Raw genomic sequence first — 57,671 nt, 5'->3', positions numbered from 1 at the left:
CCGCGGAGATCTCGCTGGCCGATGTCGGGATCTCCCTCGCCGCTTCCGGGACCGCCGCCGAGCGCACCGAGGCAGCCGACCGCTACGAGCAGCTGACCCTGCGGCACCGCTTCGACGGCGTCCAGTTGGACTGCTCCTACGTGGCGAGCCGGTACGGCGAGGACCGCGACCGGGTCGCGATCGCCCACGAGTACCGCGCGCCGGCCTGGGGCTACGCGGACCCGTCCCGGCCGGCCCTGCCCGCGGGCGGCACCGCCGTACTCACCGTCCACGCGCAGGACGTGGACTACCGGGGGCACCGGGTCCAGTGGCGGCTGACCCTGCCGGAGGGTGTCACCGCCGACCGCACCTCGGGCGTGCTGGAGGCGCACGGCGAGCGGCAGGGCGCTGTGGCCGTCAGGCTCGACGCCGGGCCGGTGCCGGCGACCGGGGACCGCACTATCGTGGTGGCGTTCAGCAGCTCGGGCACCGAACTGACGAGTGTCACCTGCACGTTGACGACGTGACGACCTGACAGCGTGCCGACATGACGACCATGCGGCGCGGGGCCGGCGGAGTCCGGCCCGCGCCGCAACCCACCAGGCCGCGCCCGTCGGGGCGGCCCGCACCACAGGACCCCATGTGATTGACGCCGAGACACCCGCGTCCGCGCACGGCACCGGACCGGCCGACGGTGCCGGCGAGGCCGCGGGCCCCCGACCCTGCTGCGCACCGCGGCGCCCCGGCCCGCCGCCGGGACCGACGACTCCGCTCGGACCGCCGGCGCCGCCCGAACCACCCGCGCCGGCGGAGCGGACAACCGGTCCGCGGGCGGGCCTCCAGTCGCCGGTGCCGCTGCCCGGCGGCGAGTTCGCCATGGGGGACGCCTTCGACGAGGGGTACGCCGCCGACGGCGAGACCCCGGTGCACCGGGTGCGCCTGCGCCCCTTCGCCCTCGACCCGACCGCGGTCACCAACGCCGAGTTCGCCGCCTTCGTGGCCGCCACCGGCCACGTGACGGACGCTGAACGCTACGGCCGGTCCGCGGTGTTCCACCTGGCCCTCGCCGCACCGGCGAACGCGGTGCTCGGCCGCGTGCAGGCGGCCCCGTGGTGGGTGAGCGTGCGCGGCGCGGACTGGGCGCATCCCGGCGGACCGGACTCGGGTATCGAGGACCTGCTGGACCACCCCGTCGTCCACGTCTCCCACCGCGACGCCCTCGCCTACTGCCGCTGGGCGGGCAAGCGGCTGCCGACCGAGGCCGAATGGGAGTACGCGGCACGCGGCGGTCTCGCGGGCCGCCGGTTCGCGTGGGGCGACGAACTCACCCCGGGCGGCGAGCACCGGTGCAACATCTGGAACGGCGACTTCCCCACCGTCAACACCCGCGCCGACGGGTATCTGACCACCGCACCCGCCGCCGCCTTCCCGCCCAACGGCTTCGGGCTGCGGAACATGTCCGGCAACACCTGGGAGTGGTGCGCGGACTGGTTCTCGCCGTACTACTACCGCCGCTCGCCCGACGAGGACCCCCAGGGCCCGCGCTTCGGCCAGGGCCGCGTGATGCGAGGCGGCTCCTACCTGTGCCACGACTCGTACTGCCACCGCTACCGCGTCGCCGCCCGCTCCGCCAACACCCCCGACTCCACCGCGGCCAACCTCGGCTTCCGCTGCGCCGCGGATCTCGCCGCGGACCAGGGGCCACGGGAGGTCCAGGTCAACCCGTAGCCCCGGTTCCGCCACGGCGGGAGCGGTGCGGGGATTTCCGGAGGCACGGACCAACGGGGCCGGTTCGCCGCATGTCTCCTATCGCATGCTCTCGTCCCGACCGATGTGGAAGGCCCCCGCGGCAGCCGCCAGCACTGCTGCCAGCGCGGCGCGTTCCGGGAGTCGCGGGTCGGGGTCGGCGCGCAGCAGGACCAGCTGGTGGTAGAGGGGCGCCGTCGCGGCGATCAACAGGCCCCGCGCGTCCGTGTGCTGTGCGGGGAGTTCGCCGCGCGTGAGGGCGCGCTCGACGAGGATCTCGCACTGGTCGTACCGGTCGTTCCACAGCTGGGTCTGGGCTCGCGCGGCCTGTTCGGAGTGGAACGAGGCGGCCATCAGGGCGACGGCGAACGACGGCCGTACGAGCAGGGATTCCTGGATCTCCTGGTTGAGGGCTGTCAGGTCGCCGCGCAGCGAGCCGGTGTCCGGCGGCTGCCAGTCGATCTCGCCGGCGGCGGCGATGACGTCGACGAGCAGGCCGCCGACATCGCGCCAGCGCCGGTAGACCGTGGCGCGGTGCACGCCGGCCCGCGCCGCGACGCCCTCCATCGTGAGTCCTTCGTGCCCGCGTTCGGCGAGTTCGGCGCGCACCGCGTCGAGCACCTGGGCGCGGACGCGGGCGGTGCGACCGCCAGGACGGCGGTCCGAGGTGGTGTCGAGTGGGTCTGTCATCGGCGACCAGTATCCGGTTGATCGGGTGGCGGGGCTGTGCCAGCATCTTAACGCGACAGTTGTCGCTCTAAGCTCTCCCGAGAGGAACCGCCGCCACGATGCCGCCCGTGCCCGCCGACCCCACCGTGCTCCACCCGATGCCCGGGCACCCGCGGGTGGTCCTGCTCAAGCCACTGGTGACGTCACCGCTGATCGAGGTCGGCGACTTCTCCTACTACGACGATCCGGACGACCCGACCGCGTTCGAGACGCGCAACGTCCTCTACCACTACGGCCCCGAGCGGCTGGTCATCGGCAGGTACTGCGCGCTGGGGACGGGCACCCGGTTCCTGATGAACGGCGCCAACCACCGGATGGACGGTCCTTCCACCTTCCCGTTCCCCACCATGGGGGGCTCCTGGGCGGAGCACTTCGACCTGATCACCGACCTGCCCGGCCGGGGCGACACGGTCGTCGGCAACGACGTGTGGTTCGGCCACGGCGCCACGGTCATGCCCGGCGTACGCATCGGCCACGGCGCGATCATCGCCGCCGGCGCCGTGGTCACCGCCGACGTCCCCGACTACGGCATCGCCGGCGGCAACCCCGCCCGGCTCATCCGCACCCGCTGCGACGCCGCGGACATCGCCCGGCTCCTCGCCGTGGCGTGGTGGGACTGGCCCGTGCGGCACATCACCCGGCACGTGCGGACGATCATGTCGGGGACCGTCGCCGAGTTGGAGGAGGCCGCCGCGCAGCTCGACCAACCCTGACACCGTGTCCTCACCGCACCCCGTCGCCGCCGCGCCGCCCGTACCCCTCCCGCGCCAGAATCGAGTGATCGCCCATGTCCCGTCGCCGCGCCCACATCGCGATGGTCGGCGTCCCCCTCGTCAGCCACGTCCTGCCCAGCCTCGCGGTCATCCGTGAGCTGGTGGCCCGCGGGCACCGGGTCAGCTACGCCAACGACCCGCTCGTGGCCGACCGGATCGAGTCCGCGGGCGCGGAACTGGTGCCCTGCACCTCCACGTTGCCCGTCGTGGACAACGACTGGCCGGCCGATCCCATCGCCGCGGCGAGCCTCTTCCTCGACGACGCCGTCCAGGCGCTCCCGCAACTGCGCGCCGCCTACGACGCCGATCCGGCCGACCTCTACCTCTACGACATCGGCGCCTACGCCGCGCGCGCCCTCGCCGAAGCGCAGGGCCGTCCCCTCGTGCAGCTGTCCCCGACGTTCGTCGGCTGGGACGGCTACCAGGAGGACGTCGGGGCGCAGTTGCGGAAGCTGCCGGGCGCCGACGCGTACCAGGACAGGTTCGCCCGGTGGCTCGCCGGCTGCGGTGCGACCACCACGGACGTGGACACGTTCTGCGGTCCGCCCGCCCGGGCCCTCGCCCTGATCCCGCGCGCGATGCAGCCGCACGCCGATCGCGTCGACGCCGACACGGTGACCTTCGTCGGCCCCTGCTTCGACAGCCGAGCGGACCCGGACGGCTGGACCCGCCCGGCGGCCGCGGACCAGGTGCTGCTGATCTCGCTCGGCTCGGCGTACACCCGCCGGCCCGCGTTCTACCGGCAGTGCGTCGCGGCCTTCGGCGACCTGCCCGGATGGCAGGTCGTCCTCCAGATCGGCAAGTACACCGACCCCGGGGAACTCGGCACCCTCCCGCCCAACATCGACGTGCACTCCTGGGTCCCGCAGCGGGCGGTGCTGGAACAGGCCGACGCGTTCCTCACCCACGCCGGCATGGGCGGCTGCGGCGAAGGGCTCCTCGCCGGCCTTCCCATGATCGCCGTGCCGCAGGGAGCCGAGCAGTTCATGAACGCCGACCGGCTCGTGGAACTCGGCGTCGCCCGCCGCGTGGACACCGACGACGCCACCCCCGAGACCCTTCGCGCGGCGCTGAACGACCTGGTCACGGACACGGAACGTGCCGACCGGTCCCGGCAGTTGCGGGCCGCCGCCCGGGGAGAGGGCGGCACCCCGCGCGCCGCCGACCTCATCGAGGACATGCTGCCCGCCGCCGTGGTCCCCGCGACGGGCCGCGCGGCGCGGTAGCCGGCCAAGGGCGCTCCTACGGTTGATACCTTTCGACTGTCGAGTGAAAGCCGCCTGTCGCGGCGAAAGGGGGCCGAGGTGCTGACCGAAGAGCGGCGCGAGGCGATTCTGCGCGTGGTCGAACGCCGGGGATCGGTCACGGTGAAGGACCTCTCCGAGGAGATGGGGGTCTCGACCGTCACCGTGCGCCAGGACGTACGGGAACTCGCCGGAAAGGGGCTGCTCGCCCGGGTGCACGGCGGCGCCATGTCGCCGGCCGCGGCCCGGGCGCACGCACCGAAGACCTCCGGTGGCCCGCGCCCCGCGGCGCCCCCGGGCAGGAGCGTCGGACTGGTGGTCCCGCCGGGCGGCTACTACTACGCGGAGGTGATCAGCGGCGTGCAGGACGCCGCCCGCGCCCTGGAGGTCCGCGTCGTCCTCGCCGTCTCCGGCGAGACGTTGCCCGAGAACCAGGAGCAGGTGCGCCAACTGCTCGCCGCGGGCGCCGAGGGCCTGCTGCTGATGCCGCACCCGGGTCTGGGCCTGCCCGAGGAGGTGGAGACCTGGCTGGGCGGGCTCGATGTGCCGGCCGTCCTGATGGAGCGGCGCGCGCGTCCGCCGGCGGGCGCGACCGAGCAGGTCGCCTCCCACCACGCGTACGGAGCGCAGCTAGCCGTCCGGCACCTCGCCGGGCTCGGCCACGACAGGGTCGCCCTGGTCGCCCGGATCGAGAGCCCCAACACCCCGCTGATCCAGGAGGGTTACGCCGCGGCGGTGGCCGAACTCGGCCTGGTGACCGGCCTGGAGTACCCCGTCACGACGACCGAGGGCGGCGACGCGGTGGCGGGCCGCTTCGAGGCGGTCGTCCGGGCAGCGGCGGCGGGCGGGTTCCGCGCGGCGCTCGTGCACAACGACATCGACGCCATCGCCCTGGTCGGCCTGCTCAGGGCGCGGGGCCTGCGGGTGCCCGAGGACGTGGCCGTGGTGGCCTACGACGACGAGGTCGCCGAACTCGCGGACACCCCGTTGACCGCCGTGGCACCGCCGAAGCACGCGGTGGGGGCATGGGCGCTCGACCTGCTGATCCGCAGACTGGAGGACCCGAGCCGCCCGGTGGCGGATGTCCTGCTGCGGCCGGTGCTGAACGTACGGGCCTCCAGCGGGCCCACGGTCGGCGACCAGTAGGCAGGAGCGGCCGGGCTGGGGGTTGGGGCACCTCAACTCCCGCGCGCTTTCGTTTTGTTCGCAACGCGTCGTTCATTCGAAGATTGAAAGCAATACTCCTTGACGACGTTTCGTATGAAGCGAATCATGACGGATGCGAAAGCGCTTACCTAGGAGGAGCCCGCATGACCGAACCGTTCTCCACCACCCGCCGCCGCCTCTTGCAACTGGGCGGCGCCGCCGGACTGGCCGCAGCCGCCAACTCGCTCGCCGCTCCGGGCGCGGCCGCGGCGACCGCTTCGTCGCGCGGCCCGCGTACGACGGTGACCGACCTGGGTCCGGCTGTCGTCCAGTTCTCCCTCATGAGCGGGCTGCTCGTCGGCGACACCGTCTACATCGGATCGCGCAACCTCACCCCTGCCCGGGTGATCGGGTTCCACCTGCCGACCCGGAAGGTGGTCTCGGTCACCGATCTGGACGCGGCACCCGATCCCACCATCCAGGCGCTCGCGGCGGACCCGACCGGCCGGTACCTCTACATCGGCGTGCTGCTCAAGGGCGACCAGGGCAAGCCGAACCTCTTCCGGTGGGACCTGACGACGCCCGACAAGCCTGCCGTGGGCATCGGCAGGACGGGCGGGGACCGCGACATCCGCGCTCTGGCGGTCGCCCCCGACGGCACGGTGTACGCGGTGGGCGGCGTGACGGGGACGCCGCCCGCGCTGTGGGAGTACGACCCGGCCACCGGTGCGACCACCAGCCTGGGCGTCGCCAATCCGCTTGCCACCGAGGCCGAGGCCATCGCGGCCACCGACACCGCCGTCTTCGTCGGGTCGGGCAGCGTTCTGGCCGGCGGGGGCGACGCGAGCAAGGCGGCGCTGTTCGCGTTCGACCGGACCACGCGCACGTTCACCTCGGTGGTGCCCAAGGAGATGGAGCAGGACCCCAGCCTGCGGTGCCTCGGCGTCATCGGCGGGAACCTGGTGGTCAGCACCTCGGGCGGGGTCGATCCCGCGAAGCTCGCCGTGATGGACCTGGCGGACCTCTCCTCGTACACGGTGGTGAGCGTCAACGGCACGACCGCCAAGTGCTTCACCGCCGACACGGACCGGATCTACTTCGCCACCGATACGGGAGTGCAGTCCTATTCGTTGGCGGACAAGACGGTCTCCGCCGTGGAGTTCGACGGACCGGACCTCGGAGAGATCTGGGGCGTGGACTACACCGACGGGAAGCTGGAGGTCGTCTCGGCCTACGGGTTCGTCGCCGAGATCGATCTGGCCGCCGGTACCTCGGTGATCACCGACCTGGGCACGGCAGGCGCTCCCGCGGACGCGGAGGCGGGCATGGGGATCGCGGCCGGCGGCGGATACGTCTACGTCGGCGGCACCGGCACCCTCGCCCGGCACGATCTGCGGAGCGGAGCGGTCGTCAATCTGCGGGCGCCCGGCGAGGCCAAGGACGCCGAGGTGATCGGCGGCCGCCTGTACACCGGCCAGTACGACGCGCAGGGCATCTGGGAGTACGACCCCCGCGCAGGCGGGCAACCGCACCAGATCGCGCAGTTCCCCAGCGTGCAGAACCGGCCGATGGACACCTCCTGGGACCCGGCCAACAAGTTGCTCCTGCTCGGTGTGCAGTCCGACACCGAGGGCGGCGGCGCCTTGTGGACGTACTCGCCGAGGACGGGGAAGTCGAACTCGTACGTCAACCCGATCGACAGCGTCCAGCTCGTCTCGGCGGTGGCGAACCGGGACGGCGTCGCCTACCTGGGCGGTGACAACGCGGCCGCCACGGGACCGCGCGGCACGGTCGTGGCCGTCGATCCGGTCACCGGCCGCGAGCGGTGGCGCCTGGAGACGGGGCAGCAGAAGGGCGTGACGGCCCTCGCGGTGCAGGGCCGTCACCTCTACGGGCTGACCAGGGACGGCGTGCTGTTCGTCATCGACCTGCACACCCGGCAGTTGCTGCACACCGCGGACGTGAGCAGCGTCAGCCGCGGCTACGCGGCCCTGGTCACCAATCGCGGCACGGTCTACGGCGCCTCGAACACCACGCTCTTCCGCTTCCACCCGAAGACGTTCGCCGTCAGCAGCGTCGTCGCCGGCATCAACGGCATCTGGTACAGCGAACCGCACGTCAACGCCCACGACGGCAAGCTCTACACGCTGCGCGGCCACAACCTCGTCGAGGTGGACGACCGCCCGCCGCGATGACCGGTGGGGACGCGCACCGGACGGCGGCGAACGCTCCGCGCAAGGAACCAACCCACCGGCATCGGAAGGAATCCTGCATGAGACGCGCTTCGCGGACCCAGGAACGGCGGAACACCTCGCGCCGACGACTCCGCCTCGCCGGTGCGCTGGCCGCCCTCGCGGCGCCGATGCTGCTGATGCCCCCGGCGTGGGGGGTGAACGCCCCTCACACCTCGCCGATCGCCGGAGCCGGGACCGCGGCGGGCGGTACCGCTGCGGACGGTTCGACCTGCGCGTCCCCGGTATCCGGGCAGACCGTGTTCGCCGACGGATTCGAGGGAACCGCGCCGCAGTTCGGCTTCCACGGGATCGGGATCGACGGCAGCGGCTCCATCACCGCGCAGACCGATCCCGTGCTCGAAGGCCGGCAGTCGGCGGCGTTCACCGTGCCCGACGACGGCAGCTCCTATCGCGCCGAGCTCGGCATGTCGCCGCTCGGGTACGGGTCCTTCCGCTTCCGGTTCGCCGACTTCCTGCCGAGCGACTGGACCGAGGCCGACAACGACACGATCCTCGCCCAATGGCACGGCGCCGACCTGGCGAGCACCGGCAAGCCGACCAACCCGCCGATCGCCCTGTCCATCCGCGACGACGGCTGGCTGCTCACGATGCACTGGCTCGCCAACCCGGACGACACGACGCCGCAGGTGAAGGTCATCCCGCTGGGTCCGATCCGGACCGGGCAGTGGAACGACTGGACCTTCGACATCGATTGGTCCACCCCCACCGAACCCGGCAGCGTCGGCGCCTGCCTCAATGGAGTGCCCCTGGTCACCTACACCGGTACGAACAACTACGACCAGCAGTACGCCCCCCACATGCAGTTGGGGATCTACCGCCCCTCCTGGAACCCGAGCACCCACGGCTCCTACCCGACCGGCGGGCCTCCGGTGCGCGTGTTCGACGACGCGGTCGACGTCCAGGAACTGTCACCCTGACCGGAGTTCCGGTCACCTCGTCCCGGTCATCTCGTCCCGGTCGCCTCCCCGCGACCGGCGCACGGTCGGGACACCGTCCCGCCCGGACGGGACGCTCACGGGAGCGGCCGTGCCGCCAGGCCCGACGCGATCCGGCGCAGCTGCCGGGCCGCGCCGGGCAGGGCGGTGACGGCGGTACCGGCCGTCACCGCCAAGCGTGCGACCTCGGCGGTCAGCGGGCCGTACCCGGCCTCAGGGTCCTCCTGCCCGGACCCGGTCAGCACCAGGTCGGCGGCGGCCAACTCCTTTCCGAGCCCGAGCAGTTCACACAGCCCACGCGCCGCCCGCACCGACACCGCGCCCCAGGCGGAGGCCAATGCGTGCGCGGCGCCGCCCGCGGCACCCGCGCCGGGCCGTTCCGCGTCGCCGCCCAGGAGGGCGGCCAGGCGGGCGAGCCCCCGGTCCAGGTCGGCCGCCTCGGCCGGCCCGCCGCCCTGCCGCGGAGCGTCGAAGGCCGCGGCGCCCGCGGGGCCGAGCAGCGGACGGTCGGTGTCGAGAAGCACCACGACTCCGCCGTCCGGCGGGGGGAGCAGCCGTGACCGGTCGATCCGGGCGACGCGCGCCAGCGCGCCACCGCCGTCCGGCAGGACGCACCCCGCGGTGTCCAGCAGCCGCATGCCGAGCGCGGACAGCAGCCCCGCGCCGCCGTCGAGGGCCGCCCGCTCGCCGGGGGCCAGCATCAGGCGGCGGGCGCCGTGGTCGAGGGCGTGGGCCAGGAGCTCTCCCGCACCACGGCTCGTGGCGGTGAGCGCCGCCCCGTGGAGTTGCCCGGCGGCGGCCCCGAGACGTCCGAGTTCGATCAGCACGGTCCCGTCCGGGAACGCCAGGTAGGCCCCGACCGCGGTGCGGTGGTCCGGTCCGGTGCAGCCGGGCACGCGGCGGACCCGCGCGTCGGGTGCGGCCGCCGCGACGGCGGCCGGCGTCCCCTCGCCGCCGTCGGGCAGGGGGCGCGGCACCACGACGTCGCGCGGCCTGACCGACAGCCAGCCGGCGGTGAGTTCCCGGGCCGCTTCCGGCGCCGTCAGGTGCGGCGGGAAGGAACCCGGTGCCATGACAACTCTCATGTGAACCCTCCCTGGTGGGAGCCCGGCGGGCCGCCGCGGGGGCGTGCCGCGGGCGCCGGTCGGTCAGCTGACGTCCGCGACGCAGCGGAAGCCGATGTTGCCGGCGCTGCTGTCAGGGGTGTTGTGGCTTCGCGCGTCGACCCGGTAGCGGAAGCAGTAGCTCGCGTGGCACAGGTACGAGCCGCCGCGCATCACCTTGCGCCCGGTGGAGCGGGGCGGGCCGGTGGGATTCGTCCGCGGTCCGTCGACGTGCCAGGTGGCGTGGAACCAGTCGGCGCACCATTCCCATACGTTCCCGCAGGTGTTGTACAGGCCGTACCCGTTGGGTGCGTAGGCGTCCGCGGGGACGGTGGAACGCAGGCCGTCGGTGCGGGTGCTGCGGGTGGGGAAGTCGCCCTGCCACACGTTCATGCGGGGGTGGCGGCCGATCCCGGGGTCGTCGCCCCACGGGTACCGGGCCTGCTCCAGGCCGCCACGGGCCGCGAACTCCCATTCCGCCTCGGTGGGCAGACGTTTGCCGGCCCACCTCGCGTACGCCCACGCGTCCCGCCACGTGGTGTGGACCACGGGGTGGTCCATGCGGTCGTCGATACCCGAGCCCGGCCCTTCGGGCCTGCGCCAGTCGGCGCCGGGCACCTCCAGCCACCACGGCGTCCCGGGGACGACCCGCGCCCCGGCCGCCGCCTGCCGTAGGAGCCCGCCGAACACGAAGGACGTGCCCAGGCGTTCGGCCACGCTCACCCAGCCGGTCGCGTCGGCGAACTCGGCGAAGGCCGCGTTCGTCACGGTCGTGGCGTCGATCCGGAACGGGTCGAGCGTGATCGCGCGCACCGGTCCCTCGCCGTCGGCCGGGTAGCCGTCGCCGGCGTCGGTTCCCATCAGGAACGTGCCGCCGGACAGCCGGAGCATTCCCGTCCGGTCCCGGGGCCCGCGCTCGCCGATCCCAGCGGGCGCGGTCGGTGGCGCGGCGGTCGGTTTCGCGGTCGGTGTGGTGGGCCGGCTCGCGGCGCAGCAACTCGGCGGCTGGTTCATCGGCGCGGGCCGTCGGTCGTGGCGCGGCCGGCCGCCAGGGTCACGGGGGCGCCACTGGTGCGGCTGCGGTGGGCGGCCTCCACGATGGCGACGGTGTCGAGCACCTCGGCTTCGGGAACGGTGGCGGTGCCCGAGCGGCACGCGGCGACGAGGGCGGTGAGCAGTCCGCTCACCATGGCCGGCTCGGCGTGCACGGCGAAGTCGCGGGTGCCGTCCGGGCCGCGTAGCCGGCCGGTGGTCCACGGCGACCACGCCTCCGGGCCGCCGAGGGTCGCGGTCCTGCCGTCCGCCCAGGTCAGGGTGACGGGCTCGCCGGCAGGCGCATCGACACGCGCGCATCCGGGGCCGAGCGCCGCCACGGCCAGATCCACCAGGTGCACGCCGTACCACGCGAGGAACGGATGACCGGGCTGGGTGGGGAGCGGGCCGGTGAGGTCGATGTGCTCGACGCGGGCGAGGTCGAGCGCGTCACGGAAGGCCGGGGTGAACCGTTTGGGCGAGCCGGCCAGCGGCAGGCAGGAGTGGACGCGGGCCGCGGCGAGCATGTTCCGCGCCTCGCGGACGGTCAGGGCGAAGCGGGTGTCGACGTAGACCGGCTTGCCGTACGGCGCGAGCCGGGTGAACAGACGGGGGTGCGTACGGGCGTCGACCGCCACGACGAGCAGGGCGTCGCAGTCCTCGGCGACCTCCTCCGGCGTCGCGTGGAACCGGACGCCGAGGGCGGCCACTTCGCTTGCGAACGTGTCGATGCGGTCGCGGCTGAGCGGGAAGTCGGCGGACGCCTCGCCCTTCCAGGCGGCGGCGATCGTCGCGCCGGGGACCGCGGAGTCGATGCCGTCGCCGAACAGCCGGGTGAACGACGGGGCGTGCGGCGAGTCGACACCGATGAGTCCCAGCCGCAGCGGCGGGCGCGGTGAGAGGGTCATCCCTTGACCCCGCTCGACGTGATGCTCGCGACGATGTGCCGTTGGAGCGCGACGAAGACGACCAGGCAGGGGAGGAGGCTGATGAACGCGGCGGACATGATGTTCGCCGTCGACTCGGTCTCGGTGTTGAGCGTGGCCAGGCCCACGGTCAGGGTGCGCGCGTGGTCGGTCTGGCCGACGACCAGGGGCCACAGCAGGTCGTTCCAGTGCCACAGGAAGATGAAGATGGCCAGCGTGGCGAGGACCGGCCGGATGAGGGGTAGCACGATCTGCACGAAGGTGCGCCACTCTCCGGCGCCGTCGACGCGGGCGGCGTCGAAGATCTCGTCGGGCAGGTCACGGACGAACTGCCGGATCAGGAAGACCGCCTGCGCGTTGGCCAGGCTGGGCGCGATCAGCCCCCACAGCGTGTTCACCCCGCCCATCCGGGAGATGAGGATGAACGTGGGGATCAAGGTGGCCTGCACGGGCACCATGAGGGTGGCCACGATGGCCCACAGCAGCGCGTTGCGCCCCGGGAAGCGCTTGCGTACGAGCGCGTAGGCGGCCATGGACGCGGTCAGCAGGATCACCACGACCGAGACCACCGAGTAGACGAGGGAGTTGAGCAGCCAGGTCGGGAAGTTGCCGACGTCGAAGACGCGGGTGATGTTGTCGAGTGTCAGCGAGTGGGGCAGCGCGTCGGGGAGGGTGGGCGCGTCCGCGGGCGACAGCGCGAGGACGGCCATCGCGAGCAGGGGGCCGACCGTGAACAGCGAGATGACGGTCAGCAGGATGGTCGGAAGCAGTTGCCTGCGGTGCCGCGGGCCGCGCCGCCGGCTGTTCGGGAGTACGGGCAGCGCGGTCACGTGTGGTCCCTTCCTTCGATGAAGTACCGCTGGATGAGGGACAGGACGAGCACGATGGCGAACAGCACCATGCCGATCGCCGCCGCGTAGCCGAAGTCGAGGAACTTGAAGGCCTCGTCGTAGAGGAAGTAGATGAGGCTGTAGCTGGCCCGGTCCGGGCCGCCGCCGGTCATCACGAAGATGGTGTCGAAGACCTGGAAGCCGATGATCGTCTCGATCACCAGGACGAAGAAGAGCACGGGTTTGAGCAGGGGCAGCGTGATGTGCCAGAACGCCTGGAGGCTGTTCGCGCCGTCGATGCGGGCCGCCTCGTGGACCTCCGCGGGCTGGGACTTCAGGCCGGCGAGGAAGACCAGCATGGAGTAGCCGAAGCCCTTCCACACCGAGACCAGCGCGAGACAGCCGAGGACCAGCAGGTGGTCTCCGGACAGGAAGGCGATCGGTCCCGCGCCGAGTCCGCCCAGCGCCGCGTTGACCGGCCCGTCGGAGCGGAACATCCACGACCAGATGATGCCCGCCATCACGAACGAGCACAGATACGGCACGAACAGCAGCGCGCGGAACGTCCCGGTGCGCCGTACCAGGCTGTTGAGCAGCACGGCGCCGGCGAGGGAGACGGCCATGGTCAGGGGCACGAAGATCCCGACGTAGACGGCCGTGGCCTTCAGGCTCTGCCAGAAGGCGGGGTCGTGCCAGAGCCGCTGGTAGTTCTGCGTGCCCAGCCACGTCATGTCGCCGTTGAGCCGGTAGCGGGTCATGCTCATCGCCGCCGCGCCCGCGATGGGGAGGAACTTGAACAGACCGAAGATCACGAGCGTGGGCAGGACGAACAGGATGCCTGTGGCGGCCTCGCGGCGGCGCCGGCGGGCGAGATGGGCACCCGGGCGGTTGCCCGCCGCGGGGTGCGGCGGGACTCGGCCGGCGGGCAGGGTCCTCGGGGGTGCGTGTACGGGCATGGCAGCCAATCAAGGTGACAGGGGCGGGACTTGGGCGGTGCGGACCTGCCTCGGGGCGCGGGTCCGCCGGGCGCGACCGGCCGTGTCAGGAGCGGGAGAGCAGGTCCCGGGCTTCCTTCGCGGCCTTGTCGAGCGCTTCCTTCGGTGACTGGTTGCCGCCGAGCGCGGCCTGGATGTGGGGCGCCAGGGTCGACATCACCTGGCGGGCGGCGGGCGAGGTCTCGCCGGGGTCGGCGTAGCGCAGCGCGCCCTGCATCGCCGCGTAGTCGGGTCCGGAGCCGGGCGCCTTGACGTCCGTACGGGTCGGGAAGTCGCCCGCGGCGGCGTCGAGCGCGGTCTGGACCGGGGCCGAGCTCAGGTAGGACAGCACGTCGTTGTCGGCCTTGCGCTTGCCGTCACTGGTGATGGAGGTCAGGGCGAGCAGCCCCGGGTTGCCGTAGGTCGCGCGCGTCCTGCCCTGCAGCGGCAGGCCGAGCGAGACGTTGTCCTTGCCCAGGGCGGCGCGCATCTGCTTGAGGTCGGCCAGCGAGGTGACCGGCCGCACCGCGACCTTCCCCGCGGCGACCGGGGCGCCGTCGATCGCGGGGCCCTCGGTGGCGGCGTCGGGAGGCAGGCCGCCCTGCTTCTTCAGGTCGACGAGGAACTGCAGCGCGGCCACCCCGGCGGGGGAGTCGAACGCGATGTCCTTGCCGTCCTTGCTGAACACCGTCCCGCCCGCCTGCCACAGCAGGGGGTAGAAGGACATGTTGAGGGTCTGCTCGGTGCTTCCCGCGTAGTCCATGACCGCCACGCCCTTGCGGGCCAGCACGGGGGCGTCCTTCAGCACGTCGGCCCAGGTCTTGGGGAGCGGCAGGCCGGCGTCGGCGAAGACCTTCGTGTTGTAGGCGGTGGTGTTGATGTTCTGGAAGAGGGGTACCCCGTAGAGCTTTCCGTCGAGGGTGGCGGCCTTGAGGGTCGCGGGGTAGAACGCGGACCGTTCAGCGGCGACTGCGTCGTCGACGGGCAGCAGGCCCTGCACCCGCTGGTAGGTCGCGATCTGGTCGGGTGTGAGCAGCACGATGTCGGGGCCGGAGCCGGCCGCGAGCGCGGCGGAGACCTGCGCGTCCCGCTTGTCGAAGGTCTGGAGTTCTATCTTCAGGTCGATGCCGGGGTGGGACTTGTCGAAGGCGGCCGCGGTGCGGGCCCAGAACGCCTTGCTCGCCGCCGGGTCCGCGATCACGGGATACATCCACAGCGTGACGTTCTCCTTGCCCGACCCGCCGCCGGAGGTGGAGCAGGCGGTGAACGCGAGCGTGGCGGCGGCGGCCAGAGCCGCGTAGCGGAGCGGTCGAAGGCTCATGCTGATTCTCTTTCCTGTGGGTGTGCGGCGGTGGCGGCGGCGCGGGCGCCGGGGATGCGCGGGTGGCCGGGCCGGTCGCGGTCCGGGGCGGCTTCGGCGTCGGGCGCCGCCGAGCCGAGGGCGGTGAGCGCGTCCCGGTGGCGGGCCGCCAGGGGTCCGCCGGTCAGCAGGTCGTCGCCGCAGTACCGCATCCAGCCCAGCAGCGCGGTGCCGAGTTCCGCGCGTTCGACGGCGTACCGCGGGTCGTCCGCGAGGTTGCGCGTCTCGTGCGGGTCGCGGACCAGGTCGTACAACTCGACCGGCGGACTCGAAGCGACGGTGGGGCCGTTGAGGTCGGCGGGCAGGCTGCGGTGCACCCAGGACTGGGTGGGGTCCATCGCCCGGGGGGCGTTGGCGAAGTTGACGATCAGCTTGCGGGTGGCCGAGCGCACCGAGCGTTTCGGGTCGTAGTAGGTGTGGTGCGTGAGCTGGCCGAAGGTGTGCTCGCGCGGGACGCTGTGCTCCTCCACCAGCGGTACGAGGCTGGTGCCGGCCAGGCCCTCGGGCAGCGGCACGCCGGCCAGTTCGAGGAGCGTCGGCAGCACGTCGACGTGGCTGACCATCGGCGCCACGCGCCGGCGCGCCCACCCGGCTCTGCGCGGCACCCGCATGATCAGCGCCACTTCCAGGCCCGGGTCGTACAGCGTGCACTTGGCCCGCGGAAGCGCGAGGCCGTGGTCGGTGGTGAACACCACGATGGTGTCGTCGCGCAGCCCGAGCTCCTCCAGACGGTCCAGGATGTCGCCGACGCCCTCGTCCATGTGCCGTACCGCGCCCTGGAGTTCGGCGATCTCCCGGCGTGCGCCGCTGTCGTCGCGCAGGTACGCCGGGACGGTGTGCCCGAGCGAGCTGTCCGGTTCCACGGCGTCGCCGAGGAACCCCATCACCCCGGGCGGGTCCTGCTTCGACGGGGTGCGGTGCGGCTCGTGGAAGCCCACCTGGAGGTAGAACGGGGAGCCGGCGGCCGCCGCCCGGTCCAGGGCGTCGGTGGCGCGCCGCACGACGACGTCGCGGTCGCCACCGGTACGGACCCGGTCGAAGCCGAGACGCCCGGCCACCGTGGCGTCCGGCAGCACCCTGGACTCGTGGTGCACGCCGACGAGTTCGGTGCGGTACCCGGCGGCCTTCAACCGGTGCGCGAGGTGGGTACCGGGGTCGCGCAGGTCCCAGCCGAACGGCTCGTGGGTCAGGCCGAGCACGCCGTTGGTCTGTGGGTAGGTGCCGGTGAACAGTGACGCGCGAGCCGGACTGCAGTGCGGGGCGGTGGCGAAGGCCGCCTCGAAGAGGGCCGACTCCGCGGCCAGCCGGTCCAGGCACGGGGTCACCACGGTCGGGACGGCGTAGGCGCCGAGGAACCGGCCGAGGTCGTGGCAGTGGAGCAGCAGGATGTTGGGGGTCGCGGTCACGGTCATCCCATCCGCTCCAGGTCGGTACGGGTCAGTGCGTGCCGCAGCGGCTCTCCGGCCAGATGCCGGCGGATCTCCTCGACGGCGATCCATCCGGCGCGGCGCCGGGAGTCCGCGCTGGCTCCGGCCAGATGCGGGGTGAGCAGGACGTTGGGCAGGCCGCGCCACCGGTCGCCGCGCGGCAGCGGCTCGGCGTCGAAGACATCGAGCGCGGCGTCGAGCCGCCCGGAGGCGACGGCCGCGAACAGGGCGTCCATGTCGATGAGCGAGGGCCGGGAGGTGTTGACGAAGGCGCCGCCGTCCCGGATCGCGGCGATCTGCTCGGCGCCGATCATGCCGTGGGTCTCGGGGGTGGCCGGTGCGTGCACGGCGATCACATCGCCCCAGGCCAGCACGTCGGACAGGCCGCAGGCGAGCCGGGCGAGCGGATCGGGCGCGGTGAGGTAGGGGTCGTACACCCGGACCTCGGCGCCGAGCGCCTGGCACAGCCGGATGTACGCCCGCCCGGTGCGGGAGGCGCCGATGACGGCGATCCGGGCGCCCGAGATCTCGCGGCCGCGTGCGATCGCCCGGGCGGCGTCCCAGTCCGCGCCGGAGCGCAGCGCGTGGTCGAGGCGGTGGGTGCGCCGCAGCAGGGAGAGGGTGAAGGTGAGCGACAGTTCGGCGACCGAGGGCGCCATCGCGGCGCCTGCCTGGGAGATGGGCACACCGGACCGCCAGAAGTCGTCGCTCACCAGGGCCTGCACCGAGGATGCCGCGTGCATGACGAAGCGCAGCTGTGGGGCAAGGGCCAGGCGGGCGGCGTCCAGCCGCGGGAATCCCCACGCGGTCACGAAGATCCGGGCATCGGCGGCCGCGTCGTGGAATGCCTGCGGGTCCTGGAGCGCGGCCGGGTCGGCCGTGGTGACCTCGCCGACCTGCTCCAGGGCATCTCGCGTCTCCGGGGGGAAGAACGAGTGCGCCTCGGCGGCGGGCACGCTCAGCAGGATTCGCGGGGGCCGGCGCCGGGAGTCCGGGACACTCCTGGCCGCTGCGAGGTGTCGGTTCATGCCGGTGAAGCTAACCAGCGTCGTAAGTTCTGTCAATGACCGAATTAAATGGAGGTAGAGTTCTGGTGCCCCAGAAGACCTGTCCTCGTCCGCGACCCGAAGGACCTGCCTGCGATGAAGACCCGCGCCGGGAGCAAAGCCCTGATCCGCGAGATCAACGAGGCGCTGGTCCTCGATGTCGTCCGCGCGCAACGACCGGTGGCCAGAGCGAGGATCGCCAGCGAGACGGGGCTGAGCCCGGCGACCGTCACCGGGATCACCGCCAAGCTGGTCCAGGCCGGACTGCTCATCGAGACCGACGTCGCGCGCGGCACGGGCGGCCGTCCCGCCCGGCTGCTGGACCTGGGCCGTGGCGCGGTGCTCGCGGCCGGCGTGCGGCTGTCGACCTCGGAGGTCTTCGTCCTGCTGGTCAACCTGCGTGGCGAGGTCGTCGCCTCGCACCGGGAGCCGCTCACCTCGGTACGGCCGGAGGACGTGGGGGAGAGCATCGCGCGGGCGGTGCGCGCCGCGAGCGCCGGCCGGGAGTCGGCGACGCTCATCGGGGTGGGGGTGGCGATCTCGGGTGTGGTCGACCAGGCGAGCGGCGAGGTACGGCACAGCGGTTCGCTGGGCTGGGCGCACGTGCCGTTCCAGGCGCAGCTCAGCTCGCGGCTCCAGGCGCCGGTGGTCATCGACAGCTACGCCAACTCCGTCGCGTCCGGCCTGCTGCTCTTCGACGGGCGGCTCGCGGGGCGCGACCTGCTGGTGTTCAGCGTGGGGCCGAGCCTGGGCGCGTCCGTGGTGGTGCAGGGCGGCATCCACCGCGGATTCAGCGGCGCGGCCGGCGGTTTCGCCCATGCCCGTGTCGAGGCCGGCGCCCGACGGCCTTGTCACTGCGGCGCGTTGGACTGCCTGGAGACGTGGTCGAGCGGGTGGGGCATCCAGCGTGAACTCGGCAGGCGCGGCCACGGCGACCAGCGCCTGGACGCCGACGCGGCGCTGCTCGGCGAGGCGGGCGACCGGCTCGGCGTCGCCATGGCGAACGCCGCCAAGATGTTCGGCCCCGAGCGCGTGGTGGTCGCGTTCACCCCGGAGATGAACCTGCCGGAACTCGCGGCCCGCGTGGAGCGGGTCTTCCGCCGGCAGTACGAGCACGAGAACACGCCGGCCCCGGATCTGGAGCTGACTGCGACCGACCCGTCCACGCACGGCCGCGGCGCCGCCTACACCGTCCTCGCGCGGATGTTCACCGTCGGTGCCACCGAACAGGCCTGAAGCTTCCGGGTGAGCCCGATCCGGGTGGGCCCGAGCCTGCGTGCACCCGCGTGCCGCGCAGCCGTATCGGGAACAGCCGGTCCGGCCGTCGCCGTTGCACTGACCGACGGCCCGGCGCCGTACGCGCGGGGGATACGGTGATCACAAGGTCGTCCGCCCCCGCGCGGAATCGGGCTCCGAGGTGGCGGTACGCCTGCCGCGCACCGGGACCACGACACATCTCTGCAGAAGGACTGTTTGATGGCTGACCGGCCCCTGACGCTCATGGCAGTGCACGCCCACCCCGACGACGAGGCCACCGGAACCGGGGGAGTCCTCGCGCGGTACGCGGCGGAAGGCATCCGCACGGTTCTCGTGACCTGTACCGACGGCGGTTGCGGTGACGGACCGGGAGGCGTCAAGCCGGGCGATCCCGGCCACGATCCGGTGGCCGTCGCCTCGATGCGCCGCAAGGAACTCGAGGCGAGCTGCGACGTGCTGAAGGTCGGCGATCTGGAGATGCTCGACTACGCCGACTCCGGAATGATGGGCTGGTCGAGCAACGACGCCCCCGGGTCCTTCTGGCAGACCCCCGTGCAGGAAGGCGCGGCCCGGCTCGCGGACCTCATGCGGGAGTACCGGCCCGATGTGGTCGTCACCTACGACGAGAACGGCTTCTACGGCCACCCCGACCACATCCAGGCCCACCGCATCACGATGGCGGCGCTGGAGATGACGGACCTGACACCGAAGGTGTACTGGACCACCATGCCCCGCACGATGTTCCAGCGGTTCGGCGAGGTCATGCGCGAGTTGGACGAGGACATGCCGGAGCCGGACCCCGCCCAGGCCGCCGCGATGGCCGAGATCGGCCTCCCCGACGATCAGATCACCACATGGGTGGACACCACGGCGTTCAGCGGTCAGAAGTTCGACGCGCTGGCCGCGCACGCCAGCCAGGGCGAGAACATCTTCTTCCTCAAGATGGGCAAGGAGAGGTTCGGCGAGTTGATGGGCATGGAGACCTTCGTCCGGGTCCAGGACGCCACCGGCGCGGCCACACCCGAGAACGACCTCTTCGCCGGCCTGCGCTGATTCGCCGGACCGCGCTGATTCGCCGGCCTGCGCTGATCCACACCCGCCCGGCCGCCGGCCCGGCCCCGCCTGCCCGCGGGGCTCAGACCAGCACACCGTCCTCGGCGACGACCCTGCCCTGGCGGATGACGACACGGTCCTGCGGCCGGTCCATCACCGCGCTGGTCACCGTCTCCCCGGAGAGCAGGACGAGGTCGGCGGCATCGCCCTGGGCCAAGCCGCGGGGTTCCGAGGCGGCGGCCGTCCAGGCGGCGCCGACCCCGCCGACCCCGCCGCCCGCCAGGACCGCTCGGCCGCCCACGGTGGCCAGCGCGACGCAGCGCTCGATGTGCTCGTCGCGACGTAGCTGGTTGGTGAACGCGAGCTGCCAGGTGCGGCCGAGGATGTCGCCGTCGCCGAACGGCGACCAGTAGTCCCGAATGCCGTCCTGGCCCAGGCCCACCCGCACGCGGTGCTCGGCCAGCAGTTCCAGGGGCAGCGTGCGCCGGCCGCTCGGGGCGATCGTGGTGAGGGCGATGTCGAGTTCGGCGAGCTGGGTGACCAGTTCCTCGACCCGGCCGGCCTCCGATGTGGCCAGCGCGAAGGCGTGCGAGATCGTCACCTTGCCCCGCATGGACAAGGCGCGGACCCGGTCGAAGACGAGGTCGAGCGTGAAGGCCCCGAGCTCGCCCACCTCGTGGAGGTGCAGGTCCAGGCCGGTCTGGTGGCGTTCGGCCAGGCCGAACACGATGTCCAGGTGCTCGACGGGATCGCGATCGAGGCCGCAGGGGTCGATGCCGCCCACCAGATCCGCGCCGCTGGAGAGCGCGTCGGCCAGCAGGTCGGCGGTGCCGCGGTCGCGGACGATCCCGGCCTGCGGGAAGGCGACGACCTGGACCGTCGCCCGGTCCCGGTGCGCTTCGCGCGCGGCGAGGACGCCGTCGAGCCGGTCGAGGCCGGATTCCGTGTCGACCTGGGCGTGGCTGCGTACGGCGGTGGCGCCCGAGGCGATGGTCCTGCCGAGCGTGTGGGTCGCCCGCTCGCTGACGCTCGCCTCCGCGGAACGCCAGTTGGCCCGGTCGTTCTCGATCAGGCCCTCAAGACCCGGCCCCGCGGTGTGCGGGCGGAACGGCAGGCCGAGCCGGGTGGAGTCGAGGTGGGCGTGCGCGTCGGTGAAGGAGGGCAGCGCGATCCGCCCGCGTCCGTCGATGACGCCTGGCTCGTCCCGCGCCGTCGGGCCGCCGGCCGGCAGCACCTGCGTGATCCGGCCGTCCTCGACGAGGATGTCGCTCAGCTCGCCCGCCCAGGGGCGTACGTCGATGATCTTCTTCGGACTCGTCATGGCTCTCCGTAGGTTTTCAGCGGGGCAGGCGGGCGGGGCGGGCCGGGCGGGGCGGGCTCACTGCAGCGCGCACTGCTGCTCCTGTCCGGCGATGATCGACAGGACGATCTCGGAGGCGCGCGCCGCGTCCCCCGCCCTGATCGCGTCGAACAGGGCCTCGTGGTCGTCGCCGCCCTCGCCGACGGCGTGTTCGAGCGACCGGACCGTGTCCAGGGACTCCCGCATGGCCAGCGAGATCCCCTCGTAGAGGTCCAGGAGCAGGGAGTTGCCGGCGGCCTTCGCGACGGCCAGGTGGAAGGAGACGTCGGCGTCGACGAAGGTCGACTGGTCGCCCGTGGAGGCCGCCTCGCGCCGGCGCCGCAGGATGTCGGCCATCGCCTCCAGGTCGTCCTCGGTACGCCGTGCGGCGGCCAGTTGGACCGCGGCCGTGTCCAGCCCGCGCCGCACTTCCAGGACATCCCGGGTCTTGCTGTCCGTGAGCTTGCGGTTGAGCGCCACGGTCGCCTCGTCGACCGCGATCACATACGTGCCGTCGCCCTGCCGTACGGAGAGCAGGCCGGCGTAGGTGAGGGCGCGGATGGCCTCGCGCAGCGGCGCTCGGCTCAGGCCCATGGTCTGGGTGAGTTCCGCCTCGGACGGCAGCCGGTCGCCCAGCGCCCAGTTCCCCTCGCGGATCTGGTCGCGGATCTCCTCGATGGCGACCTGTACTGCGGAAACGCGGTTGAAGCGCGGCACTTAACCCCCCACCTTCCTGGTGGTCAGCCGGGTCCTCGCCGGTGGAGCGGCGACCGAGGCGATGCCATGTCGTGCGGCTCGGAGGATCTGCCGAAAGTCCATCGAGGTCCCTATCCAGAAACATCAGACGTCTGGTAATCAGATTACATGACGACCACGTCCCCGCGTATCGCCTTCGATCAAACCGAGTCCCGAGCCCTCCCTGACCGAGCCTCAGATCCGCGCACGACCAAGCGTCTTGGAGCCATGTGCGGCCCGGTACAGGGCATCGGCGCGGGCGACTGGCCGGCGGCCCTCGACCTGGCCGGCGAACTGGGCCTGGGCGGCGTGCTCTTCGCCGACCCTCGCGCGGTCAGCCCTTCGCTGGACCGGGCCGAACTGCGGGCGGCCCGGCAGGCCGCCGACGAGCGCGAGCTCTTCGTCGAAGCCGGAGTGGGCTGCCTCGGCCCGCACGGCGACCACGCCGAACGCGTCGCCGAACTCACCGCGATGATCGGTGCAGCCGTGGCCCTGGGCTGCGACCGGTTCTTCGCCTACACCAGGACCGAGCGGCAGCGCGCCTCACCCTCGCACGCCGAGCAACTGGCCGAGACCCAGCGGACGTTGGCCGCCCTGCGGCCGGTGCTGCTGGAACACGGCTGCCGGCTCAACGTGAAGACCCACGAGGACCTCTCCTCGGACGAGGTGATCCGGCTGGTCGAGACCGCCGGCACCGACGTGTTCGGGGTGAGCCTCGACGTGGCGAACCTCGTCGTACGCGCCGAGGACCCGGTCGAGGTGACCCGGCGGCTCGCGCCCTACGTCCACCAGACCCATCTGGAGGACGTCGCGCTGTACTTCACCCCCGCCGGCCTGCGCCGCGAACTGCGGCCCTGCGGCGACGGAGTGCTCGACTGGACCGCGATCCTGGACGCCCTCGTCCGGGACGCTCCGGCCCGGCACCTCGTCTTCGAGCAGCATCGCGGGCAGTTCGACACGGAGATGTTCCGGGACGACTGGTTCGACGCGGAACCCCACATCAGGCCACGGGAGTTGGCCCGCCTGGTGCGCGCCGCGGTGCGCTGCGAGCGCTCGGCGGCCGAGCAGGGCGGCCGGCAGCCGGTCGACGCCGCATCGCGGACCGACACCGCCGGGTACCGCGCCGAACTGCGCCGAAGCATCACCCACGTGCGTTCCGTACTGGTCACGATCTCTGGAGAGCAGCCGTGACAACCATCGCCTCGACCCGGCTGCGCGCCGTGCGCCGCCGGGTCTCAAGAAACGACAAGGTCCTGGTGGTCGCCCTGAGCGCGCTGGGAGTCCTCGCCCTGGTCGTGATCTTCGGCCCGCTCGTGTGGCCGGACAACTCCAACACCGTCGATCTGGCCCAGCAGTTCACCCCGCCCTCGGCCCACCACCCGCTGGGGACCGACAACCTCGGCCGGGACATGCTCGCCCGGGTACTGGTCGGCGCGCGGGCCTCGCTCGGCGCGGGCCTGGTCGTCGCCCTGGCCGGGGCGGTCCTCGGCTGTATCACCGGTCTGCTCGCCGGGGCGCTGGGGGGCTACGTCGACACGGTCCTGACCTGGCTGACCAACTCGATCCTCTGCTTCCCCTCGATCATGCTCGCGATGGCGGTCGTGATGGCCCTCAAACCCGGCATACCCGCGGTCGTGATCGGCCTGTCGATCCACTCGTTCCCCTGGTACATGCGCACCCTGCGCAGCGAGGTCATGCGGATCTCCGCCAAGGACTTCGTCAAGTCCACCCGGGCAATCGGGGCGACCCAGCGCCGGACCCTGTTCGTCCACATCTTCCCGCACCTGGTCTCCACCATCGTGCTGCAGATGGCGGCCGTCTTCGGCGCGGCGGTCCTCTCGCTCGCGGCACTGGGCTTCCTCGGCATGGGCGCCCAGCCGCCGACCGCCGAACTCGGCTCGATGATCACCGACGGCCAGCAGTTCTTCCTGACCGGCCAGTGGTGGGTCGCGGCCTTCCCCGGCCTCGTGCTGCTCATCGCCGTGACCCTGACCACCGTCGTCGCCGACCGGACACGCGAGATCCTCGACCCGCGCGGCGAGTACATCGTGGCCGACTGACGAGAGGGACCCTGATGCTCGCCACCGTCTCCAAGCGCCTCGCCGTCGGGATCACCACCATCCTCGGCGCGCTGGTGTTCTCCTTCCTCATGCTGCGCAAGCTGCCCGGCGACCCGGCCCGGCTCGTCGGCGGTGACCTCGCCAACCCGACGACGATCGCCCACATCCGCGCCTCGATGGGGCTCGACAAGTCACTGCCGGCGCAGTTCTGGGACTACCTCACCGCCCTCGCGCACGGCAACCTCGGATTCTCCTTCAGCACCGGCCAACCGGTGGCCGGCCTGCTCCGCTCCCGGCTGCCGGCCACGATCGAACTCGGCCTGACCGGCGTGTTCATCGCCGTGGCGTCGGCACTCCTCTTCGGCGCCGTCGCGGTCTACCGTCGCAAGAAGGGCGCCGACGTCTCGCTGCGGACCACCTCGTCGCTGGCGATGGGCTCCCCGCCCTTCTGGCTCGCCCTCGTGGCCATCCTGCTGCTCTCGGTCAAGCTCGGGATCTTTCCCGGCCCCGAGGGACGGCTGTCGCCGGGCAGGGCCACTCCGCCCGACGTCACCGGCCTCTACACCGTCGACGCCCTGCTCGCCGGCCAGTTCCCGACCTTCTTCAACGCCGTCTGGCATCTGATCCTGCCCGGCTGCACCATCGCGGTCGGACCGTTCGCCTTCCTCAGCCGGCTGTTCCGGTCGCAGCTGCGAAACACGATCCGGGAGCCGTTCGTACTGGTCGCGCGGAGCCGGGGCATCACCCGCCGCGCCGCGTTCCTGCGCCATGTCGTGCCCAACTCGCTGCTTCCCCTGGTGGCCGCCACCGCGATGCTCCTCGCCGAGCTGATGACCGGCAGCGTCCTGGTGGAGAAGGTGTTCGGCTGGCCCGGCGTCGGCTCGCTCACCGTCGACGCGATCCTCCAGAAGGACTTCTCGGTCGTCCAGGGAGTCATCGTGCTGAGCGCCTTCCTCTACGTGGCGGTCAGCTTCCTGGCCGACGTCACCTACTCCACCATCGACCCCCGCATCCGAGTCGGCGCCAAGTGAGATGACAAACCGGACAGGAGCCGAGCTGATGGCTCAGACACCAGCAACCGCCGCCACCACACCCCCTACCGACGCCCTGCTCCAGGTCAAGGGCCTGCGCACCGAGTTCGCCACCCCCAGGGGAAAGGTGGCCGCCGTACGGGACGTCAGCTTCACCGTCCACCGCCGCGAGCGCCTGGCGATCGTGGGGGAGTCGGGCTCGGGCAAGTCGGCGATGGCCATGTCCATCGTCGGCCTCCTCCAGCCACCCGGCCGGGTGACCGAGGGGGAGGTGCTGCTCGACGGACAGGATCTGCGCGGGCTCCCGGACTCCGCGATGTCCCACGTCCGCGGCCGCCGGATCTCCCTGGTCTTCCAGGACCCCATGAGCGCGCTGGACCCGATCCGCAGCATCGGCTCCCAGATGGTGGAGGGCATCCGCGCCCATCAGGACATCACCCGCAAGGCCGCCCGGAAGCTGGCCGCCGACCTGCTCGGCGAGGTCGGCGTGGTCAACGCCGCCGACCGGTTGGCGGACTACCCGCACCAGTACTCCGGCGGCATGCGGCAGCGCGTGCTGATCGCGATGGCGCTCGCCAACTCGCCCGAGCTGGTGATCGCCGACGAACCGACCACCGCGCTCGACGTGACCACCCAGGCCCAGGTACTGGAACTGCTCGACCGCCTGGTGACCGACCGCGGCGCGGCCCTGATGCTGATCACGCACAACCTCGGCATCGTCGCCGGCTACTGCGACTCGGTGAAGGTCATGTACGCCGGCCAACTGGTCGAGGAGAGCCGCAGCCGGGACCTGTTCTCCGCGGCGGCACACCCCTACTCCCGCGAGCTGATCAAGTGCGTGCTGAGGACCGACCAGGTCCCGCAGGGGCGGCTGTCCACGATCCCCGGCGCGCTCCCCGACCCCACCCTGCCCATCACGGGCTGCTCCTTCGAGCCGCGCTGCCCGGCCGGCCGCGGCAAGCCCGACTGCCGCAGCCGGGAACCGGTGCTCGTCAGCCTCGGCGCGCCGGGCGCCGAGCGCGCCACCAAGTGCCACTTCCCCGGCACCGAAGAGCTGGAGGACACCGAATGACTTCCCCGCCAGTCCAGCAGGCCGCCGAACCCGACGTGCTGCTGCGCGTCGCCGACCTCACCAAGTCCTTCGGCGGCAGGCGCGCCGGCGTCGGCACCCGCAGGACCGGGCAGGTGCACGCGCTGCGGCAGGTCTCCTTCGAGGTGCGCCGGGGTGAAACCCTCGGACTCGTCGGCGAGTCCGGCTCCGGCAAGTCCACCGCCGCCTCGTGCGCGCTGCGGATGACCGACCCCGATTCCGGCTCGGTCGTCTTCGACGGAGACGACGTCGGGAAGATGTCGCAAGCCGCGCTGCGGCAGATGCGCTCGCGGGTGCAGATGGTCTTCCAGGACCCCTACGGCTCGCTGGACCCGCGCTTCTCGGTACGCCGGCTCGTCGAGGAACCGCTCCTGGTGCACGGCGAGCGCGACCCCGCCGTCCGGCGGGCCCGAGCCCTGGAGATGCTCGAACGGGTGGGCCTGTCGGCGGAACTGGCCGAACGCAACGCCCACGCCTTCTCCGGCGGCCAGCGCCAGCGCATCGCCATCGCCCGCGCGCTTGTCCTCCACCCCGAACTCCTCGTCCTCGACGAGCCGGTGACGGCCCTGGACGTGTCGGTGCAGGCCCAGGTCCTCAACCTGCTGGCGGACCTCCAGTCCGGACTGGGCCTGACCTGCCTGTTCATCGTGCACGACCTCGCCGTGGCCCGGTACGTCTGCCATCGCATCGCGGTGATGTACCTCGGCGAGATCGTGGAGGTCGCCGACTCCGACGAACTGTTCGCCAACCCGCTGCACCCCTACACCGTGACGCTGCTGCTCGCCGCGCCCGTCCCCGACCCCGACGTCATGGAGCGCAGCCGGCGCGCCCTGGACACGGCCAAACCGGCCGCCGGTCCGGCGCCGGCCGAGGGCTGCCCCCTGCTGCCCCGCTGCCCGGTCGGCGCCGGCCGCCCCGACTGCGCGCAGCGCCGCCCCCGGCTGCGCGAGGTCGTCCCCGGACACCAGGTCGCCTGCCACTTCCCGGGCGAGATGCAGGAGCAACTCGCCCGGCGGGCCGGCGCCCAGAGCCGTACCCCCACGCTTGGAGAGGAGGACAAGTGACAAGAACCGATCGGATACCGGCCCGTCCCCACCGCCGCACCCTGCTCGCGGTCGGCCTCGCCGCCACCGCGGCCATGACCGCGGCCTGCGGCGGCTCGGACGTCAACGGCGCGGGGGCCGGCTCCGACCGCCCGTTCACGGTGAACTGGGCGACGAGCATCTCCAGCCTCGACCCCGCGTTCTCGTGTCCCGGCGACGACAACTCCCTGGCCGGCAGCTTCTACGGACGGCTGGTCAAGCAGTCGGTCACCACCGACAAGGACGGGTTCACCACCGCCGACCCCGACCCGTCGAAGGTGCAGCCCGACCTCGCCACGAGCTGGAAGGTCTCCGACCAGGGGAAGACGTACACCTTCACGCTGCCCGCCGGAAGGACGTTCGCCAACGGCGACCCGCTGGACGCCAACGCGGTGAAGTACTCCCTGGACCGCACCGTGAAGATGGGTGCCTGCGGCGCGCTCTCACTGCAACTCGGCATCACCGACCCGCCGTTGATCACCGGTGTGGACGCGCCCGACGCGACCACCGTGGTGCTGCACCTGCGGAAGGCGTATCCCGAGATCCTCTACAGCCTGTCCCAGAGCCGCGGCTCGATCTACGACCCCAAGCCGATCGAGGCCCACGGCGGCGTCAAGGCGGGCAGCCCGAACCAGTGGCTGCAAAGCCACACCGCGAGCAGCAGCGGACCGTACGTCCTGCAGACCTACGTCCCCAACAACCACGCCGTCCTGGTACGCAATCCGCACTACTACGGCACCCCGGCCATCGAACCGAAGGTCCAGGTCAACTTCATCCCGTCGATCCCGACCCTGCTGCTCCAGGCCGAGAACAGCCAGGCCGACGTCACGCTCGGGCTGCCACCGCAGAGCGTGCACAGCGTCAGCGGCAAGTCCTGCTGCAAGGTCGTCAGCGCGGGCAGCGCCACACCGGTCACGGTCTCGCTGAACAACCAGGGCCCCGTCACGGGCAACGCGAAGTTCCGCGAGGCCCTCACCTACGCCATCCCCTACCAGCAGATCATCTCCAAGCTCGTCTACGGCTACGGCGACTCCTACTACGGCCCCGTGGTGCCGGGCATGGCCGGCTACCACGCGTCCCTCGAACCGCCGCGGGCCTACGACCCCGCCAAGGCCAAGCGGTTGCTGGCCGCGTCGGGCCTGAAGTCGCCCCACCTCGACCTGATGATCAACCCGCAGTCGCCCGGCGTGTCCGACCTCGCGGCGCTGCTCCAGTCCGTCTGGCGCGCCATCGGCGTCAAGGTGAACCTCGTGGCGAAGCCGCCGGCCGACTTCAGCACGCTGTTCAACAACGGCACCTACCAGTCGGCGCTGCTCTTCGAGTCCAGCACACCACTGGGCAGTTACGAACTGCGCAAGAAGACGACCTGCGGCAGCAGCTTCAACAACCAGCACATCTGCCTGCCCGGCAGCAAGCCGCTGCTCGCCCAGCTCAACAGCGTCACCGACCCGGCGCAACAGCAGCAGCTCATCGACCGGATCAGCACGCTCTGGGTGGACAACTCGCCGACGATCATCCTCTACCGCGCCCGGTTCACCGCCGTGCTCGGCAGGAACGTCAAGCGCTTCGCGTACGCCGGGAACCTGCCCCTCGCGCAGTGGGGCCGATAGCCGGCCCGCACCCGGCGCCTCGCGCCGTACGCCTCAGGTATTGCGCGTGACGCCTTACGCCCCGTGCATCGCCGTGAGGACCCAGCACCCAGCACCCAGTACCCAAGCGGCCGGCATCCCGCGGCCGCACGCGACTCGGCCCAGCGGCCGAGCCAGAAGTCACAAGGAGAACCCCGCCATGAAGATCGGTGTCGACGGCCGGAAGATCCCCGGCGCTGCGGACCGTACCCCCCTGGAGATCCTCGGATACGCCCGTGAGCTGGGCATGGAGGGCGTGTACTTCCGCACCGTGCTCGACATCTCGCCGACGCTCGACCTCGGCGTGCTCCGGGAGGTCCGCCGCGAGGCGGACACGCTGGGCCTCTACCTCCAGATGGGGCTCGGCAAGGTCAACCCGTACGCCGCGGCCGAGGCCCCGGAGATCCGCAGGCTGGGCGAGGGCGACTACACCCGCGGCATGCTGCGCATGCTCCAGGCGTGCCGCGAGGGCGCCGACTGCGGTGAGTTGTGGGTCGCCTGCTGCAACTACAAGGCCGATCTGCCCGGTTACTACGCCATCGACCGGTTCCGCACCGACGCACCCTGGGCGGACCAACTCGTCGCGATCGAGAAGTTCCTGGGTCTGCTCGCGCCGGCCGCCCGCGACCTGGACTGCCACCTCAACATGGAGACCCACGAGGAGATCACCACGACCGAGGTGGTCCGGCTGGTCGAGGCGATCGGGCCGGACGTCATGGGGATCACCTTCGACACCGCGAACGTCATGGTGCGCGGCGAGGAGCCGGTGGCCGCCGCGCGCCGGGTCGCCCCGTACGTCCGGGCCACGCACCTGCGCGACTCGATCCTCCAGCGCACCGGTGTCGGTCTCACCCGGACCTTCTCGCCCTGCGGCCTGGGGGTCATCGACTGGGCCGGCCTGCTCGGCGCGCTGCTGGAGCACGTACCCGACCTGGACGCCTCCATCGAGCCCGCGGGACCGACGCTGGCGATCCCGATCGGGATCGCGGACGAGAGCTGGCGTGCACTGCACCCGGATCTCGTGGAGGACGAGGTGACCGAGCTGGTCCGCCTCGCGGACGACTACGCGCGGCGCTCGGCCGACGGTGCGGTGCCGTCGGTGGAGGACTTCCGCGCGATCCCGTTCGACGGCGAGGACTTCGTCCTGCGCAGCGCCGAGCATCTGCGCAAGACGCTCGCGGCCCTCCAGACACCCGGCGCGACGGCCGGCGAGAACCGCTGACGTGACCGTGCCCGCCGGCCAGAAACGCCACCGCCCCCAGCGAGGTTCGACGTGACCAGTCAGCACAGCCCTGCCGGCGCGAGCCCGGCGCCGAACCCGGTGCCGAGCCAGGCTCCGAGTCCGGCGCTGAACCCCGCGACGAACCCCGCGCCGGGCCAGGACGCGAGAGCGGCGCCGAACCCGAACCCGAACCCGATCCGGGTCCTGGTCCTCAACTGCAATGTGACCGAGTCGATGACCGAGGTCATCGGGGAGTCGGCCCGGGCCGCCGCGGGCCCGGGGACGGTCGTCACCGCCGTCTCACCGGAGTGGGGAGTGGTCTCGGCCGAGGGCTATCTGGACAGTTTCATCGCCGCGACGGCCATGCTCGACCGGCTCGCCACCTGGCCCGGCGGCATGGACGCGGTCGTGCTGGCCGGCTTCGGCGAGCACGGGCGGGAGGCCGCCCGCGAACTGCTGGACGTACCGGTGGTGGACATCACCGACGCGGCCGCGCACGTGGCGCTGATGCTGGCGCCCCGCTACGGCGTGGTGACCACCCTGGCCCGCTCCGTCGTGCAGATCCAGGACAGCCTGCGGACGGCCGGGGTGGCGGACCACTGCGTCGGCGTGCTCGCCGCGGGCGTCCCGGTGCTGTCGGCCCACGCCGACGTCGCCCGTAGCCGCGAGGCCGTCCTGGCGTGCGGCCGCCGGCTGATCGACTCCGGCGCCGAGGCGCTGGTGCTCGGCTGCGCGGGCTTCGCCGGCCGCGCGGCCTCCTTCGAGGAGGAACTGGGCATTCCGGTGATCGACCCGGTCGCCGCCGGGCTGCTCTTCGCCGAAGGGCTGGCCCGGCTCGGCCTGCGGACGAGCAAGGTGTCGACCTTCGCCCGGCCGCTGCCCAAGTCCCGTCCGGGCTGGGGCTCCGAACCGCACCGGACGCCCGGCGTCCAGGACACCCACCCCGTCTGACAGTTCGCGGGCCTCCCGCGGCAACCGCAAGCGAGCGGCGGACCCGTCCGGGTCCGGAAAGGAGACACATGACCACCACGGTGCACGCGCGCTACGTGCTCGGCTACCGCGAGGGCGACCATGTGCTGATCGAGGACGCCTCCGTCGTGTACGACGGTGCGCGCGTCGTGTACGCGGGACCGCGCCGGGAGGGCACGGCGGGGGAGACGATCGACCTGGGCGAGGCCCTGGTGACACCGGGCCTCATCGACCTCGACGCGGTGTCGGACATCGACCACGCGCTGCTCGACTCCTGGTCCGCACCGGAAGCCGCCGCGGGACTCCAGTGGTCGGCGGAGTACTTCACCCACCACCGTCACGACGTCTTCGACCAGGAGGAACGGAACTTCATCCGGCAGTACGGCCTCGCCCAGCTCCTGCTGCACGGCATCACGACCTGCATGCCGATCGCCTCGGAGGCCCACAGCTCCTGGGCCGAGACCTACCAGGACGCGGTCGGCATCGCCGAGGCGGCCCGCGCCCTGGGCATCCGCGCCTACGTGGGTCCCAGCTACCGAGCGGGGGTCAACGTGGTGCGCGGCGAGGGCGGGCGGGAGGTCCGGTGGGAGGAGCAGCGCGGGCTCGCCGGCCTGCGGGACGCCGAGCGCTTCCTGGAGTACGCCCGGTCGTCCGCAGGCGACGGCCTGGTCCGGGGCGCCCTGCTGCCGTGCCGGATCGAGACCATGACCCCGGAACTGCTCGCGGCCACCGCCGAACTGGCCCGCCGCCACGACGTGCCGGTCCGGCTGCACTGCATGCAGGGCACCGTCGAACTCGACCTGCTCCGCAACGAGTACGCCGCGACACCGCTGGAGATCATCGAACGTGCGGGCCTGCTCGGCTGCCGGCTGCTCCTGCCGCACGCGACCTACGGCGCGGGCGGCGGGACGCGGGGGACGGCGCCCTCGGACAGCGAACTGGAGACCCTCGCCCGCGCCGGGGCGTCGATCGTCCACTGCCCGTCGACGTCCCTGCGCTACGGCATGGTGCTGGACAGCTTCGACCGGTTCGGCCGGGCAGGGGTGAACATCACGCTCGGCAGCGACAGTTTCCCGCCCGACCTGTTCCGCGCGATGGACGTGGGGTCCAGCCTCGCCAAGGTGCTCGAAGGCCGGCTCGACGCCGGCGACCCGGCCGCGTACTTCCGCGCGGCGACGCTCAACGCCGCGCGGGCCCTGGGCCGCGACGACCTCGGGCGGCTCGCGCCCGGTGCGCAGGCCGACCTGGTCGCGGTCCGGCTCACCGACTTCCGGCTCGGTGTCCTCGACGACCCGCTGCGCACCTTCCTGATGTCCGGCTCGCCGCGCGACATCGCCCTGACGGTGGTGGCCGGACGCACCGTGGTCCGGGACGGCGAACTGCCGGGGCGCGACGTGACCGCCATGAAGAGCCGGGCCCAGCGGCTCTTCGGCCGGATGCGGGCGGCCTACGGCGAGCGGAACGCGCACCGCCGTGCCGCCGCCGACCTCTTCCCTCCCGTCTTCCCACGGCTCCCCGCGGAGCCCGCCGCAAGCGAGGTGCCGTGAGGGACGAGTTCCGCTGACGTGCACGGTCTTGGCGGTGGTGATGCTCCACGCGTGCGGCCGGCCGGTGATGAGTTCGGCGAGTTACGCCTGCGCGCCGGTGGCCTCGGTGGCGCCGAAGTAGTTCGGGTCATCGCGCCAGTGCACGATCTTCCCGTCCCGCACGGTGAGCACGCCCATCGTCGAGGTGCACCGGAACGCCTCCCCGGTGACCTTCGAGACCCCGGACAGTGCGAACTCGAAGGTCACCACCTCGGGGTCGGTGCTCTCGTAGACGGTCGCCTCGTTGGCCTGGACGTCCAGCGTGGCCATCGCGGCGCTCATCGCGTCCTGGCGTCGCTCGGCGAAGTGGGCGTCGGCGTCGCAACCGTGTACCGGCACTTCCCCACGAGGGACGCGCTGTTCGAGGCGGTGCTCCTCGGCCGGATCGAGCAGTTCGTCGAGCGGGCGAAGACGCTGGTGGGCGACCGCGACCCGGCCGAGGTGTTCCAGCCTACTTCGGCCATCTCGTGGAGCAGGTGTCCCTCAACCACGCGTTGTGCGACACGCTCCAGGCAGACGCCGGCGTGCAGTTCGTGGCGCCCGAGACCCTTCGGCGCGACTTCCTCCAGGTGTTCGACGCCCTGCTGCGGCGCGCCCAGAAGACCGGGAAGGTGCGGTCCGGTCTCGACGTCGCCGACGTCCTGGACCTTGTCGTCGGCTGCGCGACAGCGGAACGCCTGGCCCGCCGTCGCAACGCGCCCCACCGGCCGCTCGGTGTCGTCCTGGACGGTCTGCGCGCCCAACCGGAGCAGCCGGTGGGCCAGCCGCTTCGACACCGCCGGCCGTGATCCAGGCGGGGCGTCCTTCGACTCGACGGGCTGAAGCTGCTCGTCCTCGACTCGGCGTCTTGTCGGGCGCCCGGGCTTGGCTGACGACGTGCCCGGTGTCGGTGTGTCCCCCGGCCGTGGGCGCCCGATCGGTGGCACCAATAAGGAAATTTCAGCCAATTTAACCTAGGATAAAAAGCCGTAAATGCGACATAGCGTAATTTGCGTCCGAGAGATATTAAAGAAACTGCAAAGCCCTGAGTGGGCAAGCCGGAACTATTCATTCCTGGATTAGCGTTCTCGACGCCAGGGTTCACGGATCGACGAAAGGGAGAGTCGGATGAAGCGTAAATTTTTCGTGACCGCGGGAGCTGTAGTTCTCACCGTCGGCGGTTTGGCTGCTACCAGCGTGCAGCCGGCGGCGGCGGCGGACAGCTACCTCCTCAAGAACGTCGCAACCGGTAAATGCATGGAAGGCGACACCGCATCCAAGGCCACCGCCGTGAAGATGGTGACCTGCAACAAGAACAGCGCTTATCAGAAGTGGGGAATCTCGAGCGGCAAGGTCGTCCTCGTATTCAGCGGTCTGGCCGAGAACTGTCTTGGCGTCCCCAAGTCTCCCAAGGGAGACATCGCCCGCTCGGTCGTGACCACCAGTTGCACGAACACGGCCTATAATTTCCAGATGCAAACGGGTGTGAAGTCGAATTACCCCATTGCGTCGACGAACCCCGGTTGCTATGTCGGGCATTACAGCTCGGGAGACACCTGGGCGTCCTGCTATGTCAACAGCGGAAGCAACACCCGCTGGAACTGGGTGTCGGCTCCGTAAGCAGCTGTTGCTTTCCCGATCCTGGGGAGTCGTTGAACGACAGTTCCGATCGGGTGGTCGTGGGGTACTCGGTACATACGGGCAGAGCCACCTGAACGGCTCGTTGGTGTCGAATCACCGAGCAACGTCAGGTGCCCGGTGCCGCAGTGTTCCTTACCGGTGGCCGGGCGGTCCGGGTCGGCCACCCGGAAATGTGGGTGTGTGGCTCGCCGATTTGGCACGTCGTCGCTCTCCTTTCCACCGCCACTGCCCAGCGGGTGGCGTCGGGGACGGGGCTACCGCATGGGTGGATGCCGCCGCGGCCGCCGACCGTGAACGATGCACCGACGCAGTGCGCGAGGATCAGCCGCAGCTCCGGATACCGCTGGAAGACGCCGGTAGAGGGCGTTGGTGATCGTGCGTGCGGTGTCGAAGGGGAACTCGACGATGGAGTTGGGGCGCTCCAAGCCCAGAACCTCGATGTACGGGCAGTCCTCAGGGTGCACGAAGACCGGCACCCGGCGCCGTGCCAGCTCCGCCAGCACCGGCTCCAGGGACGGGTCTCCCACGTACCGGCCGTGCCCGTTCGAGGTCAACGCCACGCCGTCGAGCCGGAGCTCGTCCAGGGCGTAGGCGAGTTCGGCCAGCGCCTCGTCCGGGCCGTCCACCGGCAGCGTGGCGAAGGCGCTGAAACGGCCCGGGTGATTGGCGATCAGCTCGGCGTGCCTGGGGGCGACGGCGCCGCCCGCGGGCTGGGCGGCGACAAGAACCGGCCCTTGAGCGGCGGCTCGACCAGGACGGCCAGCGCGACGGGCGCGGTGCGGCTCAGGCTCATACTGAGGCCCGGGGAGGGTCCTTCGGCCCTCGTCGTCGACCGGCGCCTTGACCACCGTGCTGATCTCCTGCGTCAGGGGCACGAAGATCGCGGCGATCGGCTCGTCCGGACTCTCGAAGCTCTCGTAGAAGTAACGGCCGGTCAGCCCCGCGACCTCGCAGACCCGTCGGGCGCTCAGGGCTGACCAGCCTTCGGCGTCGAAGACGTCCAGGCATGCCTGCATCAGGGCCTGGCGGCGGTCGGCGGCTCGCTGGGCCGCTTCGACTGCCAAGAGCCGGGCAGGCCGCGGGCGGGCGAAGCGGCCGTTGGGTCTGCGTGCGGAACCGGTAGGCAGGGAGCCGACGCCCTTCAACGCCCGAGCGTGAGGAGCCCCCTCACGCTGAGAAGCGGTCGGGGCGGCAACCCGCGAGAGCCGGTTCGACGGTTCCGCCGACCAACTCCCGTGCGACCAGGCGGCCCACGGCCGGGGCGAGCGTGACGGCCGAGTGCATCACCGCCACGTAGAGGCCGGGGACCTCGGTGACCGGGCCGATGATCGGCTCACCGTCGACGGGCATGGGGCGCACTCCGAGTCGGGTGCTGAGCAGTTCGACGCTCCCGGCGCCGTGGAAGGTGGACCGGACGGCGGCGAGGGCCTGTTCGGGGGAGTCCGCGGCGGCGATCAGCCGGTCCGCGGCGACCTGCCGGAGATCGAAGTCCTCGGTGTTGACCACGGTGCGGACCAGGCCGGCCGGGGCGCGGAAGCGGAACAGCGGGCACGGCGACGGTTCGACCGGGACGTGCACGCCGAGCGGCGCGCCCAGCGCGGCCGTGGTAACTCCGGCCGCCAGCACCACCGTCGTACCGGAGAGGGGTCCTGCTGCCGTCTCGACCCCGGCGATCCGGCCCGCCGTATCCCGGCGGACCGCGGTCACCGGCGCGTCCGGATGTACCCGGGCTCCATGACTACGAGCGCCCGCGACCAGCCGCTCGGTCACGCCCACCGCGTCGACAGCGCCGTCACCCGGCGCCCAGACCGCCCACTCCGGAGGCTGCCGAAGGGCGGGTTCGAGCGTCGCCACGGTGGCCGCGTGCACGATCGTCTGTCCGGGCCCGGCGTCCGGCGCGCTGCCCTGCCTGGTCCAGCTCAGCGAGCCGGACCAGGTCACCGGGAGCCCCGGCAACTCGGCCCCGAGCCGGTGGTACTCCGCCGTCGTGGTGGCCCGCAGCCCGGCGGCCGGACCTCTGCGCACGCCGGACGCCCCGATCCAGGCGAACGGGTCCGCCGTCACGCCCCCGCCCGGCCGCCCGGCGTCGACCAACGTCACTGACGCACCCGCCCGGGCGGCGTGATGGGCCACCGACGCGCCGACGATGCCGGCACCGACGACGATCACGCCCCGACTCACCTGTGGGTTCGACACGTTCAGGACCCTAGCGTGCCCGTTTCGGCGACGCCGGAGGGACACTGCCGAACTCCACAACCCTGCCCGCCCGGTCGGATCATAGACTTCACCCTGGTCGAGGGCTTGCGCCCCGGGGGAGGTCGCTCGACGTTCTCGTCGAGAGGCTCGATCACGGTACGGCCGAGCGCATCGTGGCGAGTCCGCTCGCGTTGCGCACCAGGACGATCAGGACCAGGACCGTGACCCGGCGGAACCCGGGCGGACAACGCGCGACTCCTTGGCGACGACCTGGACGAGCTGCCCCCGTACGGTCTCACCGGAGAACCGTGCACGGAACATTTGGAGACCTGACACCATGACCACAGAACGGCCCGCCGCACTGGTGGGCGCGTACGCGGCGCTGCCCTCCCTGCCCGCCGACCAGGAGCGCTTCTACGACGGGCTCGCCGGCCGGGGGATCGCCGACGGGCTGGAGATCCCGTTCCGTGATGGTCTCGGTGTGGACATCCGCCGGCTGGCCGCACAGATGCGGGGCCGCTTCACCCGTTCGGTGATCACCCTGATTCCCGGCACGATGGTGCGCGTGGGGGCCACGGGTGTCTTCGGGCTCGCCTCGAAGGACCAGGACGGACGGCGTGCGGCGCTCGACTTCCTCCGCGAGGCCCGTCTTGTCGCCGAGGAGCTGAACCAGCTCACCGGCGAGCAGTCGGTCTCCGCCCTCCACATCCACACCGCGCCCTCGAAGACCGCCGCCCGGGAGATGTTCGCCCGTTCCCTCGACGAGATCGCGGCGAGCGCACCCGCCGAGGGCGCCTGGTCCACCCGGCTCGTCCTGGAGCACTGCGACGCGTATGCGCCGGCCGTACCGGGCGAGAAGCGGTTCCTGCCGCTGGAAGACGAGATCCCCCTCGCACGGGAGGCGGGGATCGGTGTCACCGTCAACTGGGGCCGTTCGGCGATCGAGGCCCAGGACCCGGGCCGGCCGCTCGCCCAGGTCGAACAGCTCGCCGCCGAGGGCCTGTTGGAGGGCGTCATGTTCTCCGGCGCGGGGCCGGCCGCCAACGAGTACGGGGGAGCGTGGGCGGACGCTCACCTGCCCCTCACCGAGGACGAGCCCACCTCCCTGATGGACGCTGACGAGGTGCGCCGCTGTCTGCGCGCGGCCGAAGGGGCGTTCTCCTACGCGGGAGCGAAGATCCAGGTCCCCGGTGGCGCCACCGTCGACGAGAGGCTCGCGATGGTGGGCCGCGTCATGCGGCTCCTGGGTCAGAAGAACTCGTAGAGGAGTTTGCCCGTTCGCCCTGTTCACCCCGTGACCGGTGTCCCGGGGAGCGGTCCGCCCCCTCCTGCCCGCAGACAGGTGCGCGGTGGGTCCGTCCATCGGGCCGGGTTCGGCGATCACCGCCCGGTGGAAGTGCGCGGAGACGGCCGGGTCGGCCAGGGCGCCGGCCCGCTCGCCGACCTGCGCGCGCTGGCCGCCGCGTACCGGGGGTGGGCCGTCGCCCACCGCCACCTCTACGCCGTGCTGTTCGGCGGTGCGCAGCGCTTCGACCCCTCGGGCGAGGTGGGCTCCGGTGACCCCGTCAGGCCGCTGCTCGCGGGGATCGACCGGGCCGTGGAGGGTTCGGTGCTCGCGGGCGAACCGACCCTGATCGCCCTCTCGTTGTGGGTGACCCTGCACGGGCTGGTGTCGCTCGAACTGGCCGGCGCGCTCGACTCCGCGACGCTGGATCGGGCGTTCGGGTCGACGATCGACGCGACGCTGCGCGGGTGGGCGCCCGCATCGGCCGGGGGCCCTCCGCTCGCGTAGGGGCCCTCGGCTCACGCGCCGGGCCGCCGGCCCGAAGCACGCCGTACGTCGACACGTGGTGCGCGGAACTCCCCCGGGGAGCGCCGGACCTACTCCCCGCGGGGACCGCGGCGCCGAGGCGGGCTCGTCCGGGTTCCTGCGTCGGAGAGCCGCACCGTCGTTGATCGGGCCCGATAGGTTGGTCGGATGGGAGCCTCTGTGCGGTATGACCGCCCTGGTCGCGTGATCTTTCTCAACGGCACATCAAGTGCCGGTAAGACCACCTTGGCCCGCGCGATCCAGGAAGAAAGCGATGAGCCGTACCTGTACTGGGGCATCGATACGCTGTTCGCGATGGTGCCGGAGAAGTGGGCCGGCGCCCGCGGCGGGCCCTTGAGCTTCGAAGGGTTCCGCTACGACCGGTCGGAGCGTGACGAGGACGGCCGTCAGCTGATCATCATCCGGTACGGCGACGTCGGCCGCCGGATGCTTGCCGCCGCCTGTGCGTCGGTCGCCGAGCTGGCGCTCAAGGGCTGCAACGTCGTGGTCGACGAGATGCTGCTGGGTCCCGATCTGCTGGAGGACTGGCTCCAGGCGCTCTCCGGCGTACAGGTCTATCTCGTCGGGGTGTACTGCCCGGTCGATGTGCTTGAGGAGCGGGAGGCGGCACGGGGCAATCCGGCGGGCCTGGCGAGGGGACACCTGCGGACGGTTCATGCCCATGAGGCCAGGTACGACCTCAAGGTCGATACCAGCAAGGCCCCCGCGCAAGAGCTGGCGCGCACGGTTCTTCGGGCTCACTCGCACGCGGTAGCAGCGGGGCACCACGGTGGCGGGCCGGGAAGCCAGAGGTGAAGGCCCTCGTCGACGGCGCGATCGCCGGTGACCTGGACTACCGGTTGGCGTGGGCGAAGGGGCACTTGGAGAGCGGTGGCCGGCCGCACGGAACCGAGGCCGGCCACTGCCTTGTGCGTCCCCGCTCAGCGGCGCGCCGTGTAGGGCGGGAAGGCGGTGGGATCGGTGAGGTCCAGGTCGGCGTCGGGCCAGCGTCGGCGCAGCAGGTCGGCGGTGTGACGGGCCCAGCCGGTGAGGTGGGGGAAGACGCGATGGGCCTCGGCGGTACGGGCCGCGGCTTCCAACGTCTCGACGAGCTGGGGTCTGCTGTGGTCTCCGGGCGCGCGGGTGTCGAGGAGGGCGAACCGTTGCAGACGGACGATCGCCCAGGAGATGCACGCCGCTGCCAGGCCGAATCCGAACCGCAGGTCGTCTTCCGCCTGGGGAATGCCGTGGGCCAGAGCACCGCGGTAGTGGTCGCCCAGGCCGGCGCTCAGGGGATCACCCACAGTCATCCATGCCGGGCCGGGCACATGAAGGCAGACGGCGTCGAGGAGGGCGTGGGTGTAGCACGCTGACTCGAAGTCGATGAGGCGAGCGTCGGCGGGGCCTGACTCGTGGAGCAGGACGTTGTTCGTCTCCGCATCGCCGTTGCTGAATGCCAGGAACGGGCCGGGCTCGCTCAACTCGGTGAGAGCGGAATCGAGTTCGGTCTCGGCTCGCCCGGTGATGGGGGCGCAGAGAATCGAGGTGGGTCCGTGCCCGTGTGCCTCGTCCCGGAGCCGGGCGAACCGGTCCACGTGATCGGCTTCCGGGTTGCGCGGCGCGCTGGACGACCGTCGCGCGCGGTAGGTGTCGGCGTACCCGGCCGTGGCAGCGTTGAGTTCGCCGCGGGCGCGGGCGAAGGCGACCAGTCGATCGGAGTGGGCCGCAGATCCGTCACGGCGGAGCAACTCGTCCAGGGCGGTGCGGGGTGCCAGATCCTCCAGCACCACGATTCCCTCGGAAAGGTCGGCGGCGACAGCCCGCGGGGCAAGAGCCAGACCGAGGTCCTCGGAGAGGAACCGGAGCGCAGCCAGCTCGGTGTGGAGTCGCAAGGGTTCGGTGCGAGTGTCGCTCCGATGACTCCGCACCCATTTGACGACCACGGTCCTGGGAACCGCCGCGCCGCGGAGCGTTGCACGGGCGACGGACCAGGGCGCCAAGTGCTCCCAGGCCTCGACCCGGACGGGTGACGCGTAACGATCCGTCAGGAGGGCTTCCACGGTGGAGCGTCGAGGGCGCGCAGTCACGGCAGGCATCGGGGCACTGTATTGCGGCGGATGGAGGGGATGCCCAGGGGGATGTCCGGCAGGAGCGGCTGGAACGCCTGGCTGTCGGGCACGTTCGCGCCGGAGACCGCGAGGGCCGGCGGGATGCGCATACCTCCTTGAGTGAGGGTTCGCGTCGCGTGGCAGACACACGTCCGATCGCTGGAATCGTCAGGTTAGCTGACGAACAAGTCAATGGAACTGACTATGCTGCCGCGGGGCTGAAGCCTGCCGGCGCCCACCGACTCCGGCGGCTCGGGGCGAACGGGAATCAAGGGCGGCCGGCCCGGTGGGGCCGGCCTACCGCGCGTAGGGGTCGGTGATCTCGCGGAGCTGGTCAAGGATCTGCTGCAGCAGCGCGAAGTTGCGCGTGCCCAGGTACGCCTTCCACTCCGCGAGGATCTCGTCGAGCGTCGCCGAGGCCACCTCGACCGCCCGCCTGCCGCGTTCCTCGATCACGATCAGCCGGGCGCGACCGTCCGTGGGGTCGGGGACCCGGCGGACGTAGCCCAGGCGCTCCAGTTGGTCGACCAGCACGCCGGCGCTCTGCTTGCTCATTTGTGCCTGGTCAGCGAGGTCCGTGAGGCGTGAACCGTCAGGGGCGACGCGTTGGAACACCCGACACTGGGCGAGGGTCCAGTCGTCGAACCCGGCATCCTGCAGGGCCCGGAACATCCGGTCCTCGGTGTACCGATACGGGATGAACAGCGCCACCCCTAGATTCACCTGCTGCTCGTCGTCCATACCGCTCTCGGCTCCGTCGCCCACCTGATCCCACGAGGTTCACACCTTACGTCAATGCCGCCGGGCCGGATCGCCGCCGGCGCCGGACGCGGTGGCGCATGCCCGGCTCCGCGCTTGCCGCGTTCCACCGCGCGCCGTCCGTCCCTCGGCGACGCCACGCCGATTGCTGTTGTCGTCGGCGCCGCCATACGAGTACAGTAGTCAATGTTCCTGACTAATGCAGATGGCGGCTCGATGAAGGGACGGGCGGTACGCCCCAGGACTGTGCACATCCGGAGACCACATCCGGAGACAGAGAGAACGCAGGTATCGCGATGACATCGACATCAAACCTGGCCGGCAAGCGGGCCCTGGTCACCGGAGGCAGCAGCGGAATCGGCGCCGCGATCGTGCGGCGGCTCGCCGCCCAGGGAGCCGCGGTCGCGGTCAACTACCGATCCGACAAGGACGCCGCCGAGGCGCTCGTCGGCGAACTCCGCAACGACGGGCGTGAGGCGTCGGCCTTCGCGGCCGACATCAGCGACAGGGCGCAGTGCCACGAGCTGGTCGGCGCGGTGGCGTCCGAGTTCGGCGGCCTGGATCTGCTGGTCAGCAACGCCGGGGTCGAGCACTTCGGGGCGCTGGAGACCATCACCCAGGCCGACTTCGACCGCCTCTTCCAGACCAACGTGGCCGGACAGCTGTTCGTCACGCAGGCGGCGGCCGCCGCGATGGCCGACGGCGGCCGGATCGTGCTCAGCTCCTCCGTCAGCGCACGCCTGGAGGTCCATCGACACGCCCTGTACGCGGCAAGCAAAGCCGCCATCCCGGCGATGGTGCGCAATCTCGCTCCCGAACTGGCGGAGCGGAACATCGCCATCAACGCGATCGCCCCCGGCGCCACCGCCACCCGCATGGCCGGCTACGCCCCCCACTACATCCACCCCGCGCTCACCGGTGTTCCTTTTCCCGCACTCGTCCGCTCGATGAGCGCACTCGGACGGTTGGCCCAACCTGACGAGATCGCCGCCGTGGTCGCGTTTCTCCTCTCCCCGGACGCGTCGTACATCACCGGCGCCACCATCGAAGCCGACGGCGGCTGGAACTGACCCGCCGAGCCGTCGAACTCGGCCGTGACATCAGCACTTCGAGCGTCGAGCCCGGTGGTACCGGCCGCTGGTACGGCGGGCGAGGTGTCCACGCCCGGCAGCGGGACGGCCACCCCTCGCGGGGGCGCCGGCGGTCTTCGCTCACACAGCCGTTCACCCACACCGCACACCTATCGAAGGAAAACACCATGTCCACTGTCATCACCGGAGCATCGGGTCACCTCGGCCGGCTCGTCGTCGATCAGCTTCTCGCCGGCGGAACACCGCCGGCGCAGATCGTGGCCACCGGCCGGGACGTCGACAAGCTCACCGACCTCGCACACGGCGGGGTGACGGTGCGGCGCGCGGACTTCGCCGATCCGCTCACCCTCGACGACGCCTTCGCGGGCGCCGACACGCTGCTGCTGGTCTCCACGACGACGGTGGGGGAGCGGTTCGACAACGCCCGCAACGCCATCGACGCGGCGGCCCGCGCCGGTGTGTCCCGGATCGTGTACACCAGCATCGTCAACGCCTCGACCGCGCGCATGACTCTCGCCGACGAACATCGCCGCACGGAGGAGTACCTGCGTGCCAGCGGTTCGGAGTTCGTCATCCTGCGCAACGGATGGTACTTGGAGAACTACACCGACCAGCTTCCGATGATCACCCGGTACCACGCACTGCTGGGCAGCGCGCACGACGGTCTCGTCAGCGCGGCCGGCCGCCGCGACTACGCGGCTGCCGCCGCCGCGGTGCTGACGCAGGACGGGCACCTCGGAGCGACCTACGAGCTGGGCGGACCGGCGTTCACCCTGACCGAACTCGCCGCCACGATCAGCGACGTCCTCGGCACCCCCATCGTCTACCAGGACATGTCGGTCGCCGATTACACCGCCACCCTGACCGCCGCGGGGCTGCCCCCGGAGATGGCTGCCGCCGTCGCCGACGCCGACGCCGGCCTGGCCCGCGGAGAGTTGTTCACCGCCGGCGAGGACCTGGTGAAGCTCATCGGCCGGCCGGCGACCACGGCGCGCGAAGCCGTCCAGAACGCCGCGACCGTCGAGGAGACACGGTGAGCACCTCCGCACCCGGCGTCGACACCCATGAGATGGTGCTGATCCACCGCGTCATCCGGCGCGAGTTCGGTCAGCTCCCGCGACTGCTGCGCTCCGCGGCCCATGACCCTGCGCGATCCAAGGTCATCGGCGCGCACGCCCAAGAGATGCTGAACTTCCTCCACACCCACCACACCGGCGAGGACGAACTGCTCTTTCCCGTGCTGCGCGAGCGCGCCGCGCTCGACCCGGAGCTGATGGACCGGATGGACACGCAGCACGCGCGGGTCGACGACGCTGTCACGGCCGTCGGCGCGGAACTGCCGGCGTGGACCGCGAGCGCGGACGCCGCCGCCGGCGAGCGGATGGCGGCCCTCATCGACGCCATGATGCCGACACTGATCGACCACCTGGCGGAGGAGGAACAGAAGATACTCCCGATCGTCTCGGTCACGCTGACGCAACGCGAATGGGACGCGCTCGGCAAGCACGGCATGAGCGCGATTCCGCTCACACGGCGGCTGGTCTTCCTCGGCCACATCACCGAGGAGACCGATGACGCGGAACGGGAGAGGTTCTTGAAGGTCGTGCCGGCCCCGGCCCGCTTGGCCTACAAGCTGATCGGGCACCGCCGGTTCACCCGCGAAACCGCTACCATCCGCGGCTGAACCACTCCGAGAACCGGGGAAGTTGGGCATGGCAGTGCCGGCGGAGAAGTGGCTGGTGCCCGGCCAGGCCGGGCGAGCGCGGTGCCCGCGTTTCTGGTTGCCGGACGCGATGAGGAGCGTGGAGGCGCGGTCGTGGACGCCATCCGCGCCGCGGGTGGCAAGGCCGGCTTCGTGGCAGCCGGCCTCAGGGATGCCGCGGCCGCCCGCGTCGTGGCGAGATGTCGACGTGACGAGATCCCGTCAAGGACGGGCGCTGTGCGGCCGGGCTTCTCCCGATAGACACACCGCATGACCTCGAAGTTCAGCGGCCTTCCCGGGCCGGCCGCCCAGACGGTGGCGCGGCACGGCCATCACGCGGCGGCCCGTATTCGTGTGCGTCAGCGGGCAGTTGGAGTCATCGGGAGCCGGCCAGGACGCCTGTTCCGGCCACGCCGGCCACCTTCCGGCAGGGCGGGAGACGACGCTCGGCCCCGACACGCACCTCTGCCCGGGGACGTGACCGTCACCGGCCCACCGGAGCGCCCGCCGAGCGGCGCAACGCCCCACGGCTCCGTCTCGCCGCGGGGCGTTGGGCCCCGGCGGTTCTGACGGCCGGCCGGAAGGTGAGCCGTATCCGAGCAGGTCCGCAGCGGGGCCGTCGCCTGAGACCGCCGGTCCGGACCGACCGACGTCCGGGCCGGCGCGGGACGCGCAGGGGCGGCACCGACACCGCCGTCCCGCGCGCGCACCCGCAACTCCACCCTCCGATCGGGAAGAGAGAACATGCCACGCCAGTACGTCCGCCGCAGACCCCGGCTGACCGCCGCGGTTCTCGCGGCAGCCCTCTGCGCAGCCGCCCTCGGCCTGTCGAGCCAGTCCGCGCACGCCGCGGGCGGCGGCCACACCCCGCACTCCCTCGGGGCGCCCCGCAGCACCGTCGCCAAGGCCGACCCGCACGGGAAGCTCGGCGCGCACGACCGGACCCTGTTGCAGACCGCGCAGAGCCGGAAGGCCCCGACGGTCACCGTGCTGCTCGCCACCGACCAGGGGGACACCGGCAAGGCGCGGGCCGAGGTCGCCAAGCTCGGCGGCCGGACCGAGAAGGTCGACGACCGTCTCGGCTACCTGCGCGCGAGCGTACCGACGGGCAAGGCCGAGCAGTTGGCCGCGTCCGACGCCGTCACCGCCGTCGACCTGGACGAGACCTTCAAGCTGTCCGACCCGTCGCCGGTCACCGCACAGGACCGGCACGCCGGACAGGGCGCCGGCACCGCCCCTGCTCCCGGGCCGGGCACCCCGGCCGACAACGCGTACCTGCCCACCGCCGACACCGGTGCCGTCGACTTCGTCCGGCAGCACCCGACGTGGGACGGGCGCGGGGTCACCGTCGGCATTCTCGACACCGGAGTGGACCTGGACCAGCCGGCGCTGCGGACCACCACCACCGGGGCCCGCAAGATCGCGAACTGGGTCACCGCCACCGACCCGGTGCAGGACGGCGACCCGACGTGGCTGGAGATGCACACCAAGGTCACCGTCACCGGGAGCACGTTCACCACCGGCGGCGTCACCTGGACCGCGCCCGCCGGCAGTTACGAGTTCCAGACCTTCGCCGAGAAGAACCTGTACAACAGCGAGTTGGGCGGCGACGTCAACCGCGACGGCGACACCAGCGACGTCTTCGGCGTGCTGTACCGCCCGTCGGACCACACCATCTGGGTCGACGCCGACCAGGACCACGTGTTCGGTGCCGGTGACGTGGTCCGGCCGTACGCCCAGAGCGGGCAGGTCGCCCACTTCGGCACCGACGACCCGAAGACCGCCGTCGCCGAGACCATGCCGTTCACGGTGGAGTACCGCGACGGCGTGGACCTGTCCGCCCGCGGCGGTACGTCCGTCGGCAAGACCGCCGACTTCGTCAACCTGGGCCTGGTCTCCGGTTCCCACGGCACCCACGTGGCCGGCATCACCGCCGGGCACGGGCTGTTCGGCGGGAAGATGAACGGCGCGGCGCCCGGCGCCCGGATCGTCTCCGAGCGGGTCTGCCTGGCCGCGGGATGCACCGACTCCGCGCTGACCGAGGGCATGATCGACGCCGTGGTCAACCAGCACGTCGACGTGATCAACCTGTCGATCGGCGGTCTGAGCGCGCTCAACGACGGCTCCTCGGTCCGTGAACTGCTCTACAACCGGCTGATCGACGGCTACGGCGTGCAGTTCTTCGTCTCCGCCGGCAACGACGGCTCGGGCATGAACACCGTCGCGGAACCGTCGACCGCTGATGAGGCCGTCAGCGTCGGAGCCTCCGTCAGCAAGGAGACCTGGTGGGCGGATTACGGCGCGAAGGTCAGCGCCTCACAGGCGCTCTTCCCCTTCTCCGCCCGCGGCCCGCGCGAGGACGGGGACCTCAAGCCGACCCTGGTGGCGCCCGGCGCCGCCGTCTCGACCGTGCCGATGTGGCAGGCCGGCTCCAGCGTGCCCCAGGCCGGGTACGACCTTCCGCCCGGCTACGCCATGGAGAACGGCACCTCGATGGCCTCTCCCGAGGCCACCGGCGCCGCCGCGCTGCTGCTGTCCGCCGCCCTCGCCAACCACCACCAGGTCAGCCCGGCCGCGTTGCGCGGCGCGCTCACCGGCACCGCGGCTTTCCTGCACGGCGTGCCCGCCTACGGACAGGGCGCCGGCCTGATATCCGTCGGCCGGGCCTGGCAGGTGCTGGCCAAGGGCGCGCAGCCCACGGCCTATACCGTCCAGGCACCCGTGTGCAGCGTGCTCGCCGGGGCGCTGGTGACCCCGCGCTCGGGCGCGGGCCTGTACAACCGCTGCGCGCCCGACCAGGGCGGGCAGGTGCCGAACCGGTCGCACACGTACCAGATCCAGCTGACGCGTACCGGCACGGGCAGCGACCTGGCCGCGCTGTCCTGGCTCGGCAACGACGGCACGTTCTCGGCGCCTTCCTTGCTGCACCTGAAGCAGGGCCGGGCCGCCTCGGTCGCGGTCCGCGCGCTGCCGCGCACCGCCGGCGCGCACTCCGCGGTCCTGCGCGTCGACGACCCGGCCACCCCCGGCGTCGACAAGCTGGTGCTGGTCACGGTCGTCGCCACCACCGACCCGGTGGCGCCGTCGTTCGGCGCGGCGCAGCGCGGCGAGGTCGACCGGAACGGCTCGGCGTCCATGTTCGTCGCGGTGCCCGCCGGTGCCCAGGTCCTCAAGGTGGACCTGTCGGGCCTGGCCAAGGACAGCCAGACCCGTTTCCTGGCGATCGACCCGCAGGGCGAGCCGGTGGAGGGCAACGCGGCGAGCGACTGCTACGCCGGCTACTCCGACCCCGCGACCTGTGACCCTGCCACCCGGACCTACCACCAACCGATGGCCGGCGTGTGGGAGTTCCAGGTCGACAGCCGCCGCACCTCGCCGCAACTGGAGAACCCCTACCGGCTGAACGCCGCCGTGCAGGGCGCCACGCTCGACCCGCCCTCCGCCACGGTCGACGAGGCCGCGATCCACTCGCCGGTCGAGCGCGGCTTCACCGCGACCAACTCGTTCGGACCGGTGACGGCGCACGCCGTCGGCGGCGCGCTGGGCGCGATGGCGCAGGAGCACCCGACCATCACCGACGGGCAGATGACGAGCAAGCAGATCACGGTGCCGCGTGACGCCAGGCGTTTGGAGATCGCCATGGGCAACGCCACCGACCCCGGAGCCGACCTGGACCTGTACCTGGTCGGACCCACCGGGGCCACGGTCGGGTCGTCCACCCACGGCGGCGCCGCGGAGTCGATCGCCATGGACGACCCGGCGCCCGGTTACTACCAGGTGTACGTCGCCGGCACCCATGTGCCCTCCGGCAGCACCGCCTTCGACATCCAGGACACGGTCTTCTCGGATTCCCTGGGGTCGGTCACCGTCGACGACGCACGGCCCGTCGACCTTGCGCACGGCGGGAAGCTCACCGTCCACGGCCGGCTGACCGCCGACGCCCAGCCGTCGGACGGGCGAGAACTCGTCGGACGGTTCTCCGTGGCCACCGACCGGGGCGATGTCATCGGCAGCGCCGATGTGGTGGTGGGGAGGCTGACCCAACCGCGGGCCACGGTGCTCGTGGACTTCGGCCCGGCGACCGGATTCAGCCTGACCGACCAGGGCCAGGTCGCCGGCTCGCAGCAGGTCGGCGGCCAGACCGTGCCGATCCGCTGGGACGCCACCGCCGGCGTCACCCGGCTCGACGACGGCGGTGCCCGCAGCGGCTACGTCCTCGGCCAGAGCCGCACCGCGGGCTACGCCGTCGGCCAGTTGACCATCGGCAGCCAGACCCACGGCGGCCTGTGGGACGCGAACGGAAAGCTCACGGTGCTGCCGATCCCGGACGGCAAGGCATACAGCTTCGACCGGGCCTTCGCGGTCAACGACTCGGGAACGGTCGTCGGCAACGCCACCGGCTACGTCAGCGATCCGACCACCGGGAAGAACACCGAGGTCAACGACGCCTTCTCCTGGACGGCGGCGGGCGGATTCCGGATGCTGCCCAACCTGGCCGGAGACGCCTCCCTCACCGAGCCGCTGGCCATCGGTGACGACGGCACCGTCGTCGGGCACTCCGACGCCGGCGGCCGGCGCCACGCGGTGAAGTGGGCGCCGGACGGCACCGTCACCGACCTCGGCACCCTGCCGGGAATGGCGGACAGCTACGCCCAGGCCATCAACAGCTCCGGGGTGATTGTCGGCAGCAGCGGCGACGACGCCTTCGTGCTGCGGCCGGGTGGCGCCATGACCCGGCTGCCGGACTTCGGGTTCGACGCGAACGCGCTGGGGATCAGCGACTCGGGCTGGATCGTCGGCACCGCCGAGACCGCGCCGGACGAGACCACTGCCGTGGTCTGGGACCCCCAGGGCCGCTTGTACGACATCAGTGCCATGGTCGACGGGCAGCGCTGGGCGCCGACCGAGGGCATCGGCATCAACAACCACGACCAGGTCGCCTTCTACGCCTTCGACACGGCCGACGAAGGCACCACCAAGGTGGTGGTCGCCCAGCTCTGAGGCCGCCGCCCCCGGCGCGATCCGGCACCGCCGCACCAGGAGTCGGGCCTGGCGTTCGGATCTCCGCGGCGCCGGCCGGGCCCGCCCCCACCTCGGGGGCGGGCCCGGCCCGGTCAGACCCAGTTGTTGCGGATGGCGTACCAGCCCAGCTGGACACGCGAGGTCACCGCCGCCGCGTCCATCAGGGCCCGGACCCTGCGCTGCACCGTGCGCGGCGACGTGCCGAGCTGGTTGGCGGTCGCCGAGTCGGTGAGACCGGACAGCATCAACTGGAGTATCCGCCGGTCGTTCGGGGCCAGGTCGCCCTCTTCGCGCAGATAGGGCCGCGAGCGCCGCCAGTGCGCCTCGAACAGCTCGCAGACCAGCGTCACCAGCGGCGGCCGGAGCACCATCGACTGCTCGGGACTGATCTGGACCATGGCCAACTCGCCGTCGGCGACGACGAGTTTGGTCAGCGGATGGTCCATCACCCGCACCCGGTGGCCCTCGGCCAGCCGCTCGTCCAGGGCCCGCACGGCGGTCGGCTCGGACAGGAAGTCCCGGTCCACCAGGACGCGGTAGTCCACGCCGGCCAGCGTGCCGCGCGGGTCCTCCGCCGGCTCTGCGGCGTCCGGGACGGGCGTGGTGAACGTCGACGGCACCGGCGCGACCCGGTTGGCACCGGACTGGCAGACCAGGATGGACACTCGGGCGCCGTACTCCAGCTCCGTCAGCCGGCGCCCCTGGGCCTCCCGCCCCTCGACGAACTCGACCAGTCCGGGGATCGACGCGCCCTGGACGCGGTGCCAGGAGTCGAGCATGCCGGCCACGGCTGACTCCGCCTGGCGCAGGTCCTCCCGCAAGCGGGCGAGCGCGGGGAGCGCCGCGGATACGTCGGGCATCGGTTCTTCGAGGTCGGACGGCATGCCGCCCAGTGTCGTGCATGTCCCCGTCCGTGTCACCGGCCGCCCTGCGCGGGCTCAGCAGCCGCCGGCGCGTGGCGACATGGCGTCACGACGCAGTCTCGCCAGCCGATGAGATGTCCCGGCGGGCCACTCACCAGGCATGGTCATCTGACCCGCCTGCCCCGCCGTCCCGTACCCGGTGGGGCGGGCGGCACCACTCCCCGCCCAGGACCGGAACCCCAGATGATCCCTCACGCACCTCGCCGCAGACGCCGGTGGGCCGCGCCTACCGCGGCTCTGACCGTCCTCCTCCTCGGCCTGCCGGCGCAGCCGCACGCGGCCGCCGCGACCACCGCCGCCCCAACCGGCGACCGCAGCAGCGCCGAACAGCTGCTCGGCTCGCTCAGCGCCCAGCAGCGCCAGGCGCTGCACCAGCTCGGCTCGATCGATCCGAACGCGCTGCACTTCGACGACCCGGCGGCGCTGAAGTCCGGCAAACCGGTCGACGTGATCGTGCGGTTCCGGCAGCCCACCGCGAACGCGGCCCGGCTGCTGGCGGCCGAGCAGGGCCGGAGCCTGTCGGCGGACTCGGCCCGCAAGGCCGTGCAGAACGCCCACGCCGCCTTCACCTCCGGGCTGGCCAGGGCCTTCCCCGGCGGCACCGCCAAGAAAGCCGGCACCAGCGGCTACACGGTGCGCCGCGGATACACCGACAGCTTCGACGGGGTCAGCATGTCCCTGCCGGGCGACAAGGTCGCCGACCTCCTCTCGATCGACCAGGTCGCCTCGGTATGGGCCGACACGACCGTGCACGCCCTCGACGACGCGGCCGGCGCCGCGGGACCGGCCACGACCGCCGCGGCCGACAGCAGCGACGAGGACGCCATCGCCACGGGCATCGAGCGGTTGCACGCCGAGGGCGTCACCGGCGCGGGCGTCAAGGTCGGCATCATCGACACCGGAATCGACTACCACCACCCGGACCTGAAGGACGCCTACGCCGGCGGCTACGACTTCGTCGACGACGACGCGGACCCGATGGAGACCACGTACGCCGACTGGAAGGCGTCCGGGCAGGCCGAGACCAATGGCGGCGAGACCTACTACACCCTGCACGGCACCCACGTGGCCGGGATACTCGCCGGCCGCGGCGAGGCGTCGACCGCGCTCGCGGCGCACGGTGTCGCGCCTGGCGCGAAGGTGTACGCCTACCGGGTGCTCGGCCCCTACGGCAGCGGGAGCACCAGCGCCGTCCTGGCCGGCATGGACCGCGCGGACCGGGACGGCATGGACGTCGTCAACATGTCGCTCGGCGCCGCCGTCGACGACCCGCTCAGCCCGGAGGCGGTGGCCGCCGACACCATGGTGCTCGACGGGATCACCACCGTCATAGCCGCCGGGAACAGCGGCCCCTCCGCCTACACCCTGGGCACCCCCGGGGCGGCGGCGCTGCCCCTGACCGTCGGCGCCAACGACACCCCGATCCAGCTGCCTTCGTACACGGTGGGCACCGGTGACGGCAGCGCGGTGGAGGCCCGGCTGGTCGCGCAGCCCTACGGCGACGCGCTCGACCGGCTGGCCGGCGGCTCGTACCCGGTGGTGGACGTCGGCACCGGAACCAGCGCCGGCTACGCGGGCAAGGACGTGTCGGGCAAGGCCGTGCTGGTGCAGCGCGGCGGGATCACCCTCAACGAGAAGGTGCAGCGGGCCCGTTCGCAGGGAGCGGCCGCGGTGCTGCTGGTCAACGACAACGCGGCCGAGGGGCACATCCCCGACTACCTCGGCGAGAGCAACACCTTCGCCCCGGCCTTCTCCCTGACCGCGGCCGACGGCGCCACCTTGGCCGCGCAGACGGCCGCCGGCGCACCGGTGACCTTCGCGCCGAAGGGCGAGTTCACCCTCGGCGACGGCGGGCTGGCGGACTTCAGTTCGCGCGGACCGGTCTACGGGACCAACACCATCAAGCCCGAGGTCACCGCGCCCGGCGTCAGTGTCCTCTCGTCCGTTCCCGCGGACGTGGTCGACCCCGGCGGCGCCGCCGACGACTACACCTACGCCTACGAGCGGCTCAGCGGCACCTCCATGGCCACCCCGTACGTGGCCGGCGCCGCGGCCCTGCTGCTCCAGCACGACCCCGGTCTGACGCCGGACGGCGTCAAGACGGCCCTGATGAACACCGCCCGCCCGCTGGAGGGCGCCGCCAGCGTCTTCGACAGCGGCGCCGGCCGTGTCGACCCCTACGCCGCCGTCCACGCGACCGCGACCGTGGACGTCGGCGCCACCACCGCGTACGTCGCCCTCGACGGCTCGGCGACGCAGCGCCACTACCGCACGGGCGCGCTGGACTTCGGCACCCTCGCGCTGGGCAAGCAGTACTCCCACCAGGACACGCTCAAGGTCGGCAACACCTCGAAGCAGCCGGTCCGCTACACCGTCCGGGCCGCCTTCACCCGCGGCTCGGGCTCCTCGCAGGACGCCGCCGCGGCCGGCGTCACGCTCGACGCGACGGACCACGTCACGGTCGGCGCGCACGGCAAGGGATCTGTCCGTACCCGTCTCCACGTGCCCGCGAACGCTCCCGCCGGCAACTACGAAGGTGTCCTCACCCTGACGCCCGACGGCACCGGGCATCCGGCGCTGCACGTTCCGTTCGGCATGCGCGTGGTCAAGACCGGCCTGGCCGAGCTGGACATGACCAAGTCGGTGCTGTCCACCAACCAGGGCACCGGCGCCGGCAGCGCCTCCGGTGGCCAGGCGACGTTCGACCTGAAGATGGCCGGGCAGCTCACCTCCGTCGACATCTTCCTGGACAGCGCCTCCGGCAAGGACCTCGGCTACATCGGCTCCATCGACACGACCGGTCTCACCGAAGGCGTGCTCTACGGCCCGGCGGACGTGGAGGGTTACTACCACCCGCTCACCGGCCGCCGCGACACTCCCGTCGACCCGCGCGGCACGTGGCCGGCCGACGGCCACTACAAGCTGCGGATCATCGGCACCGACGCGCAGGGCAACACCTACCCCGAACTCCGCGACATCTACGTCGACTCCCGCCCGCCGTCGTATACCGACGCCTACGGCGCCTGGGACCCCGCGCACCCCACGGTCGTCGAACGCCCGGTGGGCACCACGAAGTTCGACCTCTCCGGCACCCTGCACGACGACCAGGCCGCCGCCATCCGCAAGGCCGGCATCGACATCGGCCAGGGCGACAACGTGCTGGACTACTCGACGTCCAACCCGCTGGCGCCCGACGCGGGGCTCAGCCCCGACGCGCAGGGCCGGATCTCCGGCCAGGTCACGCTCCCGTCCGGCCCGCCGGTCGGCTTCGTGAAGCTGTGGCCCTCGGACGCGGCCGGCAACATCGGGGACCTGCGGATGATCAACGTGATCGACGCCGGACGGCCGTACGTCGTCGGTGACGCGTCCGCGTCCTCGGCGCGCCCGGGCGACCTGGTGACGTACACCCTGACCGGCCGCAACCTCCAGCAGTGGGCGTCGTTCTCCAGCCAGATCCGCTACGACGCGCGGAACACCAGGATCGTGTCGATCGAGCCCACCAAGGAGCTCCGCAGCTACGGCCCGTCGCAGATCAGGACCACCGACGCCGGCAGCGGGAGCAGCGCCTCCACCACGGCGGCCTTCGACGTGTCGGCCGCGGGCGGGATCACCGGCGACTCGGTCCCGCTGCTGAAGGTGACCTACCAGGTCCTGGACGGCGCGTGGACCGACAACGCGAGCCTGAACACCGGCACCACGTCCGCCACCCGGGCGGACGCCACCAAGGTGTCCTTGAACACGCAGTTCTACGGATCGGTCCGCCGGCTCAACCCGACGTCGAACTTCAACGCCCGGCCCGCCGCGCAGGCGCTCCTCACCCCGGGCCTGGCGTTCGACCCGGCGCACGACTACTCCGCCGACGGGATGACCGCGTCGCTCACCGCGCCCGACGGCACCCGCTACGACCTCGCACCGGACTCCACCGGCCGCATGTCGCTCGCCGGCCTGCCGCCGACGGACGGCACCTACCGGTTCGAGGTCCGCGTCCCCGGCCACTTCACCTGGCACGAGGACATCGACGAGGCGCTGCGCGGTGACTGGGGCCTGGCCGGCACGACGGCGGGCTCCGCGGCAGCGCTCGTCGCCGGGGACGTCAACGGCGACGACGTCATCGACGTCCGGGACGCCGCCGCGGTCTACGCCGCCCGCGGCAGCTCCGACCGCGCCGCGGACATCGACCACAACGGCGTGGTCGACGCCCGGGACATGCACTGGGTGGTGGCCGACTACCTGATGCAGAACAGCACCGCCGACCACCTGACGGCGCCGGTCACCCGGCTGAAGGGCAAGACCCTGAAGGACTACGTCGACGGGATGTAGGGCGAGCGGAAACGGGGAGACGGAGGAACCGGGCCACGGGGGAACGGGGCCACGGGGGAGCGGTCCGCGGGCACGGGGGAGTCGAGGGGGCACCAGGTGGGTTCACCGACCGGCGGGCAGCAGGAGCCGCCCGCGGCACCCGACTGGGGCCTCCTCGGCCTGCTGCCCTTCGACCGCGCGGTGTACCTCGCGGCGCTGCGCGCTCCCGACGACGGGGCCGCCGGGTGGGCCGCCGTGCTGGGCGCTTCCCCGTCCCGGGTGCGGCGGGCGGCGCAGCGGCTCCTCCAGGTCGGGCTGCTGCGCCGCACCCGGGAGGGGCCGCCGGGCCGGCTGGAGCCGGCCGACCCGCGCGAGGCGATGCGCACCCTCGTACGCCGGCGGCAGGAGGACGCGGCCCGGTTCGCCACGGCCGCCGACGGCCTGGCCGAGCGGCTGTCCGCGGAGTACGAAGGGGGCCGGGCGCACCGTCGGCCGCACGGCATCCTGGAGGTCGTCGAGGGCGCGCCGCACGTCACCCACCGCGTGGAGGAACTGGTCGCGGGCGCGGAACGGGACCTGTGCGGTATCGAGGCGCCGCCGTACGTCGGCGAGCCGGGACCGATGGCCGCGGCCGAGGCCGAGGCGCTCGCGCGCGGTGTCCGCTTCCGTTCGCTGTACGCGGTCGAGGTCCTCGCCAACCCGGCGCGGCTGGACCACATCACGGCCATGATCGCGGCCGGCGAGCAGGCGCGCGTACTCGCCGAGGCCCCGCTGAAGCTGCTGCTGATCGACGGGCGTGCGGCGCTGCTGCCGCTGACGGTGGGGGAGAGCGTGCGCGGCCACCGGGCCCTGGTGGTGCGCGGCTCCGCGCTGGTGGACGCGTTGCAGGCGCTGTTCGAGGCGCTGTGGAAGCAGGGTGCTCCGGTGCGCGGCCGGGGCCGGTTCCCGGACCGCGACCTGCTGCGGGACGGCGGCCTCACCGCGGAGGAGCAGGAGTTGGTGGAGTTGCTGGGAGCAGGGATGACCGACGAGTCCATCGCCCGGCAGTTCGGTGTCAGCGTGCGGACGCTGCGGCGGCGGGTGCGGGTCCTGCAGGACAGGCTGGGCAGCACGGGGCGCTTCCAGGCGGGGGTGCGGGCGGCCCAGCGCGGCTGGCTCTAGGTGTCGGCAACGGGGCGCCGCCCCCGGCGGACTGCCGGGGGCGGCGCACGTCAACTCCGTTGCTATGAGCAGGTGTGGTCGGGGTGGAGGGCGAAGTCCAGGGTGGTGGTGGCGCCGCGTCTGACCTTCGCCTGGTCCGGGTGGGGTGCCCAGCCGTCCTGGGCCGCGGTGACCGTGAGCGGGTTGTTGCGGACGTCGAGCCACAGCTGGTAGCGGCCGTTCGCGTCGGTCTTGAGCGTGTAGCTCCCGGCCCAGCTGTCGATCTGCACCGTCGCGCCCTTGAGCGGTGCCGGGGCGGCGGAGCACAGCGCGCCGGTGACCGTTCCGGTGATCTTGCCCCAGGTCTTGGGCGGCAGGACGGTCATCGCCACGTCGATCGGGGCGACCGGGTAGGGCGTGTCCTGCCTGATCTCCAACGCGGCGTCGTACGTGCCCGGTTGGTTGATCTCGGCGCCCGAGGCGTCCAGGGTGACCGTGATCTTCGCGGACTTCCCCGGTGCCAGGGTGACCGACGCCGGGTCGGCGGACAGCCAGGGCACGTCCACCGCGTCGGCGCAGTCGCCGTAGCCGGGCAGCACCTCGACGCTGCCGATCGGCTGGTAGTTGCCGTTGGAACCGCCCACCTTGTAGAAGCCGCAGGCGCTGCCCGCGCGGTACAGGGTGGTGTTGGAGTTGGGCAGGGCTGTCCACGCGCCGGTCAACGGGTCATAGGAGATGCCCTTGTTGGTGAGGGTGGTGGTCTGGTTGGTCACGCCGCCGGACAGCAGCAGCTTGCCGCCGGAGCTGGTCACGCCCATGCCCCACAGGTCGAACGGCATGTCGGCCAGAGGCGACCAGGCGTCGGTGGCCGGGTCGTAGGAGTAGGTGTGGACGGACGCGGTGGTGCTGTCGTCGCCGCCGGCGCAGTAGAGCGCCTTGCCGATCGCGCCGCAGCCGAGCCAGGCGGTCGCCTCGGGGTAGTCGGCGATCTTGGTCCACGTGTCGGCCGCCGGGTCGTAGACCTGGACCGTTCGCTGGCCGCAGGTGGCGGTGCAGCCGCCGACGATGTACCACTTGCCGCCCAGCACCGCCGATCCGGCGCCGGCGAAGCCGCTCGGGATGCTCGCCACGGCCGTCCAGGTGCCGGCGGACGGGTCGTAGACCTGGGTGCCGCGCACCGCCGATCCGTCGGCGGCCCATCCGCCGGTGACGTACAACTTGCCGTTGATGAAGGCGGATTGGGGCGCTTCGCGGGGTACTCCGGTGTCCGCGACGGCGGACCAGGTGGTCGTCTGCGGGTCGTACACGTATGCCGTGGAGACGACGGCGGTGGCGCTCAGGCCGTCCACGGAGTAGACCTTGCCGTCCGGTGCGGTGGCGACGGCGTTGTCCATCACCGCGACCGGCAGGTTCGCCAGGGTCGTCCACGGCGCGGCCGCGGGCGTGGCCGTCGCGGTGGAGGCGGCGGACGCGGCGGGGTGCCGTGCCGGGGCGATGAACCCGGGCCGGTAGTGGCCCTCGACCTCGTGGACCGGGGCGCCCGCGGGGCGCCCCTGCATCGTGAAACCCCGGTCGCCTTCGTCGAGTTGGACCGTGGCGGCCGCGGTTCCGGTGTTCTTGACCGTGACGGTCTGCGAGGCGTTGCCCTGCCAGTTCAGCGTCTTGGCCACGCCGGTCGAGCTGACGGAGAGCTGTCCGGCGGCCAGTGCGACGTTCGTGTCGTTGGCCTGGTCCGCCGCGAGGTCGAGCGATGCCGTGGCGGTCTTGTACTGGCCCGATGTCACCGACAGCGGATGCGTGCCGGTGAGGGTGGAGAAGAACCAGAAGAAGCCGTCGCCGAGCGCGGCGTCGTCCGGGGTGGCCGCGGTGGAGGCGTACTCGGTGGGCTTGTCGGTGGAGACGACCTTGGCGCCGGTCACGGCCTTGCCGGTGTTCGCGTCGGTCACCTGGCCGAGCACCAGGTCGCCCGGGACCGGGTCGCAGGTCGGCCCGCCGACGAAGACGTTGTCCACCTCCCAGTAGTAGGAGTAGGCACCGGTGTACCGGAAGCGGACGCGGACGTTGCTCTGGCCCGCGGCCTGGGGCAGGTCGATCCGCACGGTGTGGCCGCGGTCGGCGGTGTCGGCCCAGTGGTTGACCGTCGCCCACGTGGTACCGCCGTCCAGGCTCAGGTCCACGTCCGCGGTGCTGTTGCTGTACCCCTCGTACCAGGTCTGGAACGTCAGATACGGGTCGGGCAGGGCGCTGAGGTCGTAGACCGGACTGACCAGTGAGGTGTCCTGCTTCCCGCCGGACCCGTAGGTCCTGCTGTCGACCATGGCGTACTGCCCTGATCCGGTTGTCGAGTTGCCGCGGGAGCTGTCGAAGCGCCAGGTCTGCCCGGTGCCGTCGGCGTCGCTGACGGTCCATCCGCTGGGCGGGGTGGCGCCGGCCGCGGAACTGAA

General features: G+C 72.1%; 47 protein-coding genes and 1 pseudogene (2 of these 48 cut by a window edge). 29 read left to right on the top strand and 19 right to left on the bottom strand.

Going from position 1 to position 57,671, the window contains the following annotated elements; genetic code table 11:
* Positions 1-506 carry the 3' portion of a DUF4838 domain-containing protein gene (locus OG370_RS03270; protein WP_328460377.1) on the top strand. Its footprint begins 1,777 nt before the window's first position, so only the last 506 of its 2,283 coding nucleotides appear in the window; its start codon lies beyond the left edge, outside the window; it ends in the stop codon at positions 504-506.
* Between the two features lie 118 nt (positions 507-624).
* Complete coding sequence (locus tag OG370_RS03265; RefSeq protein WP_443060841.1) at positions 625-1,707, top strand: formylglycine-generating enzyme family protein; 1,083 nt, start codon at positions 625-627, stop codon at positions 1,705-1,707.
* 78 nt (positions 1,708-1,785) lie between these two features.
* On the opposite strand, the gene OG370_RS03260 is transcribed toward OG370_RS03265, so the two are convergent.
* Positions 1,786-2,415 (bottom strand): TetR/AcrR family transcriptional regulator, encoded by a 630-nt coding sequence (locus OG370_RS03260; RefSeq protein ID WP_328460373.1) that lies wholly within the window; start codon positions 2,413-2,415, stop codon positions 1,786-1,788.
* 98 nt (positions 2,416-2,513) lie between these two features.
* Here OG370_RS03260 and OG370_RS03255 point away from each other — a divergent pair, with 98 nt between their 5' ends.
* From OG370_RS03255 to OG370_RS03235, 5 genes are all read left to right on the top strand, one after another.
* A complete protein-coding gene (locus OG370_RS03255; protein WP_328460371.1) occupies positions 2,514-3,167 on the top strand; it encodes a CatB-related O-acetyltransferase in 654 nt (217 codons plus the stop codon).
* A gap of 74 nt (positions 3,168-3,241) precedes the next feature.
* Complete coding sequence (locus OG370_RS03250) at positions 3,242-4,453, top strand: macrolide family glycosyltransferase (protein WP_328460369.1); 1,212 nt, start codon at positions 3,242-3,244, stop codon at positions 4,451-4,453.
* 78 nt (positions 4,454-4,531) lie between these two features.
* The gene (locus tag OG370_RS03245) at positions 4,532-5,617 is read left to right on the top strand and encodes a LacI family DNA-binding transcriptional regulator (protein ID WP_328460367.1); all 1,086 of its coding nucleotides are present in this window, start codon (positions 4,532-4,534) and stop codon (positions 5,615-5,617) included.
* A gap of 164 nt (positions 5,618-5,781) precedes the next feature.
* Positions 5,782-7,812: an outer membrane protein assembly factor BamB family protein gene (locus tag OG370_RS03240; protein WP_328460365.1), complete on the top strand. Its 2,031-nt coding sequence runs from the start codon at positions 5,782-5,784 to the stop codon at positions 7,810-7,812.
* Positions 7,813-7,889: 77 nt separating this feature from the next.
* Positions 7,890-8,789 carry a polysaccharide lyase gene (locus tag OG370_RS03235; RefSeq protein ID WP_328460363.1) on the top strand — a complete coding sequence of 300 codons (900 nt, stop codon included), beginning with the start codon at positions 7,890-7,892 and terminating at the stop codon, positions 8,787-8,789.
* 95 nt (positions 8,790-8,884) lie between these two features.
* On the opposite strand, the gene OG370_RS03230 is transcribed toward OG370_RS03235, so the two are convergent.
* The 8 genes from OG370_RS03230 to OG370_RS03195 form a co-directional block, all read right to left on the bottom strand.
* Positions 8,885-9,892 carry a glycerate kinase gene (locus OG370_RS03230; protein ID WP_328460361.1) on the bottom strand — a complete coding sequence of 336 codons (1,008 nt, stop codon included), beginning with the start codon at positions 9,890-9,892 and terminating at the stop codon, positions 8,885-8,887.
* 63 nt (positions 9,893-9,955) lie between these two features.
* Positions 9,956-10,924 carry a formylglycine-generating enzyme family protein gene (locus OG370_RS03225; RefSeq protein WP_443060605.1) on the bottom strand — a complete coding sequence of 323 codons (969 nt, stop codon included), beginning with the start codon at positions 10,922-10,924 and terminating at the stop codon, positions 9,956-9,958.
* Entirely contained in the window at positions 10,921-11,850 is a 930-nt protein-coding gene (locus tag OG370_RS03220) for a Gfo/Idh/MocA family protein (RefSeq protein WP_328460357.1), read from the bottom strand. The genes OG370_RS03225 and OG370_RS03220 overlap by 4 nt, the downstream gene beginning before the upstream one ends.
* On the bottom strand, positions 11,847-12,698 hold the full coding sequence (locus tag OG370_RS03215; RefSeq protein WP_328460355.1) for a carbohydrate ABC transporter permease: 852 nt from the start codon (positions 12,696-12,698) through the stop codon (positions 11,847-11,849). Before OG370_RS03215 ends, OG370_RS03220 begins: the two co-directional genes overlap by 4 nt.
* The gene (locus tag OG370_RS03210; protein ID WP_328460353.1) at positions 12,695-13,654 is read right to left on the bottom strand and encodes a carbohydrate ABC transporter permease; all 960 of its coding nucleotides are present in this window, start codon (positions 13,652-13,654) and stop codon (positions 12,695-12,697) included. Before OG370_RS03210 ends, OG370_RS03215 begins: the two co-directional genes overlap by 4 nt.
* Positions 13,655-13,739: 85 nt before the next feature.
* On the bottom strand, positions 13,740-14,993 hold the full coding sequence (locus tag OG370_RS03205) for an extracellular solute-binding protein (protein ID WP_328460351.1): 1,254 nt from the start codon (positions 14,991-14,993) through the stop codon (positions 13,740-13,742).
* Positions 14,990-16,444: a sulfatase family protein gene (locus OG370_RS03200; protein ID WP_328460349.1), complete on the bottom strand. Its 1,455-nt coding sequence runs from the start codon at positions 16,442-16,444 to the stop codon at positions 14,990-14,992. The genes OG370_RS03205 and OG370_RS03200 overlap by 4 nt, the downstream gene beginning before the upstream one ends.
* Entirely contained in the window at positions 16,441-17,487 is a 1,047-nt protein-coding gene (locus OG370_RS03195) for a hydroxyacid dehydrogenase (RefSeq protein WP_328460347.1), read from the bottom strand. Before OG370_RS03195 ends, OG370_RS03200 begins: the two co-directional genes overlap by 4 nt.
* A gap of 114 nt (positions 17,488-17,601) precedes the next feature.
* On the opposite strand from OG370_RS03195, the gene OG370_RS03190 reads away from it, so the two are divergent.
* Positions 17,602-18,741, top strand: a complete 1,140-nt coding sequence (locus OG370_RS03190; protein WP_328460345.1) for an ROK family protein — start codon at positions 17,602-17,604, stop codon at positions 18,739-18,741.
* Between the two features lie 240 nt (positions 18,742-18,981).
* Positions 18,982-19,815 carry a PIG-L family deacetylase gene (locus OG370_RS03185; RefSeq protein WP_328460343.1) on the top strand — a complete coding sequence of 278 codons (834 nt, stop codon included), beginning with the start codon at positions 18,982-18,984 and terminating at the stop codon, positions 19,813-19,815.
* An 82-nt stretch (positions 19,816-19,897) separates the two neighbouring features.
* Here the strand turns inward: OG370_RS03185 and OG370_RS03180 are convergent, their stop codons facing one another.
* Positions 19,898-21,136 (bottom strand): amidohydrolase, encoded by a 1,239-nt coding sequence (locus tag OG370_RS03180; protein WP_328460340.1) that lies wholly within the window; start codon positions 21,134-21,136, stop codon positions 19,898-19,900.
* A 57-nt stretch (positions 21,137-21,193) separates the two neighbouring features.
* Complete coding sequence (locus OG370_RS03175) at positions 21,194-21,871, bottom strand: FadR/GntR family transcriptional regulator (RefSeq protein WP_328460338.1); 678 nt, start codon at positions 21,869-21,871, stop codon at positions 21,194-21,196.
* A 246-nt stretch (positions 21,872-22,117) separates the two neighbouring features.
* Between OG370_RS03175 and OG370_RS03170 the strand changes: the two genes are divergently transcribed.
* The 9 genes from OG370_RS03170 to OG370_RS03130 all read left to right on the top strand — a co-directional run bounded on the left by OG370_RS03170 (position 22,118) and on the right by OG370_RS03130 (position 32,518).
* Positions 22,118-23,080, top strand: a complete 963-nt coding sequence (locus tag OG370_RS03170; protein ID WP_328460336.1) for a sugar phosphate isomerase/epimerase family protein — start codon at positions 22,118-22,120, stop codon at positions 23,078-23,080.
* Positions 23,077-23,949, top strand: a complete 873-nt coding sequence (locus tag OG370_RS03165; RefSeq protein ID WP_328460334.1) for an ABC transporter permease — start codon at positions 23,077-23,079, stop codon at positions 23,947-23,949. Before OG370_RS03170 ends, OG370_RS03165 begins: the two co-directional genes overlap by 4 nt.
* Before the next feature lie 14 nt (positions 23,950-23,963).
* The gene (locus tag OG370_RS03160; RefSeq protein ID WP_328460332.1) at positions 23,964-24,980 is read left to right on the top strand and encodes an ABC transporter permease; all 1,017 of its coding nucleotides are present in this window, start codon (positions 23,964-23,966) and stop codon (positions 24,978-24,980) included.
* A gap of 28 nt (positions 24,981-25,008) precedes the next feature.
* Complete coding sequence (locus OG370_RS03155; RefSeq protein WP_328460330.1) at positions 25,009-26,052, top strand: ABC transporter ATP-binding protein; 1,044 nt, start codon at positions 25,009-25,011, stop codon at positions 26,050-26,052.
* Entirely contained in the window at positions 26,049-27,134 is a 1,086-nt protein-coding gene (locus OG370_RS03150; protein ID WP_328460328.1) for an ABC transporter ATP-binding protein, read from the top strand. Before OG370_RS03155 ends, OG370_RS03150 begins: the two co-directional genes overlap by 4 nt.
* A complete protein-coding gene (locus tag OG370_RS03145) occupies positions 27,131-28,762 on the top strand; it encodes an ABC transporter substrate-binding protein (RefSeq protein WP_328460326.1) in 1,632 nt (543 codons plus the stop codon). Before OG370_RS03150 ends, OG370_RS03145 begins: the two co-directional genes overlap by 4 nt.
* Before the next feature lie 178 nt (positions 28,763-28,940).
* The gene (locus OG370_RS03140; RefSeq protein ID WP_328460324.1) at positions 28,941-30,002 is read left to right on the top strand and encodes a sugar phosphate isomerase/epimerase family protein; all 1,062 of its coding nucleotides are present in this window, start codon (positions 28,941-28,943) and stop codon (positions 30,000-30,002) included.
* Positions 30,003-30,053: 51 nt separating this feature from the next.
* Positions 30,054-30,953 (top strand): aspartate/glutamate racemase family protein, encoded by a 900-nt coding sequence (locus OG370_RS03135; protein WP_328460322.1) that lies wholly within the window; start codon positions 30,054-30,056, stop codon positions 30,951-30,953.
* 68 nt (positions 30,954-31,021) lie between these two features.
* Positions 31,022-32,518, top strand: a complete 1,497-nt coding sequence (locus tag OG370_RS03130) for a chlorohydrolase family protein (RefSeq protein ID WP_328460320.1) — start codon at positions 31,022-31,024, stop codon at positions 32,516-32,518.
* A gap of 81 nt (positions 32,519-32,599) precedes the next feature.
* Here the strand turns inward: OG370_RS03130 and OG370_RS03125 are convergent, their stop codons facing one another.
* Positions 32,600-32,896 carry a hypothetical protein gene (locus tag OG370_RS03125; RefSeq protein WP_328460318.1) on the bottom strand — a complete coding sequence of 99 codons (297 nt, stop codon included), beginning with the start codon at positions 32,894-32,896 and terminating at the stop codon, positions 32,600-32,602.
* Between the two features lie 104 nt (positions 32,897-33,000).
* Here OG370_RS03125 and OG370_RS03120 point away from each other — a divergent pair.
* Both OG370_RS03120 and OG370_RS03115 read left to right on the top strand, forming a co-directional pair.
* Positions 33,001-33,345 (top strand): annotated as a pseudogene (locus OG370_RS03120) (SbtR family transcriptional regulator); the annotation flags it as partial.
* A 319-nt stretch (positions 33,346-33,664) separates the two neighbouring features.
* The gene (locus OG370_RS03115) at positions 33,665-34,156 is read left to right on the top strand and encodes an RICIN domain-containing protein (protein WP_328460314.1); all 492 of its coding nucleotides are present in this window, start codon (positions 33,665-33,667) and stop codon (positions 34,154-34,156) included.
* Between the two features lie 275 nt (positions 34,157-34,431).
* Here OG370_RS03115 and OG370_RS03110 read toward each other — a convergent pair whose 3' ends face one another.
* Entirely contained in the window at positions 34,432-35,241 is an 810-nt protein-coding gene (locus OG370_RS03110) for an amidohydrolase family protein (protein WP_328460312.1), read from the bottom strand.
* 103 nt (positions 35,242-35,344) lie between these two features.
* The gene (locus OG370_RS03105) at positions 35,345-36,373 is read right to left on the bottom strand and encodes an NAD(P)/FAD-dependent oxidoreductase (protein WP_328460310.1); all 1,029 of its coding nucleotides are present in this window, start codon (positions 36,371-36,373) and stop codon (positions 35,345-35,347) included.
* Between the two features lie 337 nt (positions 36,374-36,710).
* Between OG370_RS03105 and OG370_RS03100 the strand changes: the two genes are divergently transcribed.
* From OG370_RS03100 to OG370_RS03090, 3 genes are all read left to right on the top strand, one after another.
* Positions 36,711-37,637, top strand: a complete 927-nt coding sequence (locus OG370_RS03100; RefSeq protein ID WP_328460308.1) for a DUF4862 family protein — start codon at positions 36,711-36,713, stop codon at positions 37,635-37,637.
* Between the two features lie 126 nt (positions 37,638-37,763).
* Positions 37,764-38,165, top strand: a complete 402-nt coding sequence (locus OG370_RS03095; RefSeq protein WP_328460306.1) for a TetR-like C-terminal domain-containing protein — start codon at positions 37,764-37,766, stop codon at positions 38,163-38,165.
* 222 nt (positions 38,166-38,387) lie between these two features.
* Positions 38,388-38,999 (top strand): chloramphenicol phosphotransferase CPT family protein, encoded by a 612-nt coding sequence (locus OG370_RS03090; protein ID WP_328460304.1) that lies wholly within the window; start codon positions 38,388-38,390, stop codon positions 38,997-38,999.
* A 125-nt stretch (positions 39,000-39,124) separates the two neighbouring features.
* On the opposite strand, the gene OG370_RS03085 is transcribed toward OG370_RS03090, so the two are convergent.
* The 3 genes from OG370_RS03085 to OG370_RS03075 all read right to left on the bottom strand — a co-directional run bounded on the left by OG370_RS03085 (position 39,125) and on the right by OG370_RS03075 (position 41,032).
* Entirely contained in the window at positions 39,125-40,075 is a 951-nt protein-coding gene (locus OG370_RS03085; protein WP_328460302.1) for a hypothetical protein, read from the bottom strand.
* A gap of 191 nt (positions 40,076-40,266) precedes the next feature.
* Positions 40,267-40,401, bottom strand: coding sequence for a hypothetical protein (locus OG370_RS03080; RefSeq protein ID WP_328460300.1), 135 nt, complete (start codon positions 40,399-40,401; stop codon positions 40,267-40,269).
* Positions 40,402-40,588: 187 nt separating this feature from the next.
* Complete coding sequence (locus tag OG370_RS03075) at positions 40,589-41,032, bottom strand: MarR family winged helix-turn-helix transcriptional regulator (RefSeq protein ID WP_328460298.1); 444 nt, start codon at positions 41,030-41,032, stop codon at positions 40,589-40,591.
* Positions 41,033-41,346: 314 nt separating this feature from the next.
* On the opposite strand from OG370_RS03075, the gene OG370_RS03070 reads away from it, so the two are divergent.
* The 4 genes from OG370_RS03070 (at position 41,347) to OG370_RS03055 (ending at position 48,844) form a co-directional block, all read left to right on the top strand.
* The gene (locus OG370_RS03070; protein ID WP_328460296.1) at positions 41,347-42,120 is read left to right on the top strand and encodes an SDR family NAD(P)-dependent oxidoreductase; all 774 of its coding nucleotides are present in this window, start codon (positions 41,347-41,349) and stop codon (positions 42,118-42,120) included.
* 188 nt (positions 42,121-42,308) lie between these two features.
* Positions 42,309-43,178, top strand: a complete 870-nt coding sequence (locus tag OG370_RS03065) for an SDR family oxidoreductase (protein WP_328460294.1) — start codon at positions 42,309-42,311, stop codon at positions 43,176-43,178.
* Entirely contained in the window at positions 43,175-43,825 is a 651-nt protein-coding gene (locus OG370_RS03060) for a hemerythrin domain-containing protein (protein WP_328460292.1), read from the top strand. Before OG370_RS03065 ends, OG370_RS03060 begins: the two co-directional genes overlap by 4 nt.
* A gap of 762 nt (positions 43,826-44,587) precedes the next feature.
* Positions 44,588-48,844: a S8 family serine peptidase gene (locus tag OG370_RS03055; RefSeq protein ID WP_328460290.1), complete on the top strand. Its 4,257-nt coding sequence runs from the start codon at positions 44,588-44,590 to the stop codon at positions 48,842-48,844.
* Between the two features lie 113 nt (positions 48,845-48,957).
* On the opposite strand, the gene OG370_RS03050 is transcribed toward OG370_RS03055, so the two are convergent.
* The gene (locus tag OG370_RS03050; RefSeq protein WP_328460289.1) at positions 48,958-49,749 is read right to left on the bottom strand and encodes a helix-turn-helix transcriptional regulator; all 792 of its coding nucleotides are present in this window, start codon (positions 49,747-49,749) and stop codon (positions 48,958-48,960) included.
* Between the two features lie 222 nt (positions 49,750-49,971).
* Here OG370_RS03050 and OG370_RS03045 point away from each other — a divergent pair, with 222 nt between their 5' ends.
* Together OG370_RS03045 and OG370_RS03040 are read left to right on the top strand one after the other, a co-directional pair.
* Positions 49,972-54,108: a S8 family serine peptidase gene (locus OG370_RS03045; protein WP_328460287.1), complete on the top strand. Its 4,137-nt coding sequence runs from the start codon at positions 49,972-49,974 to the stop codon at positions 54,106-54,108.
* 96 nt (positions 54,109-54,204) lie between these two features.
* Positions 54,205-55,248: a TrmB family transcriptional regulator gene (locus OG370_RS03040; protein ID WP_328460285.1), complete on the top strand. Its 1,044-nt coding sequence runs from the start codon at positions 54,205-54,207 to the stop codon at positions 55,246-55,248.
* 62 nt (positions 55,249-55,310) lie between these two features.
* Here OG370_RS03040 and OG370_RS03035 read toward each other — a convergent pair whose 3' ends face one another.
* Positions 55,311-57,671 carry the 3' portion of a carboxypeptidase regulatory-like domain-containing protein gene (locus OG370_RS03035; protein WP_328460283.1) on the bottom strand. It continues 1,809 nt past the right edge of the window, so only the last 2,361 of its 4,170 coding nucleotides appear in the window; the start codon falls outside the window, past its right edge — the gene reads right to left on this strand; its stop codon occupies positions 55,311-55,313.

The organism is Streptomyces sp. NBC_00448 (genome assembly GCF_036014115.1).
GTDB lineage: Bacteria > Actinomycetota > Actinomycetes > Streptomycetales > Streptomycetaceae > Actinacidiphila.
This window is presented reverse-complemented; position numbering and strand designations above follow the sequence as displayed.

Excerpts from the sequence above, each read along its gene's own strand:
- OG370_RS03260 (WP_328460373.1), bottom strand. The coding sequence starts at position 2,415 with ATGACAGACCCACTCGACACCACCTCGGACCGCCGTCCTGGCGGTCGC.
- OG370_RS03255 (WP_328460371.1), top strand. The coding sequence starts at position 2,514 with ATGCCGCCCGTGCCCGCCGACCCCACCGTGCTCCACCCGATGCCCGGG.
- OG370_RS03250 (WP_328460369.1), top strand. The coding sequence starts at position 3,242 with ATGTCCCGTCGCCGCGCCCACATCGCGATGGTCGGCGTCCCCCTCGTC.
- OG370_RS03240 (WP_328460365.1), top strand. The coding sequence starts at position 5,782 with ATGACCGAACCGTTCTCCACCACCCGCCGCCGCCTCTTGCAACTGGGC.
- OG370_RS03235 (WP_328460363.1), top strand. The coding sequence starts at position 7,890 with ATGAGACGCGCTTCGCGGACCCAGGAACGGCGGAACACCTCGCGCCGA.
- OG370_RS03230 (WP_328460361.1), bottom strand. The coding sequence starts at position 9,892 with ATGAGAGTTGTCATGGCACCGGGTTCCTTCCCGCCGCACCTGACGGCG.
- OG370_RS03225 (WP_443060605.1), bottom strand. The coding sequence starts at position 10,924 with ATGAACCAGCCGCCGAGTTGCTGCGCCGCGAGCCGGCCCACCACACCG.
- OG370_RS03220 (WP_328460357.1), bottom strand. The coding sequence starts at position 11,850 with ATGACCCTCTCACCGCGCCCGCCGCTGCGGCTGGGACTCATCGGTGTC.
- OG370_RS03210 (WP_328460353.1), bottom strand. The coding sequence starts at position 13,654 with ATGCCCGTACACGCACCCCCGAGGACCCTGCCCGCCGGCCGAGTCCCG.
- OG370_RS03205 (WP_328460351.1), bottom strand. The coding sequence starts at position 14,993 with ATGAGCCTTCGACCGCTCCGCTACGCGGCTCTGGCCGCCGCCGCCACG.
- OG370_RS03200 (WP_328460349.1), bottom strand. The coding sequence starts at position 16,444 with ATGACCGTGACCGCGACCCCCAACATCCTGCTGCTCCACTGCCACGAC.
- OG370_RS03195 (WP_328460347.1), bottom strand. The coding sequence starts at position 17,487 with ATGAACCGACACCTCGCAGCGGCCAGGAGTGTCCCGGACTCCCGGCGC.
- OG370_RS03190 (WP_328460345.1), top strand. The coding sequence starts at position 17,602 with ATGAAGACCCGCGCCGGGAGCAAAGCCCTGATCCGCGAGATCAACGAG.
- OG370_RS03185 (WP_328460343.1), top strand. The coding sequence starts at position 18,982 with ATGGCTGACCGGCCCCTGACGCTCATGGCAGTGCACGCCCACCCCGAC.
- OG370_RS03180 (WP_328460340.1), bottom strand. The coding sequence starts at position 21,136 with ATGACGAGTCCGAAGAAGATCATCGACGTACGCCCCTGGGCGGGCGAG.
- OG370_RS03170 (WP_328460336.1), top strand. The coding sequence starts at position 22,118 with ATGTGCGGCCCGGTACAGGGCATCGGCGCGGGCGACTGGCCGGCGGCC.
- OG370_RS03160 (WP_328460332.1), top strand. The coding sequence starts at position 23,964 with ATGCTCGCCACCGTCTCCAAGCGCCTCGCCGTCGGGATCACCACCATC.
- OG370_RS03155 (WP_328460330.1), top strand. The coding sequence starts at position 25,009 with ATGGCTCAGACACCAGCAACCGCCGCCACCACACCCCCTACCGACGCC.
- OG370_RS03150 (WP_328460328.1), top strand. The coding sequence starts at position 26,049 with ATGACTTCCCCGCCAGTCCAGCAGGCCGCCGAACCCGACGTGCTGCTG.
- OG370_RS03140 (WP_328460324.1), top strand. The coding sequence starts at position 28,941 with ATGAAGATCGGTGTCGACGGCCGGAAGATCCCCGGCGCTGCGGACCGT.
- OG370_RS03130 (WP_328460320.1), top strand. The coding sequence starts at position 31,022 with ATGACCACCACGGTGCACGCGCGCTACGTGCTCGGCTACCGCGAGGGC.
- OG370_RS03115 (WP_328460314.1), top strand. The coding sequence starts at position 33,665 with ATGAAGCGTAAATTTTTCGTGACCGCGGGAGCTGTAGTTCTCACCGTC.
- OG370_RS03100 (WP_328460308.1), top strand. The coding sequence starts at position 36,711 with ATGACCACAGAACGGCCCGCCGCACTGGTGGGCGCGTACGCGGCGCTG.
- OG370_RS03080 (WP_328460300.1), bottom strand. The coding sequence starts at position 40,401 with ATGCGCATCCCGCCGGCCCTCGCGGTCTCCGGCGCGAACGTGCCCGAC.
- OG370_RS03075 (WP_328460298.1), bottom strand. The coding sequence starts at position 41,032 with ATGGACGACGAGCAGCAGGTGAATCTAGGGGTGGCGCTGTTCATCCCG.
- OG370_RS03070 (WP_328460296.1), top strand. The coding sequence starts at position 41,347 with ATGACATCGACATCAAACCTGGCCGGCAAGCGGGCCCTGGTCACCGGA.
- OG370_RS03065 (WP_328460294.1), top strand. The coding sequence starts at position 42,309 with ATGTCCACTGTCATCACCGGAGCATCGGGTCACCTCGGCCGGCTCGTC.
- OG370_RS03055 (WP_328460290.1), top strand. The coding sequence starts at position 44,588 with ATGCCACGCCAGTACGTCCGCCGCAGACCCCGGCTGACCGCCGCGGTT.
- OG370_RS03050 (WP_328460289.1), bottom strand. The coding sequence starts at position 49,749 with ATGCCGTCCGACCTCGAAGAACCGATGCCCGACGTATCCGCGGCGCTC.
- OG370_RS03045 (WP_328460287.1), top strand. The coding sequence starts at position 49,972 with ATGATCCCTCACGCACCTCGCCGCAGACGCCGGTGGGCCGCGCCTACC.